At 65.6% G+C, this 57,671-nt stretch carries 48 protein-coding genes and 2 pseudogenes (1 of these 50 running past the window's edge); 16 read left to right on the forward strand and 34 right to left on the reverse strand.

What is annotated here, in order from left to right:
- A pseudogene (locus tag AWJ14_RS22625) lies at nucleotides 1-403 on the reverse strand (tripartite tricarboxylate transporter substrate binding protein); the annotation flags it as partial.
- A 116-nt stretch (nucleotides 404-519) separates the two neighbouring features.
- On the opposite strand from AWJ14_RS22625, the gene AWJ14_RS00680 reads away from it, so the two are divergent.
- The 3 genes from AWJ14_RS00680 to AWJ14_RS00690 are packed head-to-tail and all read left to right on the forward strand — an operon-like array spanning nucleotide 520 to nucleotide 3,709.
- Entirely contained in the window at nucleotides 520-1,206 is a 687-nt protein-coding gene (locus AWJ14_RS00680) for a response regulator (protein ID WP_066173508.1), read from the forward strand.
- Complete coding sequence (locus tag AWJ14_RS00685; protein ID WP_066173511.1) at nucleotides 1,203-2,633, forward strand: sensor histidine kinase; 1,431 nt, start codon at nucleotides 1,203-1,205, stop codon at nucleotides 2,631-2,633. Before AWJ14_RS00680 ends, AWJ14_RS00685 begins: the two co-directional genes overlap by 4 nt.
- Nucleotides 2,630-3,709, forward strand: coding sequence for an ABC transporter substrate-binding protein (locus AWJ14_RS00690; RefSeq protein ID WP_066173513.1), 1,080 nt, complete (start codon nucleotides 2,630-2,632; stop codon nucleotides 3,707-3,709). The genes AWJ14_RS00685 and AWJ14_RS00690 overlap by 4 nt, the downstream gene beginning before the upstream one ends.
- Nucleotides 3,710-3,767: 58 nt before the next feature.
- Here the strand turns inward: AWJ14_RS00690 and AWJ14_RS00695 are convergent, their stop codons facing one another.
- From AWJ14_RS00695 to AWJ14_RS00715, 5 genes are all read right to left on the reverse strand, one after another.
- Entirely contained in the window at nucleotides 3,768-5,111 is a 1,344-nt protein-coding gene (locus AWJ14_RS00695; RefSeq protein WP_171904790.1) for a hypothetical protein, read from the reverse strand.
- 229 nt (nucleotides 5,112-5,340) lie between these two features.
- Nucleotides 5,341-7,524 carry an esterase-like activity of phytase family protein gene (locus tag AWJ14_RS00700; RefSeq protein ID WP_066173519.1) on the reverse strand — a complete coding sequence of 728 codons (2,184 nt, stop codon included), beginning with the start codon at nucleotides 7,522-7,524 and terminating at the stop codon, nucleotides 5,341-5,343.
- Nucleotides 7,525-7,660: 136 nt separating this feature from the next.
- Nucleotides 7,661-9,211 carry a putative bifunctional diguanylate cyclase/phosphodiesterase gene (locus tag AWJ14_RS00705; protein ID WP_171904791.1) on the reverse strand — a complete coding sequence of 517 codons (1,551 nt, stop codon included), beginning with the start codon at nucleotides 9,209-9,211 and terminating at the stop codon, nucleotides 7,661-7,663.
- Between the two features lie 291 nt (nucleotides 9,212-9,502).
- The gene (locus tag AWJ14_RS00710) at nucleotides 9,503-10,519 is read right to left on the reverse strand and encodes a glycosyltransferase family 4 protein (RefSeq protein WP_066173522.1); all 1,017 of its coding nucleotides are present in this window, start codon (nucleotides 10,517-10,519) and stop codon (nucleotides 9,503-9,505) included.
- Between the two features lie 120 nt (nucleotides 10,520-10,639).
- Entirely contained in the window at nucleotides 10,640-12,949 is a 2,310-nt protein-coding gene (locus tag AWJ14_RS00715; RefSeq protein WP_066173525.1) for a cytochrome P450/oxidoreductase, read from the reverse strand.
- A 159-nt stretch (nucleotides 12,950-13,108) separates the two neighbouring features.
- On the opposite strand from AWJ14_RS00715, the gene AWJ14_RS00720 reads away from it, so the two are divergent.
- Nucleotides 13,109-13,783: an IclR family transcriptional regulator gene (locus tag AWJ14_RS00720; protein ID WP_066173529.1), complete on the forward strand. Its 675-nt coding sequence runs from the start codon at nucleotides 13,109-13,111 to the stop codon at nucleotides 13,781-13,783.
- A 4-nt stretch (nucleotides 13,784-13,787) separates the two neighbouring features.
- On the opposite strand, the gene AWJ14_RS00725 is transcribed toward AWJ14_RS00720, so the two are convergent.
- From AWJ14_RS00725 to AWJ14_RS00750, 6 genes are all read right to left on the reverse strand, one after another.
- A complete protein-coding gene (locus tag AWJ14_RS00725) occupies nucleotides 13,788-14,693 on the reverse strand; it encodes an NAD(P)-dependent oxidoreductase (RefSeq protein ID WP_066173533.1) in 906 nt (301 codons plus the stop codon).
- Nucleotides 14,694-14,736: 43 nt separating this feature from the next.
- Entirely contained in the window at nucleotides 14,737-16,173 is a 1,437-nt protein-coding gene (locus tag AWJ14_RS00730; RefSeq protein WP_066173536.1) for an aldehyde dehydrogenase family protein, read from the reverse strand.
- An 11-nt stretch (nucleotides 16,174-16,184) separates the two neighbouring features.
- A complete protein-coding gene (locus AWJ14_RS00735) occupies nucleotides 16,185-17,732 on the reverse strand; it encodes a trimethylamine methyltransferase family protein (RefSeq protein ID WP_066174739.1) in 1,548 nt (515 codons plus the stop codon).
- Between the two features lie 79 nt (nucleotides 17,733-17,811).
- Complete coding sequence (locus AWJ14_RS00740) at nucleotides 17,812-20,265, reverse strand: GcvT family protein (protein WP_066173538.1); 2,454 nt, start codon at nucleotides 20,263-20,265, stop codon at nucleotides 17,812-17,814.
- The gene (locus AWJ14_RS00745; protein ID WP_066173541.1) at nucleotides 20,265-21,164 is read right to left on the reverse strand and encodes a homocysteine S-methyltransferase family protein; all 900 of its coding nucleotides are present in this window, start codon (nucleotides 21,162-21,164) and stop codon (nucleotides 20,265-20,267) included. The genes AWJ14_RS00740 and AWJ14_RS00745 overlap by 1 nt, the downstream gene beginning before the upstream one ends.
- A gap of 61 nt (nucleotides 21,165-21,225) precedes the next feature.
- Nucleotides 21,226-23,673 (reverse strand): GcvT family protein, encoded by a 2,448-nt coding sequence (locus AWJ14_RS00750; RefSeq protein WP_066173547.1) that lies wholly within the window; start codon nucleotides 23,671-23,673, stop codon nucleotides 21,226-21,228.
- A gap of 130 nt (nucleotides 23,674-23,803) precedes the next feature.
- On the opposite strand from AWJ14_RS00750, the gene AWJ14_RS00755 reads away from it, so the two are divergent.
- Nucleotides 23,804-24,655, forward strand: a complete 852-nt coding sequence (locus AWJ14_RS00755) for a LysR family transcriptional regulator (protein ID WP_066173548.1) — start codon at nucleotides 23,804-23,806, stop codon at nucleotides 24,653-24,655.
- A 17-nt stretch (nucleotides 24,656-24,672) separates the two neighbouring features.
- Here AWJ14_RS00755 and AWJ14_RS00760 read toward each other — a convergent pair whose 3' ends face one another.
- From AWJ14_RS00760 to uxaC, 10 genes are all read right to left on the reverse strand, one after another.
- Entirely contained in the window at nucleotides 24,673-25,686 is a 1,014-nt protein-coding gene (locus AWJ14_RS00760) for a glycoside hydrolase (RefSeq protein ID WP_066173551.1), read from the reverse strand.
- Nucleotides 25,687-25,775: 89 nt separating this feature from the next.
- Entirely contained in the window at nucleotides 25,776-26,987 is a 1,212-nt protein-coding gene (gene uxuA, locus AWJ14_RS00765) for a mannonate dehydratase (RefSeq protein ID WP_066173556.1), read from the reverse strand.
- Entirely contained in the window at nucleotides 26,984-28,444 is a 1,461-nt protein-coding gene (locus AWJ14_RS00770; protein WP_083219930.1) for a mannitol dehydrogenase family protein, read from the reverse strand. Before AWJ14_RS00770 ends, uxuA begins: the two co-directional genes overlap by 4 nt.
- Nucleotides 28,422-29,150 (reverse strand): 2-dehydro-3-deoxy-D-gluconate 5-dehydrogenase KduD, encoded by a 729-nt coding sequence (gene kduD, locus AWJ14_RS00775; protein WP_066173562.1) that lies wholly within the window; start codon nucleotides 29,148-29,150, stop codon nucleotides 28,422-28,424. The genes AWJ14_RS00770 and kduD overlap by 23 nt, the downstream gene beginning before the upstream one ends.
- Complete coding sequence (gene kduI, locus AWJ14_RS00780) at nucleotides 29,147-29,971, reverse strand: 5-dehydro-4-deoxy-D-glucuronate isomerase (protein ID WP_066173565.1); 825 nt, start codon at nucleotides 29,969-29,971, stop codon at nucleotides 29,147-29,149. The genes kduD and kduI overlap by 4 nt, the downstream gene beginning before the upstream one ends.
- Before the next feature lie 12 nt (nucleotides 29,972-29,983).
- A complete protein-coding gene (locus AWJ14_RS00785; protein WP_210183475.1) occupies nucleotides 29,984-30,316 on the reverse strand; it encodes a cupin domain-containing protein in 333 nt (110 codons plus the stop codon).
- Between the two features lies 1 nt (nucleotide 30,317).
- Nucleotides 30,318-31,598, reverse strand: a complete 1,281-nt coding sequence (locus AWJ14_RS00790; RefSeq protein ID WP_066173571.1) for a TRAP transporter large permease — start codon at nucleotides 31,596-31,598, stop codon at nucleotides 30,318-30,320.
- Between the two features lie 3 nt (nucleotides 31,599-31,601).
- Nucleotides 31,602-32,123, reverse strand: a complete 522-nt coding sequence (locus tag AWJ14_RS00795) for a TRAP transporter small permease (protein ID WP_066173574.1) — start codon at nucleotides 32,121-32,123, stop codon at nucleotides 31,602-31,604.
- 59 nt (nucleotides 32,124-32,182) lie between these two features.
- Nucleotides 32,183-33,136 (reverse strand): TRAP transporter substrate-binding protein, encoded by a 954-nt coding sequence (locus AWJ14_RS00800; protein WP_425349604.1) that lies wholly within the window; start codon nucleotides 33,134-33,136, stop codon nucleotides 32,183-32,185.
- A 53-nt stretch (nucleotides 33,137-33,189) separates the two neighbouring features.
- Nucleotides 33,190-34,596, reverse strand: coding sequence for a glucuronate isomerase (uxaC, locus tag AWJ14_RS00805; protein WP_066173582.1), 1,407 nt, complete (start codon nucleotides 34,594-34,596; stop codon nucleotides 33,190-33,192).
- Nucleotides 34,597-34,690: 94 nt separating this feature from the next.
- Here uxaC and AWJ14_RS00810 point away from each other — a divergent pair, with 94 nt between their 5' ends.
- Entirely contained in the window at nucleotides 34,691-35,395 is a 705-nt protein-coding gene (locus tag AWJ14_RS00810) for a GntR family transcriptional regulator (RefSeq protein ID WP_066173584.1), read from the forward strand.
- The gene (locus AWJ14_RS00815; RefSeq protein WP_066173591.1) at nucleotides 35,392-36,285 is read left to right on the forward strand and encodes a sugar kinase; all 894 of its coding nucleotides are present in this window, start codon (nucleotides 35,392-35,394) and stop codon (nucleotides 36,283-36,285) included. Before AWJ14_RS00810 ends, AWJ14_RS00815 begins: the two co-directional genes overlap by 4 nt.
- A 65-nt stretch (nucleotides 36,286-36,350) precedes the next feature.
- Here AWJ14_RS00815 and AWJ14_RS00820 read toward each other — a convergent pair whose 3' ends face one another.
- From AWJ14_RS00820 to AWJ14_RS00850, 7 genes are all read right to left on the reverse strand, one after another.
- Nucleotides 36,351-37,070: a FadR/GntR family transcriptional regulator gene (locus AWJ14_RS00820; RefSeq protein ID WP_066173594.1), complete on the reverse strand. Its 720-nt coding sequence runs from the start codon at nucleotides 37,068-37,070 to the stop codon at nucleotides 36,351-36,353.
- 19 nt (nucleotides 37,071-37,089) lie between these two features.
- The gene (gene yjfF / locus AWJ14_RS00825; protein ID WP_066173597.1) at nucleotides 37,090-38,061 is read right to left on the reverse strand and encodes a galactofuranose ABC transporter, permease protein YjfF; all 972 of its coding nucleotides are present in this window, start codon (nucleotides 38,059-38,061) and stop codon (nucleotides 37,090-37,092) included.
- Nucleotides 38,058-39,086 carry an ABC transporter permease gene (locus AWJ14_RS00830; RefSeq protein WP_066173602.1) on the reverse strand — a complete coding sequence of 343 codons (1,029 nt, stop codon included), beginning with the start codon at nucleotides 39,084-39,086 and terminating at the stop codon, nucleotides 38,058-38,060. The genes yjfF and AWJ14_RS00830 overlap by 4 nt, the downstream gene beginning before the upstream one ends.
- The gene (locus tag AWJ14_RS00835) at nucleotides 39,083-40,612 is read right to left on the reverse strand and encodes a sugar ABC transporter ATP-binding protein (RefSeq protein ID WP_066174744.1); all 1,530 of its coding nucleotides are present in this window, start codon (nucleotides 40,610-40,612) and stop codon (nucleotides 39,083-39,085) included. Before AWJ14_RS00835 ends, AWJ14_RS00830 begins: the two co-directional genes overlap by 4 nt.
- 116 nt (nucleotides 40,613-40,728) lie before the next feature.
- Nucleotides 40,729-41,691, reverse strand: coding sequence for a galactofuranose ABC transporter, galactofuranose-binding protein YtfQ (gene ytfQ, locus AWJ14_RS00840; RefSeq protein ID WP_066173605.1), 963 nt, complete (start codon nucleotides 41,689-41,691; stop codon nucleotides 40,729-40,731).
- Between the two features lie 271 nt (nucleotides 41,692-41,962).
- A complete protein-coding gene (locus tag AWJ14_RS00845; protein ID WP_066173608.1) occupies nucleotides 41,963-42,532 on the reverse strand; it encodes a UbiX family flavin prenyltransferase in 570 nt (189 codons plus the stop codon).
- Nucleotides 42,529-44,058 carry a UbiD family decarboxylase gene (locus tag AWJ14_RS00850; RefSeq protein ID WP_066174746.1) on the reverse strand — a complete coding sequence of 510 codons (1,530 nt, stop codon included), beginning with the start codon at nucleotides 44,056-44,058 and terminating at the stop codon, nucleotides 42,529-42,531. The genes AWJ14_RS00845 and AWJ14_RS00850 overlap by 4 nt, the downstream gene beginning before the upstream one ends.
- 219 nt (nucleotides 44,059-44,277) lie before the next feature.
- Between AWJ14_RS00850 and ubiT the strand changes: the two genes are divergently transcribed.
- The 5 genes from ubiT to AWJ14_RS21820 all read left to right on the forward strand — a co-directional run bounded on the left by ubiT (nucleotide 44,278) and on the right by AWJ14_RS21820 (nucleotide 49,380).
- Nucleotides 44,278-44,814, forward strand: coding sequence for a ubiquinone anaerobic biosynthesis accessory factor UbiT (ubiT, locus tag AWJ14_RS00855; protein ID WP_210183477.1), 537 nt, complete (start codon nucleotides 44,278-44,280; stop codon nucleotides 44,812-44,814).
- On the forward strand, nucleotides 44,814-45,791 hold the full coding sequence (gene ubiU / locus AWJ14_RS00860) for a ubiquinone anaerobic biosynthesis protein UbiU (protein ID WP_066174750.1): 978 nt from the start codon (nucleotides 44,814-44,816) through the stop codon (nucleotides 45,789-45,791). Before ubiT ends, ubiU begins: the two co-directional genes overlap by 1 nt.
- A gap of 64 nt (nucleotides 45,792-45,855) precedes the next feature.
- Nucleotides 45,856-46,764: a ubiquinone anaerobic biosynthesis protein UbiV gene (gene ubiV / locus AWJ14_RS00865; RefSeq protein ID WP_066173611.1), complete on the forward strand. Its 909-nt coding sequence runs from the start codon at nucleotides 45,856-45,858 to the stop codon at nucleotides 46,762-46,764.
- A 232-nt stretch (nucleotides 46,765-46,996) separates the two neighbouring features.
- A complete protein-coding gene (locus tag AWJ14_RS00870) occupies nucleotides 46,997-48,115 on the forward strand; it encodes a right-handed parallel beta-helix repeat-containing protein (protein WP_083219932.1) in 1,119 nt (372 codons plus the stop codon).
- A 316-nt stretch (nucleotides 48,116-48,431) separates the two neighbouring features.
- A protein-coding gene (locus AWJ14_RS21820) for an IS630 family transposase (RefSeq protein ID WP_139112484.1) occupies nucleotides 48,432-49,380 on the forward strand; the annotation gives its coding sequence in 2 pieces (ribosomal slippage) (nucleotides 48,432-48,776 and nucleotides 48,778-49,380; 948 coding nt in all).
- Between the two features lie 53 nt (nucleotides 49,381-49,433).
- On the opposite strand, the gene AWJ14_RS00885 is transcribed toward AWJ14_RS21820, so the two are convergent.
- From AWJ14_RS00885 to AWJ14_RS00900, 5 genes and pseudogenes are all read right to left on the reverse strand, one after another.
- Nucleotides 49,434-50,012, reverse strand: a complete 579-nt coding sequence (locus AWJ14_RS00885) for an alpha-ketoglutarate-dependent dioxygenase AlkB (RefSeq protein ID WP_245304083.1) — start codon at nucleotides 50,010-50,012, stop codon at nucleotides 49,434-49,436.
- Entirely contained in the window at nucleotides 50,009-50,737 is a 729-nt protein-coding gene (locus AWJ14_RS21825) for a class I SAM-dependent methyltransferase (protein ID WP_171904793.1), read from the reverse strand. Before AWJ14_RS21825 ends, AWJ14_RS00885 begins: the two co-directional genes overlap by 4 nt.
- Nucleotides 50,738-50,870: 133 nt before the next feature.
- A pseudogene (locus tag AWJ14_RS22085) lies at nucleotides 50,871-51,130 on the reverse strand (integrase core domain-containing protein); the annotation flags it as partial.
- 241 nt (nucleotides 51,131-51,371) lie between these two features.
- Nucleotides 51,372-53,336, reverse strand: coding sequence for a bifunctional 5-dehydro-2-deoxygluconokinase/5-dehydro-2-deoxyphosphogluconate aldolase (locus AWJ14_RS00895; protein WP_083219934.1), 1,965 nt, complete (start codon nucleotides 53,334-53,336; stop codon nucleotides 51,372-51,374).
- A gap of 156 nt (nucleotides 53,337-53,492) precedes the next feature.
- A complete protein-coding gene (locus AWJ14_RS00900) occupies nucleotides 53,493-54,335 on the reverse strand; it encodes a MurR/RpiR family transcriptional regulator (RefSeq protein WP_066173627.1) in 843 nt (280 codons plus the stop codon).
- 211 nt (nucleotides 54,336-54,546) lie between these two features.
- On the opposite strand from AWJ14_RS00900, the gene AWJ14_RS00905 reads away from it, so the two are divergent.
- The 4 genes in view from AWJ14_RS00905 to AWJ14_RS00920 are tightly spaced (at most 10 nt apart) and all read left to right on the forward strand, a layout consistent with a single transcriptional unit that may run on beyond the window.
- Nucleotides 54,547-55,578 (forward strand): L-idonate 5-dehydrogenase, encoded by a 1,032-nt coding sequence (locus AWJ14_RS00905; RefSeq protein WP_066173629.1) that lies wholly within the window; start codon nucleotides 54,547-54,549, stop codon nucleotides 55,576-55,578.
- A gap of 10 nt (nucleotides 55,579-55,588) precedes the next feature.
- Entirely contained in the window at nucleotides 55,589-57,028 is a 1,440-nt protein-coding gene (locus tag AWJ14_RS00910; protein ID WP_066173632.1) for a mannitol dehydrogenase family protein, read from the forward strand.
- A complete protein-coding gene (locus AWJ14_RS00915) occupies nucleotides 57,013-57,513 on the forward strand; it encodes a TRAP transporter small permease (protein WP_210183478.1) in 501 nt (166 codons plus the stop codon). The genes AWJ14_RS00910 and AWJ14_RS00915 overlap by 16 nt, the downstream gene beginning before the upstream one ends.
- A gap of 9 nt (nucleotides 57,514-57,522) precedes the next feature.
- Nucleotides 57,523-57,671, forward strand: the 5' end (the start) of a protein-coding gene (locus AWJ14_RS00920) for a TRAP transporter large permease (RefSeq protein ID WP_066173634.1). It continues 1,144 nt past the right edge of the window; 149 of the gene's 1,293 nt are visible here — the first part of the coding sequence; the start codon lies at nucleotides 57,523-57,525; its stop codon lies beyond the right edge, outside the window.

The following is a 57,671-nucleotide window of genomic DNA, read 5'->3' on the forward strand; positions in this document are numbered from 1 at the left end:
GCGAATCCTTGGCGACCGCGATGATGCCGTAGTCGGCGCCGACGGAGGCGACCCAGCGCACCTGGTCCATGGTGTTGCCCGGGAACGCGCCCTGCGCCAGACGGGTCGAGGTGGCCGAGGACGCCGCGACGATCAGGTTGTTGGCGTCGTTGCGCTTGTTGATGACTTCGGCATAGGCGACGCCGCCGCCGCCGCCGGCCATGTTGGTGACCTGCATGGTGCCGGGGATCAGCTTGAGATCCTGCAGCGTCTTGCCGACCTGGCGGCAGGTGAAGTCCCATCCGCCGCCGGGATTGGCCGGCGCGATGCATTCGGTCGCGCCCGGATCGAAGGCATGGGCCGCGGCCGTGAGCGAAACGACAGCAACAGCGGTCGCGGCGAGCCGCGTGACAAAATTTCTCATGATTTCCTCCACAATGGTCGAGCCGCCTTTCCTCGAAGGCGGAATGACGGCTATGTTAGCGTGCAAAACTGTCAACATGCTGTCAGCCGGGTATTGGGAACTGGGAGGAGGTGCCCATGCATTTTCTGGTCGTCGAGGATACCCTGGACGTCGCCGAAGCCATCACGGAGCGGCTGGCGCGGGCGGGCCATGTCTGCGACCGGGCGGAATCGGTCGCCGATGCCCGCCACTTCGTCTCCGCCTCCGTCTATGACCTGGTGATTCTCGACATCAACCTGCCCGACGGATCGGGTCTCGATTTCCTGCGCTGGCTGAGACAGCGCAAGCATCCGGTGCCTGTGCTGGTTCTCACCGCGCGGCTGGCCGTCGACGACAAGATCGACGCGCTCGATTTCGGCGCCGACGACTACATGGTCAAGCCTTTCGATCTCGGCGAGCTCGAGGCCCGGGTGCGCGCCATCGTCCGCCGCCGCACCGGCGAGGCCGGCGCCAGGCTGTCGGCCGGCAATCTCGATTTCGACATGGCCACCCGCCAGGCCACCGTCGCCGGCCAGCCGCTGCAACTGACCCCGCGCGAGCAGCTGCTTCTGGAGATCTTCCTGATCAACCGCGGCCGCGTGCTCGAGAAGGAAGAGCTGGTGATCCGCCTGTTCGGGCTCGACACCGATGCCGGGCCCAACGCGATCGAACTCTATGTCGGCCGCCTGCGCCGCAAGCTTGCGGGCGCGGGCCTGGAGATCAAGACCCTGCGCGGCCTTGGCTACCAGGCGCTCGCGGCCGGCCCGGAGCCGGTCGCCCCGTGAGCGATGCGCCGTTCGGGCCGCAGGCCTTTCCCTCCCGCTCCATCGCCTGGCGGCTGACGCTGCTGCTGACCCTGCTCCTGACCATTGCCGCGGCCGCCACCTTGGCCGCGGCGCTGAGCTACGGCCAGACCGCCGCCACGCGCGCCTTCGACCGGCTTCTGACCGGCGCCGCGCTGCAGATCGCCGAGCGCATCAGCGTCGAGGACGGGGAAACCGTGGTCGACATTCCGCTCTCGGCCTTCGGCCTGCTCTCGCTCGCCGCCGAGGACCGGATCTTCTACCGCGTGATCGGTCCGGACGGCTCGACGCTGACCGGCGACGAAAGCTTTCCCCTGCCCGACCGCGCCAAGGCCCAGTCGGGATCGGTGCTCTACGACACCACGTTCTCCGGCGAGCCGGTGCGGGCGATCCGGATGCAGCGCTTCCTGGCCGAACGCGCCGTGCGCGGGCCGATCACCGTCGTGGTGGCGCAGACCCTGCGCGCAAGGTCGGAACTCGCCAACGAGATCGTCGCGCGCGCCGTCATCGGCGTTGTGATCGCCGGCGCGCTCACGCTCACGCTGGCCCTGCTTGCCATGTATCTGGCCTTGAGCCCGCTCCGGCGGATCGAACGCGCCATCCTCGCCCGCGATCCGCTGGACCTGACGCCGCTGTCGACCACCACCCCGCGCGAGGTCGAGGCGCTGGTCTCGGCCATCAACCGCTTCATGGCCCGGCTCGACCGGCGCGTGAGCGCCATGCAGGACTTCGTGGCCGATGCCGCGCACCAGATGCGCACGCCGATCACGGCGCTGAGGGCGCAGACGGAACTCGCCATGGAGGAAGAGGATCCGCGCAAGCTGCGGGCGCTGCAACGGCGCATCCGCGACCGGGCGATCGGCGTGAGCCGGCTCACCGACCAGCTCCTGTCGCATGCGCTCGTCACCCACCGCGCCGATGCGGTCACGCTCGAATGGCTGGACCTGAGGCGCGTGGCGGTGGAGGCCGAGCGCGAGGCGCGGCGCACCGGCGGGGCCGAGGCGGTGGCGCTCGACCTGCCCGCCGACCCGGTGATGGTGACCGGCGACGCCTTCAGCCTGCGCGAGGCGGCGCGCAACCTGATCACCAATGCGCTCGCGCACGGCAAGCCGCCGGTCACGCTTGGGGTCAGGGTCACCGCGGCGGAAACGGCCGTGATCGCGGCGCGGGACTGCGGCCCGGGCATGAGCCCGCGCCAGATCGAACGGATCGGCGAGCGTTTTGCCCGCGACGCCTCCAACCCGCAAAGCGCGGGGCTCGGCCTCGCCATCGTCGCCGAGGTCGCCGAGTTCCATCAGGGAGCGGTTCGGGCCGGCGCGGCCGCTGAAGGCGGGTTCGAAGTCGGCATCGAGATGCCGCTCGCACCGGCAGGCCCCGCTGCACCGTCAGACAAGGGAGATGCATCATGACCCGGCTGTCCGCCGTTCTCGCCGCCGCGTCGGTTGCCCTTGCGCTCAATCTCCCCGGGGCCCATGCGGAGGAGACCGTCACCCGGTTCGAGGCGCCGGGCGACGGCGGCGAACTGGTGATCGCGAGCGTCACCGATCTCGATTTCATGCGCCCCCTGATCGCCGCCTTCCAGGAACTCCGCCCGGGCGTGTCGCTCACCTATATCGAGGACACGTCGAACAATCTCGACGCCATCGTCTCGCGCGCCTGCGACGAAGGCCGCTTCCTCGCCGATCTGGTGATCTCCTCGTCGATCGCCCAGCAGGTGCGGCTGGTCAATTCAGGCTGCGCCCGCGAAATCGACAGCCCCGTGCTCGCAACCCTGCCCTCCTGGGCGCAATGGCGGGGCGAACTGATCGGGCTGACCTACGAGCCCGCCGTCATGGTCTACAACAAGGCGGCCCTCGCGAAGGACGGCCCGCCGCACTCGCGTTTCGACCTGATCGACCTGATGCGGCAATCGGGCGAACTCAACACCCGCATCGCCACCTATGACATCGAGGACTCGGGCCTGGGCTATCTGTTCGCATTCCAGGATTCGAGCGAGGCCAGCACCTGGGGACGGCTGATCGAAGGGTTCGGGCGCAACAGCGTTGCCACCTTCTGCTGCAGTTCCGAAATCATCGACCGCGTCGCCGACGGCCGCGCCTATATCGGCTACAACGTGCTCGGCTCTTACGCGCGCTCCCGCGCCGCCCGCGACGACCGCATCGGCGTGGTGCTGCCGACCGACTACACGCTGGTGCTGGCGCGCGCCGGCTACATCCCGCGCGAAGCCCGCAACGCGGAAGCCGCCCGCGCCTTCCTGGAACTGGTGCTGTCGCCGCGCGGGCGCGCAATCCTCGATGGCGACACGCATCTGCTCACCCCACTGAGCGGCCCCGACGCGCTCAACCGCATGACCGACAGCGACGGCGAGGCCCCGGCCTTGCGCCCGATTCCGCTGTCGCCGGCGCTGCTGGTCTCGCTCGACCGCGCCAAGCGCGCCCGCTTCCTCACGCAATGGCGCAAATCGGTAACCCCGCCGACGCCGTGAGACAGTGCATGCCCGAGGGGACGTTCCCGGATAAAGGCAGGCAGCGCGTCCGGGCTCCCTAAAACGCCTCGAGCCTTCCATGCTTCACGTTGATCCGGCTGGTTGCCTCATCGGACTCGACCAGCTCGATCTTCGCTCCGAGCGAGATCAGGTTGTCTTCAAGGCGGCTGTAGGCGTTCCTGAGCAGGTCCAGTCCGGAAACGGTGGTCTCCCCCTCCGCGGCAAGGCCGGCGATGATCAAGCCTGCCGTCGCGCGAGGACAGGTTCCCACGACGCTCGTGCCGACAAGCTCGGGCGTCGGATCGATCCGGGCCGTCTGGTTGTTGATCAGTTCGATCCTCGCTCCCATCCGGCTGAGTTCCGCCGATTGTGCAAGGCGATTGGTCCATACGGTCTCTTCGACGATACTCGCGCCCCTGGCCAGCGCCGCTACAGTGAGGAATGGTCCCTGAGCGTCGGTCGGAAAGCCCGGATAGCGCTCGGTCGTGAAGTCATAGGCCCGCGGCTTGCCATCCGCGATGACGCGAATGCCGGTCTCGCCAAGTTCGATGGTCGCGCCGAAGCCTTCGATGACCGGAACCATCGGCAACATGCGCTTGCCCTCCACACCATCGATGATCACGTCTCCGCCAACCGCCAGCACCGCCGCGGCGAGCGTCGAGGCTTCGAGATAGTCGCCTGGCACGGAAATGCGCGAATGGTAGTCCCGGCCCACGTCGATGCCTTCGCTGCGGACCACCAGGTTGGCAGTCCCCTTGCCCTCGAACTCCACCGGCGCAAAGGTCTCGTACAGCCGGACCAGATCTGCAATGTCCGGATCCTGGGCGATGTTGATGATGGTACTCTCGCCCCGCATCGCAACCGCTGCCCGGAGCATTGCTTCCGATGTCGCCAAACACCGCATCGCGCTTGGCGTGACCAGCTTCCTGCCCTCGAGGCGGGATTTTTCGGGCCAGGACAGCAGCACATGGTTGCCCTTGGGCTCCGTGGTTATGCCGAACTTCGACAGCGCCCGGCTCACCGGCGTGAAGGAGCGCCGGCCATAGGGACTGTAGCCCGGCAGCGACATGCGGAACTGTTCCCCATGCGTCACCATCGGAACCGCCATTCTGGAAAAATGACGCATTTGCGGTATGGCGGCATCAAACACCGGATTGAGCGTATCGATGCGATCGGCACGCAATTCGATCGAGCCGGAGCGCACCTGACTCTCCGTATTGCAGGCTGTCAGGACCTCGACAGCATAGTCTGTCTGCGAATTGGTCGCGGGATTTTCGATGGAAAGGCTACCGCATGCGAGATGCGGAAAGGTAAGGATGCTCTTCAATGTCGCATTCTTGCAGCCTCCCACCGTTACTCTTCCGGAAAGCGGCCCGCTTTTATAGACGCGAAAAGACTTCATGCCCTGCACCTCCTCATTCTGTCTTTGAATCCGAGAAAACAACTTCATCTATGCTTGCTCGCAATTCATATCACAGCTTCTGAATTTGTCATTGACAGACCGGTGCGACGAAGCGGCTCACCTCGCCGGTTCCGATACGAAAGGGCGAATGTGGTCGAGGAACCGCCCCCCAGAAAAGCAAAGGCCGGGCGGATCGCTCCGCCCGGCCATCTCGTTTCAGGCAAAAGCCTCAGTTGGAGGCGGCGGCCAGTCCGTCGATGGTGAAGAACAGTGTCTCGCCGGAGCTGTCGTCGACGCCGTCATTGTCGGTGACGACATAGGCCTTGCCGTCGGCGTCGATCGCCAGGCCCTCGACCTTGTCGACGACATAGCCGTTCAGCGCCTTGAGCTCGGGCAGCAGGTCGCGCACCTCTTCCTTGGCGACCAGCGGCAGCTCGCCGCCAAGCGGCGCGGGCGTGAGCTCGCTCATCGCCACGCGGTAGATCTTCTTGATCGCGGCCTTGTCGCCGATCTGGTTGTCGCGCTCGATGATATAGGCATAACCGTCATGCAGCTCGATGTCGGAGAGCCCGACCCAGCCCTTGTCGGCGGGCGCATCGAGCGGATAGCGCACGGCCCCCCATTCCTCGGTCTTGGTGTTGTAGGAGACCAGCTTCACCTCGCTCTTGGCGTCGTCCTTCCAGGGCCGCTGCACCGGCATCCACAGCACGTCGCCGTCGCGGGCAATACCCTCGAAGCCGAAGCGGGTCTCGTTGGCGAGCAGCTCTTCCGGCAGCGCGATCTCCTTCTTGATCACGCCCTTCGCGTTCACATGGTAAAGCGCGTGCGGCACCAGCTTGGCGCTGTTGCCTTCGGACGCCAGCCAGAAGCCGCCCTCGCCGTCGGTGGTCACGCCTTCGATATCGAGCTTCTGGGCCGGCGCCCCGCCGCGGGTGATGTCGAGCGCGGCGGTGATGCGGGCCGGCGTCTGGGTTGCATCGATGGTGAAGATCTGCGGCTGGAAACCATAGAAACTGTCATTGATGGCGTAGAGCTTGCCCTTGGTTTCGGGATCGGCGGCAAGCCCGGAAAGCGCGCCCCAGCCGATCAGCTGGTCGGCACCGGCCGAGGTGATCTGCGGATAGGCGGCCGGGCCTTCGCCAAGTTCGTAGATCATCACATGGCTGCGCACGCCGCCATCCTCGATCAGGTCGGCCTCGTTGGCGGTGACGAGCAGGTTGCGCGAGGGAATGGCGACGACGCCTTCCGGCGCAATCCCCGACGGCAGGATCTGCCTGAGCACCGGATTGGCAAGGTCGCTGACATCATAGACGCCGATGACGGAAGCGCGCTCGGCACCGACAAAGACGTAGGGAACGCCGTTGAAGCGCGCCACTTCGATCGATTCGGGCTCCACACCCTTGGCGTCCGAACGCTTGTCCGGATAGTGGCCGGTCTCGATCACGGCATGTTCGAACGACATGCCCGACTCGTAGACCACCGTTCCGTCCTTGTTGAAGATGGTCCAGCCGCGCGAGCCGCCTTCGTAGTCGCCCTCGTTGGCGATGGCGAAATGATCGGTGTCGATCCAGCCCACCGCGTCGGGTTCGCGCTTGCGATCGGCCTGGGTCTCGGTGAAGCGCAGCGCGCCGCGTTCGTCGGTCAGGTCGACATTCTCGAGCGTCACGGCGCCGGCGGAGAAATGCGACAGCACCTTGCCGTCCCGGTCGAGCACGACGAGATGGTTGTTCTCCTGCAGCGTGACCACGGTCTCGCCCAGGTCGTTGATGTCGACGAATTCCGGCTCGGGATCTTCCGGCGCGATCTCGGCCAGGCCGGTAACATCGGCAAAGCGGAGGCTCGCGCAATCGGCAGCGCCGTCCTTCAGGTCGATCAGCGCCACCCGGCCCGCCGGCATCTGCGGCAAGACGCCGTCATTGAGATCCTCGTCGCGCTCGTTCTCGATGGCGATCGCCAGGAACGAGCCGTCCTTGGCCCGGGCGATGGAATCGGGCTGGCCGCCCAGATCGCATTCCGCCGTCACGCTCTTGCCGTCGAGGTCCACGCTCACCAGCTTGCCGCCGACATTGACATAGTCCTTCGAGGTGTTGACTGCGACGAAGGCGCTGCCGCCGACGATGGTGACCGAGGTCGGCTCGCCGCCCATGTCGATATTGCCGAGCGGCTTGGGGGCCGCGGGATCGGCGATGTCGATCATGCCGATCACGCCGAGCGGGCTGTCGGTGTAGACGAGCCGCATGCCGTCTTCGCTGGCGGCGATGATTTCCGACGAGGTTTCGCGGTTCTGGTCTTCGCCGGCCGCCATGTTGAGCGGCGTGGCGAAGGAGGCGATGCGGTTGAAATTCATCTCCGCAGCGCTGGCCGAGGCGGCAATCAGCGCAAGGACCGAGGTGAAGCTGAGCAGTCGTGACATGGGATGGTCTCCGGGGGTTGATCCCGGGTGATGTGCCACGGCCATGATTGCAGCATCATGACAGTGTCATGACGGATTTGTGAAACGAGGCCCGTGCGGGACAGGGGCGCGGATTGTGCCGCCGGACGTTCCCGCCCTAGCCGATCAAGCGGCCGGCAGCACCGCACGCCCCTGCCCTGTCGATCTCCTCGACGAAGGCCGGCTTGGCGAAATAGTAGCCCTGGAACCGGTGGCATCCGGCGGCGCCGGCCCTGAGCCGGTCGTCTTCGGTCTCGATGCCTTCGGCCACGACCACCTTGCCCAGGCGACGTGCGATTTCCACCACCGCATTGACGAAGACATCGGTGACCATGTCGGTGCCGAGCGCGCAGATATAGCTCTTGTCGATCTTGATGACGTCGAACGGCAGCGCCCGCAACTGGTTGAACTCGGAATAGCCCATGCCGAAATCGTCGAGCGCGATGCGGAAGCCGCGGTTCTGGATCGCGCGCAGGTGCCCGGCGACCACCTCATTGGCAGCGAGCGATGCGCTTTCGGTGATCTCGATGACGATCCGCGACGGATCGGTCCCGGTTTCATCGAGGATCTCGAGCATGCGGTCGAGCAGGTCGGGCAACGCGATCTGGCTGGCCGAGAGATTGATGTTGACCGGCACCGGCTGCAGCCGCGACATCTCGGTGCAGACCTGGCGCAGCACGTAATAGCCGACATCGGCGATCAGGCCCGCGCGTTCGGCGACCGGGATGAACACATCCGGCGAAATGTAGCCGCGCAAGGCGTGCGGCCAGCGCAGCAGCGCCTCATAGGCCATCAGTTCGCCGTTGCTGCCGAGGATGGGCTGATAGGCGACGCGCAGGTGCTGGAGCAGCAGCGCCGCACGCAATTCCCGCACCAGCGCCTTTTCATTGCGCATGTCGCTCATCATGTCTTCGTCGAAAAGCGTCGAGCAGGCGCGGCCGCGCCGCTTGGAGGCGTACAGCGCCATGTCGGCATTGGCGACCAGCGCACTCCAGGTCTTGCCGTGAACCGGCGCAAGCGCAATGCCGATGGAAGCGGACACGGAGAGCCGGCACGAGGTGACGGCGACCCCTTTCTTGAGCCCGTCGAGGAACTGGCCGCAGCACCTGTGCAGGAAGCCGGGCGTGATCGGATCGGTGTGCTCGATCAGGACGCAGAACTCGTCCCCGCCCAGGCGCCCGACGCGGGCATCGCGGAAATGCTGCCGCAGCTGGTTGGCGAAAAACACCAGCACCTCGTCGCCGGTCAGATGCCCATAGGTGTCGTTAACCTGCTTGAAATGATCGATATCCACCAGCAGCAGCGCCACCTGGCCGCTCGCCGCCCGCTTGCCGAGCACGGTCTGCGCTTCGGACAGGAAGGTTTCCCGGTTCACCACCCCGGTCAGCAGATCGCGCTCCGACTGGACCAGAACCAGGCGATGCCTCTTCCTGAGCGATTTGACCTGGTAGCGCAGCGCCAGCACCGCGACGCCAAGCGCGATGATGCAAAGCGCCGCAATCGCGATCACGACATGCTCGGTGCGCATGCCGTGCACCCCGGCTCCCGACCTCACCGCGCTCGAGACGAATTCCGTGAGGATCAGAAGCGACGAAAGAACCAGTAGGATCGCCGTGAATTTGAATTCCACGCCAAAGCGAGACAGGGTTCCTTGCGTTTGATCAGGCATAATCCGTTCCATCACTTGCTAATCAAAACAGTGAAAAAAATCTGTTTCGGGGGAAATCGGCCCCGGCATACTTGGAAAAATCCGCGCTGTGGCGGCGGGGGCTGCCCTGAAAACGGTCCGGCCAGGGTCCGAACGGGGCGCAGCATCATGCTGTCACGCAGGATGTCGGAAGGGTATTAATGTTGAATGAATAAGCCCTTGCAATCGCTCGGAAACTTGTCCGCGCAACATCTGATTGCAAACGCGCCGGGGACATGGCGCCCGGCGAGTGCCGGCGGGCCGCCGGGCGATTCAGCGGCCCGGATGCGGGGCGTAGCTTGCCACCACGGCATCCATGAACTGTTGCGCGCAGGCCGGCCAGGAGAAGGCGAGCGACCGGGCGCGGGCGACACCTTCCGGAATCGCAAGACAGGCAAGCGCCGCCCGGGCCAGATCCTCGTCGAGCACGCCCGCGCCGCTGTCGCCGATGATGTCGAGAGGCCCGCTTACCGGATAGGCCGCCACCGGCACGTCGGAGGCCAGCGCTTCGAGCAAGACCATGCCGAAGGTGTCGGTGCGCGAGGGAAAGACGAACACATCGCCCATGGCATAGAGTGCCGCCAGTTCCGCCCCCGACTTCGCACCGGTAAAGGTGACATCGGGATAGCGGCGCCTCAGATCGGCAAGCTGCGGCCCGTCGCCCACCACCAGCTTGCTGCCCGGCAGGTCGAGGGCGAGGAACGCCTCGATGTTCTTCTCGACCGCGATCCGCCCGACATGGAGGAACACCGGGCGGGGCAGATCGAGCGGGGCCGGATGGTCCGGACGGAACAGGTCGGTATCCACGCCGCGCGACCAGATTTCGAGATTGTAAAAGCCCTTGGCTTCGAGTTCGCGGCGCAGGCTGTCGGTCGCGACCAGGCAGCAGCGGCCGGCATTGTGAAACCGGCGCATGAAGGCATAGAGCCAGCTTTCGGGCACCGGATAGCGCGCCGAGACATATTCGGGAAAGCGGGTGTGGTAGCTCGTGGTGAAGCCGTTGCGCTTGAGCGCCGCACGGCGGGCGAGCAAGCCGAGCGGACCCTCGGTGGCGATCTGGATGTAATCGGGATCGGACTGTTCGATGCGGCGCGAGACTGCCCGGGGCGTGGCGAGCGCCAGCCGGATCTCCGGATAGCCCGGCAGCGGCACGGTGCGGAATTCGGCGGGCGAGAGAATGTCGACCTCAACGCCGAGCGGCCCGAGATGCTCCACCAGGTTTTCGATCGACCGCACCACGCCGTTGATCTGCGGGCGCCAGGCATCGGTCACGATAAGCAGTTTGGGCATGGACCGGGTCCGTGTTCGGCAAGCGCCTGCTTGCGTCTGGCATCCCTGATAGCGGCGGCGGGCTATCCGATCAACTGCCGCGTCTTCCGCCCGGCGGTCCCTGCCTCAGCCCGGACCGGGTCAGAGCGCGAGACGCAGCTTCTTGCCGGCAGCACGCGAGCAACAGGCCATCATGCGCTTGCCCTCAGCCCGTTCGGCCGCCGACAGCACCTTGTCGCGATGGTCGATAGCGCCGTCGAGCACGCCGACCTCGCAGCTGCCGCAGAGCCCCTCCTCGCAATCGCTCGGCACGTCGATGCCGGCCGCACGGACGGTTTCGAGCAGCGTGCGCCCGGCGGGCACGGTGAGCGTGAGCTCGGAGTCGGCAAGATCCACTTCGAAGGCCGTGTCGTCCGCATGGACCATGCCGTCGAGCCCGGTGGTGAAGGCCTCGCATTTATAGCTGCCCTCCGGCAGGTCCCCGCACAAGAGCCCGAGTTGGTCGAGCAGCCGCTCCGGACCGCAGGCATGGATGCGCGTGTCCGGGCTCCAGCCCTTGACGATGGTCTCAAGATCGGCCCGGCCTCCCTCGGACGACACATGTAGCACCGTGTGCGCGCCATGGTCGCGCGCGACACGATCGAGAAAGGCCATGGTCTCGCGGGCCCGGCCGCAATAGTGAAGCACATAGTCGCGGCCGAGCGCCTTCAACCGGTCGGCCATCGCCAGGATCGGCGTGATGCCGATGCCGCCGGCAATCAGGATATGGCGGGGCGCCTGCTCCTCAAGCCGGAAATAATTCTTCGGCCCGCGGATGCGCACCATCGTGCCCGGCTTGAGAGTCTCGTGAATGAAGCGCGAGCCGCCGCGGCCGTCTTGCTCGCGCAAGACCGCAATCGTGTAGCCGGGATCGGAGGGCGACCCGCACAGGGAGTACTTGCGGGAGAAATCGCCCACGAGAAGATCGATATGCGCGCCCGGTGTCCAGGCCGGCAGCGGCAGCCCGTCGGGATCCTCGAGCCGGATCAGCTTCACCCCGCGCGCGGCGTCGCCGATCTCGGCGACACGCATGCTGCGCGCGATCTCCTTGCTCGACGGCGCGCCGACGGGGAACGACACGGTCCGCCCGGCAAGCGCCGGATCGCTCCGCTCCGGGTTCTGCGCCGGGTCCCATTCGACCAGCAGCCGCTGCGGCCCGCGGAAGGCGAGATTGGGGAGATAGGTGAACGTCTGCCCCTCGACCAGCCGCATATGCGGCAGCCGGCGGGAGAGTTCCTCGATGAAAATGCGCATTTCCAGCCGCGCGAAATTCTTGCCCATGCACTGGTGGCTGCCATAGCCGAAAGTGAGGTGCTCGACCGCGCTGTCGCGGTAGATGTCGAACAGGTCGCCGTTCTCGAAATGGCGCGGATCGTGATTGGCCGAAGCGCTGACGATCAGCAGCTTCGCGTCCTTGGGGATCACCACACCGGCGATTTCGGTGTCGCGCGTGGCCTTGCGCCGCCAGGCCATCTGCGAGCCTTCGAGCCTGAGGCATTCCTCGACCGCATTGGGGATCAGCGCCGGGTCCTTGCAGATCCGCTCCCAGACCAGCGGATTGGAGAGAAGCAGCTTGACCGCGTTGGCGCTCGCGAGCGACGTGGTCTCGTGGCCGGCGACGATGATCGCCATCATCATCGAATGCAGGTAGGAGTCGGTCACGACTTCGGGCATCTCGGCATTCTTGCGGATGGCAAAATGCATCCAGCCCTCGCCGTCGGGTTCGGCGCGCATCTTGTCGAGCACGCGGCCGGCATATTGCCAGAACCGGCCGACCGCATCGGCGACTTTCAACTGCTGTTCCGGCGACGGCCGCCCCCAGGTGTTGACCGTGTGCGCGACCGAAAATTCCTTGAGCGCGTCCATGTCCTCCTTGGGCACGCCGAGGAAGTGCAGCGCCACCGTGAGCGGGATCTCCCACAGCATCGCCTCGACCAGATCGACCCGGCCGCTGTCGACGAAGGCATCGACCTTCTCGCGGGTGAGCCTGCGGATCATGTCTTCCTTGGCCGCGAGGTTTTCCGGCAGGAAATGCGCCATCAAAGCACGCCGCCGCTCCATATGCGCGGGCTCGTCCTCGTTCACCAGCGTGCGGTTCATGGCGTAGTCGTAGCGCTTGAGCGTCGCCATCGCCTCCTCGCTCGGCGGCACCACGCGTTCGAGCGCGATCGAGGGCGAGAAGGTGACGTTGTCGCGGAAGACCGCCTTCACGTCCTCGTAGCGGGTGACGACCCAGTAGCCGAGCTCGGGGCTGAAAAACACCGGCTCCTCGTTGCGCGACCATTCGAGCGCCGCGGCGGGATCGGCGAGGAAGCTTTCGGCAAAAGGATCGAAGCTTGCTGCGCGCGGCGAGACCGGACAGCCCCCGCCTCGCCCATGGACCGGACAGCCGGTGCCGGATTGCTCTGTCATCGACGTCACTCCTCTTCGACCCGAAGCGCCGCATGTCCGCATTGGACGCGCAAGGGGCGCTCTCTCCCAAAACGCCATTTACCAATATCGCACACTGTGTTCTATATTTGTAATGGCCTCGCCGAGCGGGGTCAATCGCGCAGTGAACGGAGACGACTTTTGAGCAGCTTGCAAACCCTGTCGCGCGGCCTTCATGTCCTCGACATCATCTCCCGCGCCCCTTCCGGCCTCGCCATCGCCGAGATCGCCCGCGAGCTCGGCGTGCACCGGGCGATCGCCTACCGGCTGGTGGCGACGCTGGAAGAGCACCTGATGGTCGCGCGCGACGCTGACGGCCGCATCCGGCTCGGCGCCGGCGTGGTGGCCCTTGGCGGCAACTACCGGCCGCAGCTGCGCGCCGCCTGCCGTCCGGTGCTGCGCGCACTCGCGCATGACACCGCCGCCACCGCCTTCCTGTGCATCGCCGAGGGCGAGGATTGCGTGGTCGTCGAGGTTGCGGAACCCGACCAGCCCATGCTGAAAGTGAGCTACCGCGTCGGCTCCCGGCATCCGGTCTCGCGCGGAGCCGCCGGCCTCGCCATCGCCATGCAGCGCCCACCCGCGAAGGACGAACCGGCCGACCTCGCAGAGGCGCGGCGCGACGGCTTCGCCGTTACCAAGGGCCAGTTGCAGGAGGGTGCGATCGGCGTTGCCGCTCCGCTTGCCCGGTCCGGCGAACGCGTCGCAGGCGCGGAAGCCTGCATCGGCGTGGTTGCCATGCACGCGCTCGACACCGACAAGGCCACGGCGGCGCTTCTCCGCCACCGCGACCGGCTGATCGCCGCGATCGACTGATCGGCTATTCGAGCCGCGCCGGGAAACCGTCAGCGCGCAGATCCGTGCCGAGCGCATCTTCCAGCAGCTTGACGATCTGGGTCGATTGCGCGGCCCCGCCATAGGCCGCCTTGCCGCGCACGAAGGTCTGGTTGGTGAGCCCCGCGAGATCGAGCGGGACGCCAAATTCGCGGCCGAACCGCATCGCGAACCCGAGATCCTTGAGCGCCAGGTCCATGGTGAAGGCGACATCATAGCTGCCGTTCAGGATCAGTTGCCCTTCGGTCTCGTGCACGAAGCTGGAACCGGAACTGGCGGTGATGGCCTCCCAGGCGGTCTTCAGGTCAAGCCCGCCGCGCTTGGCCAGCATCAAGGCCTCGCCATCGGCGACGAGATGGATGAAGGCCAGCATGTTGGTGATCACCTTGATGATCGAGGCGGAGCCGAGCGGCCCCATGTGGAAGATCTTGTCGCCCATGGCGGCAAGTGCCGGGCGGTGCGTCTCGAACAGCTTGGCCTCCCCGCCGGCGAGCACGGTGATCTTGCCCTGCGCGGCCAGATGCACGCCGCCGGTCACCGGCGCCTCCATGGTCTCGACACCCTTGGCCGCCGCGATGGCCGCAAGCCTGAGAATGTCGTCGCGCCCGAGCGTCGACATTTCGATCCAGCCCGTGCCCGGCCGGGCGGTTTCGAGCATCTGCCTGAGAACTTTCTCCGAAACCGCCGGCGACGGCAGGCAGGTGACGATGGCATCGCAGTCGAGCGCGAGATCTGCCGGCGTGTCCGCCCAGCGGCAGGCCTTGCCCATGGCGAGATGACGCTTTCCGAGCGCCGGATCGAGATCGGTGACCGTGACGTCAAAGCCCTCGCGCAAGAGGCTTGCGGCCAGATGCCCGCCGAGATTGCCGAGACCGATGAACCCGTAGCGCATGCACCCCTCCCAGTTTGTCCGTTCGCCGTGAAGGTCCCGAGGCTCAGCCGTGGCCGATCAGCGCCTTGGTTTCGAGATAGTCGCGCAGACCCCAATCGGCATATTCGCGGCCGTTGCCCGACTGCTTGTAGCCGCCGAACGGCGCAAACAGGTCCCAGTCGGGATAGTTGATGCTGACCTGGCCCGCCCGCAATTGCCGGGCGACGGCGCGGGCGCGGTCGAGATTGCCCGACTGCACATAGGCGGCGAGCCCGTAGACCGTGTCGTTGGCGATCCGCACCGCGTCTTCTTCGCTGTCATAGGGCATGATCGAGAGCACCGGGCCGAAGATCTCCTCGCGCGCGATGCGCATCTCCGGGGTCACGCCGCCGAACACGGTGGGTTTGATGAAATAGCCGCGCGTGAGCCCTTCCGGCCGGTCGTGGCCGCCGGTCACCAGTCTGGCGCCGTCCTGGATGCCCGAGGCGATCAGGCCCTGGATCTTGTCATACTGCACCTGGCTGATCACAGGGCCGAGAGTGGTGGCGGGATCGTGCGGATCGCCGGTCACCATCGCCTCCGCCGTGCGCTTGGCGATGGCGAGCGCTTCGTCGTGGCGGCCGCGCGGCACCAGCATGCGCGTCGGCGCATCGCAGGACTGGCCGGAATTGCCGAAGCAGCCCGTGACGCCCGCGCTGACGGCGGCTTCGAGATCGGCGTCGTCGAGGATGATGTTGGGGGATTTGCCGCCGAGTTCCTGGGCCACGCGCTTGACCGTGTCGGCGGCAGATTTGGCGACCAGCACGCCCGCCCGGGTGGAGCCGGTGAAGGAGACGATGTCGATCTCCGGATGGCTTGAGAGCACCTGGCCCACCCCCGGCCCGTCGCCATTGACGAGGTTGAACACGCCGGCCGGCACGCCGGCCTCGTGCATGATCTCGGCAAAGACGATGCCGCTCAAGGGCGCGATCTCGCTCGGCTTCAGAACCATCGTGCAGCCCGCGGCGATCGCCGGCGCCACCTTGGAGGCGATCTGGTTCATCGGCCAGTTCCAGGGCGTGATCAGCCCGGCCACGCCGATCGCTTCATGGACGATCAGGGTCGAGCCGCGCTTTTCCTCGAACTCGAAATTTTCGAGCGCCGTGACCGTGGCTTCGAGATGGCCGAGCCCGGAGCCGGCCTGATCGGAAAGCGCGAAGGCTTCCGGCGCCCCCATCTCGGTGGTGATCGCCGCGGCAATGTCGGTCATGCGCGATTTGTAGACGTCGCGGATGCGCCTGAGCAGCGCGAGCCGGTCGCCGACGCTGGCGGCGCTGAACCCTGCAAAGGCCGCGCGCGCGGCGAAAATCGCCTTCTCGGCGTCCTCGCGGGTGCCGATCGCCACCTGGGCGACGCTCTCTTCGGTCGCGGGGTCGATCACGTCGAGAAGGGAGGCGCCCTCAGAGGGCTTCACCCATTCGCCGTTGATGTAGAACCGGTCGAGATTGGCGTAGGCGGCCATGGCGTTTCCCCTCATGCGTAGATGTTGTAGGCCTTCCGGATCGCGGCGTCGGTGGCCGGATCGAACAGCGGCCGGGTGGACTCGGCCAGGATCCTGTTCTTACGCGCAATCGCCTTCTGCACCAAATCCGGCTTGCCGATCTCGGCCCATTCCTTGGGGCTCGTCCGGTCGGCGACCGCCGGGTAGACATACTCCGTCTGCATCACGCCGAGCGTCTGCGGATGGCCGAGATAGTGCCCCGGACCGTCGAGGCAGACCGATTTCATCGCCTCAAGGCTCACGCTGTCCTCGGTCACGTCGATGCCGCGCACGCAGCGCAGCACCTGGCCCAGCAGGTCGTCGCCGAGCACCAGCGATTCCAGGCAGAAGCCCAGGAGCGAGGCGTGCATGCCGACCGCCTCATAGACCATGTTGAGGCCGGCAAGCCCGGCCATGGTGTTGGAGATCGCCTGCTCCCAGCCGGCCTGCATGTCGGGCAGTTTGGAATCGGCGATCCCGGCGGCCGCCCCGCCGGGCAGGCCGTAGAAGCGGTGCATCTGCGCGCAGCCCGCCGTCAAGAGCGCCTGCTCGCCCGAGCCGCCCGACATCGCCCCCGAGCGGAGGTCGGAGACGAAGGGCCAGGTGCCGAAGATCGCCGGATGCCCCGGCGCCATGGCGTTGACATAGACCACGCCCGCCAGGCACTCGGCCACCGCCTGCACGATGGCGGTTGCGAGCGGTGCCGGCGCGGTGGCGCCCGCCTGGCCCGCCGACAGGAGCAGCACCGGCATGCCCGCGCGGATGCATTTCTCCATGGTGATGCAGCTCTCTTCGGCGAACTTCATCGGCGGCACCACGAAGCAGTTCGAATTCGACACGAACGGCCGCGCGCGCCAGGTTTCCTCGCCGCCAGCGATCATGTGAATGAGATCCATGCAGCCCTCGACATGGGAGGGATCGGAGAAGCTGGTGCCCACATGCTTGGTGGTGCCGGCGCAGCAGGCATAGATGGTGTTGATGTCCATCTCGAAATTGTCGGTCACGTCACGGCAGACCATGGCGCGCTGGAAGAAATGCACATTGTCGAGCGCATGGGCGATGCGCGCCGCATCATAGAGGTCGCGCGCGGTGGAATCGCGGTAGGTCCGGGTCTCGACATCGACCACATGCACCGCCGCCCCCGCGGTGCCGTAATGCACCCGCGTGCCCGACAGTTGCAGGTCATATTTCGGATCGCGCGCGCAGAGCGTGATGTCGCGTGCGGCGAGCGCCAGCATGTCCTCGACCAGCGCGCGCGGGAACCTGAGCCGCCCGTCGTCGCCGAGAATGGCGCCGGCGCGGGTCATGATCTCGATCCCCGACTGCGGCGCCTGCGACAGCCCGATGACCTCGAGCGCGTCGAGCGCCGCCTGGTGGATCCTCAAAACGTTGTCCTGGCTCAGCGGCGCATACTGCCCGCCACTCATGCCGGCGCGGATCGGCCTGAGATTGTCGGCGAGCGGCGCGGTGCGCACCGCCACCCGGTTGGCGCGGCCGCCCGAGCGGCGGCTCTGGCGCTCCGGGGCCGGCGCTTCGGCCATGAGATCTGCGACGGGGTCGGGTGCGGTATCAGGGGCGGTTTCCATCCGGGATCTCCATGGGTCCGAAGCAAAAATCAATTCACATCCGGACGCGCGCCGCGCCGGGGTCGTACATCGGTTTGAGCGAGGCGCTGGCCTGATGGCGCACGCCGGCGATCTCGATTTCGTAGCGGGAGGCGAGCACCGCCTCGGCGCTCTCGTCCTTGCTCGGCACATAGCCGAGCCCGATCGCGCCGCCGAGATGATGGCCGTAATTGCCGGACGTGATGATCGAAACGATCTCGCCATCGCGCACCAGCGCCTCGTTGTGGAACAGAAGCGGCTCCGGATCGTCTAGCTTGAACTGCACCAGCCGCCGGGAGAGCCCCTCTTCGCGTTTTCTCAGCACCGCGTCACGGCCGATGAATTCGCCCTTGCCGGTCTTCACCGCAAAGCCGAGACCGGCTTCGAGCACATGGTCCTCGTCGGTGATGTCGTGGCCGAAATGGCGGAAGGCCTTTTCGATCCGGCACGAATCGAGCGTGTGCAATCCGCAGAGTTTAAGCCCGTGATCGGCGCCGGCCTCCGCCAGCGCCTCGAACACATGGGCGGCCTGGTCGCTCGACACATAGAGCTCCCAGCCGAGCTCACCCACATAGGTCACGCGGTGGGCGCGGGCGAGGCCCATGCCGATCTCGATCTCGCGCGCGGTGCCGAAGGGATGCGCCTCGTTGGAAAAATCATTGGGGCTCACCGCCTGCATCAGCGCCCGGGAATTGGGTCCCATCACGCACAGCACCGCTTCCGCCGCTGTCACGTCGGTGATGACGACGAACGCATCGCCGAGATGCCGCCTCAACCAGGCGAGATCGCGCTGCAGCGTGGCGCCGGGCACCACCAGCAGGAAGGCGGTCTCGGAAAGCCGCGTCACGGTGAGATCGCATTCGATCCCGCCGCGGGCATTGAGCATCTGCGTGTAGACGATGCGGCCGGGCTCGACATCCATCTCGTTGGCGCAAAGCCGTTGCAGGAAGGCGAGCGCATCGCGCCCCTCGACCCGGATCTTGCCGAACGAGGTCATGTCGAACAGGCCGACCTTCTCGCGCACCGCCATGTGCTCGCGCTTCTGGTTGTCGAACCAGTTCTGCCGCTTCCAGGAATAGCGGTATTCGCGTTCCTGCCCGTCGTCCGCGAACCAGTTGGCCCGCTCCCAGCCCGCCACTTCGCCGAACACCGCACCGCGCGCCTTCAGCTGCTCGTGGATCGGCGAACGCCGCACGCCGCGCGCGGTCGCCATTTGCCGGTAGGGGAAATGGTCGGCGTAGAGCAGGCCCAGCGTCTCGGTCACGCGGTTCTTGAGATAGTGCCGGTTTTTCTGGAACGGCTGCGCCCGGCGGATGTCGACCTCCCACAGGTCGAAGGGCGGCTCGCCGTCATTGATCCATTGCGCGAGCGCAAAGCCCGCCCCGCCCGAGGAAACAATGCCGATCGAGTTGTAGCCGGCGGCGACCCAATAGCCTTTGATCTCCGGCGCTTCGCCGAGATAGTAGCGGTCGTCGGGCGTGAAACTCTCCGGCCCGTTGAAGAAGGTGTGGATCCCGGCTGTGCCGAGCAGCGGCAGCCGGTTGACCGCCTGTTCGAGGATCGGCTCGAAATGGTCGAAATCCTCGGGCAGCTGGTCGAAGCAGAAATCCTCGGAAATGCCGGCCATGCCCCAGGGCTTGGCCACGGGTTCGAAGGCGCCAAGCAGCATCTTGCCGGCATCTTCCTTGTAATAGGCGCACTCGTCCGGCACGCGCAGCACCGGCAGCCGCGGCAGTCCCTCAATCGCCTCGGTGACGATGTAGAAATGCTCGCAGGCATGCAGCGGCAGCGTGACGCCGGATTTGGACGCGAGATCGCGCCCCCACATGCCGCCGCAATTGATGACGATGTCGGCGGCGATCGAGCCGGTCTCGCCGCCGCGCTCCCAGTTAACGCCCGTGACCTTGCCATCGGCGCTGGTCACGTCGGTCACCTTCACGCCCTCGATGATCGTGGCCCCGTTCTGCCGCGCGCCCTTGGCGAGCGCCATGGCGATGTTGGCCGGGTCGCACTGGCCGTCGAGCGGCAGGTACACGGCGGCCGTCACGTCGCTCACATTCAGATGCGGGTACATCGCCTTGACCTCGTCGGGTCCGATCTCGCGCACGTCGATGTCGAAGGCGCGCGCGGTCGAAGCCTGGCGGAAGATCTCTTCCTTGCGCTCTTCGGTGAGCGCCACCGTGATCGAGCCGCACTGGCGCATGCCGGTGGAGACCCCGGTTTCGGCTTCGAGCTTGACGTAGAGATCGGCCGAATATTTGGCGAGCCGGGTCATGTTGAGCGAGCCGCGCAGCTGTCCGATCAGGCCCGCCGCATGCCAGGTGGTGCCGCAGGTAAGCTGCTTGCGCTCCAGAAGCACGATGTCGCGCCAGCCGAGCTTGGCCAGATGATAGGCGACGGAGCAGCCCGACACGCCGCCGCCGATGATGACGGCGCGGGCATGGGCCGGAATCGACGGTCCCTCGGCCATCACTTGAGGTCTCTCCGGATCTGATGCCCGGCCGCGACCAGCCGCTCCGCCAGATGCGCAATATGGGCCGGCCCCACCTCGCAGCAGCCGCCAACGATGGTTGCGCCGGCCTCGATCCAGCGCATCGCGTGATCGGCATAGGCGCGCGGGTCGAGATCGGTGCGGGTCTTGAGGCCTTTCACCGTGCCGCCGATCTCCAGTTCGCCGGCATTGGTGAAGCCGTTGGCATAGCCGCCATGGGCAAGCCCGGTGCGCGCGAGCACCGCCTGGCCTTGCGTCACGGCTTCCGGCCAGGAGCAGTTGACCAGCACCGCCTCGGCGCCCGCCTCCCGGGCAGCAGTCGCGGCGGTTTCCAGATCCTCGCCCGAGCGCAGCTTGGTGCCGTCGCGGTCGTCGACCGTCATGCCGCACCAGACCGGCTTGCCCGATTCCACTGCTGCCTGGACCGCCGCCCGGACTTCCTTGACCGAAGCGAGCGTCTCGCACAGGAACACGTCGACGGCATCGCGCTGCTGCGCGACGATCCGGCGGTAGGTCGCAAGGCATTCTTCGAGCGACGGCGCCCATTCGGGATGGTAGCTGCCATAGAGCGGCGACAGGCAGCCGGCGATGGTGATGTCGCGGTCGCCGCGGGCCGCGCGGGCGATCGCGATCGCCTTGGCCTGCAGCGGTTCGAACAGGTCTTCGCTGGCATCGCGCGCGAGCCGCTCGGGCGTCGCCGAATAGCTGTTGAGCGTGAGCACGCGCGCGCCGGCATCGATATATTCGCGATGCACCGCCTCGACGATCTCGGGCTCGTCCATCATCACCTTCGCCGACCACAAGGGCGACGGCGGCTGGGATGACCGGTGGATCAGTTCCTGGCCCATGCCACCATCGAGCAAGACTATCTCAGTCATCAAAGCTTCCTTTTCAAACCGGAACCCTGGATCGGACACCGCATTGCGGCACGACCACTCTTCACGCACGCAGTCTTTCGTTGGCGGGATCCCACAGCGGCGCATCCTCCTGCACCACCGCCGGGAAGCGCGCGCCGAAGATCTCGACCTCGAGCGCGGTGCCGGGCTCCGCAAGATCGGTGCGCAGCATCCCGAGCGCGATCGACTTGCCGATGCGATGGCCCCAGCCGCCCGACGTGGTTTCGCCCACCACCTTGTCGCCGTGCCAGAGCGTCGACATGTAGGGCGCGTCGCAATCGCCCGCCTCGACGATCAGCGTGACGAACCGCTTGGTCACGCCGCGCTGGCGTTCGGCGAGCAGCGCCTGCTTGCCCTTGAAGGCGGGCTTGTCCCATTTGACGAAGCGGTCAAGCCCGCCCTGGAGCACGGTGTAGTCGGTGGACAGATCGCCCTTCCAGGCGCGATAGCCCTTCTCGAGCCGCAAGGAATTGAGCGCGAACATGCCGAACGGCCTGAGCCCGTGCGAGGCGCCCGCCGCCATCACCGCGTCGAAGATCGCCGGCGTGTCGGCGACCTTGGAGTGGATTTCCCAGCCAAGTTCGCCGGCGAACGAGACCCGCACCAGTTGGCACCAGTGTCCTCCGACCTTGGCCGACTGGTGCGTAAGCCACGGCTTGCCGAGATCGGCGTCGCTGACCTCCGCCAGGATCGCGCGCGATTTGGGGCCGGTCAGGATCTGGCAGGCAAAATCCTCGGTCACGTCGGCCAGGGTGATTTCGGTCGCCTGCGGCAGATGCTTTTCAAGCCACTCGAAATCGTGCCACTGCGCGGTGGCGGCCGTGATCAGGAAGAAGTCGTTTTCGCCGAGCGCCATGATCGACATCTCGGTGACGATGCGGCCGCCCTCGTCGGCGAAATAACCGAGCCCGATGCGCCCGGGCTTGGGTAGCGCGCCGGTGATCAGCGTCGAAAGCCATTCGCCGGCGCCAGCACCCTTGACGCGGTAGCGCGAGAAGCCGGGCAAATCGAGAATGCCCGCCGCATCGCGCACCGCCAGGCATTCCTCGCGCACGGCCTCGAACCACGGCCCCTCGCGGCGCCAGGTCTGCGTGCCCTCCTCGCTCGTGTCGTCGCCGGGCCGCGCATACCAGTTGGCCCGCTCCCAGCCATTATAGGCGCCGAACTGTGCGCTGAGTGCCGCCACCTTGTCATGCACCGGCGAGAGCTTCATGCCGCGTCCGGCGGGCCAGGCGTGATGCGGGAAATGGATCGCATATTCGTGGCCATAGACTTCCATGCCCTTGGCGACCGTGTAGGCCGGGTCGCAGAAGCCGGTGAAGCGGCGCGGATCGCAGGACCACATGTCCCATTCGGTCTCGCCGCCGGTCACCCATTCAGCGAGAACCTTGCCCGCGCCGCCGCCCTGGCAGATGCCGAAGGTGAACACGCAGGCCTCGAACGCATTGGGCACGCCCGGCATCGGCCCGATCAGCGGGTTGCCATCCGGCGTATAGGGAATGGGGCCGTTGATGTTCTTGGCAAGCCCCGCCGTTCCGAGCAGCGGCACGCGCGCGACGGCGTCGTTGATGTACCATTCCAGCCGCTCGAGATCGTCCGGGAACAGCTGGAACGAGAAATCCTCGGGCATCGGATCGTCGGGGGTGACCCAGTGCGCCTTGCAGTTGCGCTCATAGGGTCCGAGATTGAAGCCGTTCTTCTCCTGCCGCAGATAATAGGAGCTGTCGACATCGCGCAGCAGCGGCAGCTTGTGGCCGACTTCACGCGTCCAGGCCGCCACCTCCGGCACCTCGTCGAACAGCATGTACTGGTGGCTCATCACCATCATCGGCATGTCGCGGCCGAACCACTTGCCGACCTCGCGGGCATAATAGCCCGCGGCATTGACCACATATTCGCAGCGGATCTCGCCCTTGGGCGTGGAGATCACCCATTCGCCCTTGTCGCGGCGCGCGCCGGTGGCGGGGCAGAAACGGTAGATCTTCGCGCCGAGATCGCGCGCGCCCTTGGCAAGCGCCTGGGTCAGCTGCGCCGGGTCGATGTCGCCGTCATAGGGATCGTAGAGCGCGCCGGTCAGGTCATGGGTTTCGGCAAAGGGATAGCGCGACTTGATCTCGTCGGGTGAGAGCACGTCGAGGTCCATGCCCTGATAGCGGCCCATGCCGACCACGCGCCTGAATTCCTGCAGCCGTTCCTGCGAATGCCCGAGCCGCACGGAGCCGGTCACATGGTAGTTCATCGGATAGTCGACAGCCGCGGCGAGCCCGCGGTAGAGCTCGGCGGAATAGCGCTGCATGTTCATGATCGACCAGGACGACGAGAAGGTCGGCACATTGCCGGCCGCGTGCCAGGTCGAACCGGCCGTCAACTCGTTCTTTTCGAGAAGCACGCAGTCGGTCCAGCCGGCTTTCGCGAGATGGTAGAGCGATGAAACGCCGACCACGCCGCCGCCGATGATCACAACCCGTGCATGTCCTGCAATCTCGCCCACACGCCCCTCCCGGCCTGGCTGGTTTCAGCGAGTATCAGAGCGGCGCGGCCAATCCGCAATTCCGTCAAAACGGCTTTATTAATCGAAAAATCCGATTAGGCTTCAGGCAACCGCTTACGAGGGACTTGCGATGCAGATCGAACTTCTGGAAACCTTCCTCGACCTGATGGAAACCAAGAGTTTCAACCGCACCGCCGAGCGGCTGAACCTGACCCAGTCGACGGTGTCCGCGCGCATCCATGCGCTCGAAACCGCGCTCGGGCGCAAGCTCTTCACCCGCAGCCGCGCCGGCACCGAGCCCACGCCCGCGGGCTACCGGCTGCTCGACCATGCCCGCACCATGCGCCACCAGTGGAACGAGGCCCGGCGCGCGGTCAAAAACACAGGCAATTTCGCCCAGTCGATGCGCATCGGCATGCAGCATGACCTCGCCTCCAGCCACATCGCCGACTGGGTCAACGGCTTCCGCAAGACGCTCCCGGACACGGCCTTCTATGTGGAGCTCGATTTCTCCACCCAGATGAGTACCGATCTTCTGGCGGGCGAGATCGACCTGTCGATCATGTTCACGCCCAAGAACCTGCCGGACCTGCATTACGAGCCTATCGGTGAACTCGCCTACCGGATGATCAGCACCACGGCCGCCCATATCAACGACATCGACCCGCAGAACTACATCTTCACCAACTACTCGCCGGCCTTCGACAAGCTGCACCGGCCGGTGGTGGCCCATCTCGCCGAGGCGCCCTTGTCGAGCGGGCAGAACATCACCGTCTGCGGCCTTCTCTCGGCACTCGGCGGCACGGCCTATGTGCTCGAAGCGTCAGCGGAGGAGATGGTGGCGAGCGGGAATTTCGGCTTCGTGCGCGGCGCACCGCGGATTCCGCAAAACGTCTATTTCGCCGTCCACCTGCGCAACCGCCATTCCCATGTGCACCGCCGCCTGCTCGACAGCGTGCGCAAGCAGCTGTCGGGCGCCTGAGAGCGGCCGGAACGGGCTCAGCCGCGCTCGAGCACTTCAACGCAGAGCACCGTCGGCAGGTGCCGGGCAATCTCCTGCCAGCTGTCGCCCTCGTCGAGGCTCGCGAACACCGAGCCGGTATTGGTGCCGAAATAGATGCCGGCCGGCTCCTGCGCATCGCCCGCCATCGCCTGGCGCAGCACGGTGAAATAGCAGTTCTGCTGCGGCAACCCCTCGCGCAGCGCCTCCCAAGAGAGCCCGCCGTCGCGAGAGCGCCACACGGCCGCGGCGGCATCGGGCGGATAGCGGCCCGCGGAATCGCCGTTGAGTGGCAGCGTCCAGATCGTCTGCGCATCGCGCGGATGCACCCGGATCGGAAAGCCGAAAGTCGAGGGCAGGCCTTCGGTGCGGTTGTCCCAGCTGCGCCCGCCATCGGCCGAGCGCCAGACGCCGTGGTGGTTCTGCTGGTAGAGCAGGTCGCTCTCGCCCGGCGCGGAAATGCCGATCCAGTAGGTTTCGGGGTTTTCGGGATGGGGGACGATGGTGTGCAGCACCAGCCCCGCCGCACCCGGGTTCCAGCTGTCCGCCGAAGGATGCCGGTCGAGCCCCTCGACCCGCGCAAAACTCGCCCCGCCGTCTTCGCTCACCAGAAGCCCTGCCGGCTTGACGCCGACATGCAGCTTGCCGTGGGCGTAGCACAGCGACCAGACCTGCGAGAAGCTGTCGCCGAAGGGCGGCGGCTCCGGCGTCCAGCCGATCATCTGAGCGATCTCGGGTTCGTTGGCCGCCCAGTCGTCCATCTGGCCCCTGGTCAGGCGGACCCGGCTCCAGCGTTGACCATGATCCTCGGAAGTCCAGACGCTGGCCCCGCTCCAGTCGCCGCCGCCGCCGGCCCAGATCCGCCCGGTCTCCGGATCTCCAACCATATGGTTGACGGGCCAGCCGTCGCAGTACGGGCCGGAAATCGACCAGCCGCTGCGGTCGCGGCCGCCGGACACGAGAAAAGCACCTTTCGTGGTGCCGACAAGCAGGGTCAGGCCATCAGCGCTCATGGGGCTTACCATCCGGCTATTTCGCCAAATCTACCAGTTTGCACAGCCGCCGGGAAGCGGGCCCATGCGCCCTCACCCCGGCCGCGGGCTCACACCGCAGACACCGACACCGCGGCCCCCGCATCGGCCTGCCGGTGGGACAGGCCGGCGATCACGCCACGCAGCTCCGCCAGACCGCGCATGCGGCCGATCAGCGGATAGCCGGGATGCGCCTTGCGGTTGGCATCGTCGAGCAGGTCGTGGCCATGATCGGGGCGGAAGGGGATCTCCTCCCCCGTTTCGCCGGCAGCACGCCGCCGGGCCTCTTCGGCCAGCAGCACCGAAACCAGCTCCACCATGTCGGTATCGCCGGCAAGATGCGCCGCCTCCTCGAAGGAGCCATCGGCGTCCTTGCGCACATTGCGCAGATGCGCAAACGCGATCCGCGGCGCGAAGCGACGGGCGATCTCGGGCACGTCGTTTGCCGGATTGGCGCCGAGCGAGCCCGAGCAAAGCGTGAGCCCGTTCGCCGCGCAATCGGCTGCCCCGAGTATCCAGGCGATGTCGTCGGCATTCGAGACGATCCGCGGCAGGCCGAGAATGTCGCGCGGCGGATCGTCGGGATGGACGCAGAAGCGCATGCCGAGCTCTTCGGCGGCCGGCATCACCTCGTCCAGGAACCGCTTGTAATTGGCCCTCAGCCCCGCGCGATCGAGCCCGTCATAGAGCCTGAGCGCGGCCCTGAGCCCTTGCGCGTCGTAGCGCTCATAGGCGCCCGGAAGCCCTGCCATCACCGACTGCATCAGCCCCTCGCGGTCCTCGTCGCTCGCGGACTGGAACCAGCTTTCGGCGGCGCTCACCACCTCGGGCAGGTAATCGTCGCGCGCGGCCTCGCGCCCCACCAGAAAAAGCTCGAGTGCCGCCATCTTCGTGGCCGAGAACCTCAGGCAGGTGCCGCCGCGCGCGACCGGGGCAGCCAGATCCGTGCGGGTCCAGTCGAGCAGCGGCATGAAATTGTAACAGATGGTGCGGATCCCCTCCGCCGCGAGATGGGCCATCGACTGGCGGTAATTGGCAAACAGCGCCGCGAGATCCCCCTCGCCGCGCTTGATGCGCTCGTGGATCGGCAGGCTTTCCACCACCACCCAGTCGAACCCCTCGGCCGCCATTTCCGCCTTGCGCGCCGCGATCGCCTCGCGCGGCCAGACCTCCCCATAGGGGATTTCGTGGAGCGCAGTGACGATCGATTGCGCCCCCGTCTGCGCGATCTCGGGAAGCGAAATCCGGTCATACGGACCGTACCAGCGCCAGCTTTCCCTCACCCCAGATCCTCCACGGCTTTCCGCGCACCGGCGCGCGACAATGTTGCAAGGGCCTGCGCCACCGGTCCGGCCAGTTGCGCCGCCAATCCTTCGGAAAACACCTCGCGCACCGACAGCAGCGCCCTTGCCTTGTCGGCGGGCGTGGATGCCGCGTCCGAGAGGGCGCGCAGGCGGCTCGCGAGCGGGTCCTTCACCTCGATCGGCTGGCCGCGCTCGTCCACGCCGCCGACATAGCGCATCCATGCCGCCACCGCGAGCACGAGCCCGGGGCTCTCGCGGCCCGCCGCAAGATTGTCGGCGATCGTGCCCAGGATCCGCTGCGGCAGCTTCTGGCTGCCGTCCATGGCGATCTGCCAGGTGCGGTGCCGGATCGCCGGGTTGGCGTAGCGTCCGAACAGCGCGTCCGCATAGTCGCCGAGATCGACGCCCTCGGGGGCCGAGAAGGAGGGCATGATTTCCGTGCGCCAGAGCCGCTTGACGAAGCGCACGAACACCGGATCGGCGACCGTATCGGAAATGGTCTCGTGGCCCGCGAGATAGCCGAGATAGGCAAGCGAGGAATGCGTGCCGTTGAGCATCCTGAGCTTCATGTGCTCGTAAGGCGTGACGTCGGGCACCAGTTCGACGCCCGCCGCGGCGAGATCCGGGCAGGCGTCCGTGCCGTAGGCGGGTACGAAATCGTCCTCCACCACCCATTGCCGGAACGGCTCGCACAGGACCGGCGCCTGATCGTGAACCCCGGTCTTCCAGGCCAGCCGGGCGATATCCTCGGGCTTGGTGGCGGGTGTGATCCGGTCGACCATGGTGGCCGGAAACCGGGCCTCCGCCTCGATCCAGTCCGCAAGGGCGGGATCGATCCGCCGCGCGAGATCGAGCACGACGCCACGCACCAGCCGGCCGTTTTCGGGAAGGTTGTCGCAGGTGAGAACCGTAAAGGGCGGCAGGCCCGCGTCCCGGCGACGGGCGAGCGCGCGCACCAGAAAGCCCGGGGCCGAGAGCGGCAGCGGATCGGTCAGGTCATGGACGATGTCCGGGTGATCCGGATTGAGCCGGCCGGTGGCGGGATCGTGGCAATAGCCCTTTTCGGTTACAGTCAGCGTGACGATGCGGATCGCCGGATCGGCCATGCGCGCAAGCACCGCTTCGGGGTCCTCGCGTGCCACCAGCACCTCGCTCAGGATCTCCACCCGGCGAATGGTCTCGCTGCCGTCGGCGGCCTGCGAGACGGCGGTGTAAACCCAGTCCTGCGGCGCCAGCCGGTCGCGCGTGTCCGGGTTCTGAAGGCTCACGCCGATGATGCCCCACGCGCCGCCCGACAGCCGCACGGCATCCTCGACATAGACACATCCGAAGGCACGGAAGAAGGCGCCGAGCCCGAGATGGACGATGCCGGCTGCGGTGCGGGGTGTGGCGCTGCGGCGAAGCCGGGGATGCTCAGCGGGCAAGCCAGCCTCCATCGACGCTCAGCACCGTGCCATGGATGTAGCCGGCTGCGGGCGAGGCAAGGAACACGGCGGCTTCTCCGATATCCTTCGCCTCGCCCCAGCGGCCCGCCGGGATTCGGTCGAGAATGGCCTGGCTGCGGTCGGGATCGTTGCGCAGCGCCTCGGTGTTGTTGGTCTCGATATAACCCGGTGCAATGGCGTTGACATTGATGCCCCTGGCCGCCCATTCATTGGCGAGCACGCGGGTGATCCCCGCCACCGCGTGCTTGGACGCGGTATAGGCCGCGACCCGGATGCCGCCCTGGAACGCGAGCAGCGAGGCGATGTTGACGATGGCGCCCGTCCCGCCCCGGTCAAAGACGGCGCGGGCGAAGGCTTGGCTCGTGAAGAACAGGGCCTTCTGGTTGACGTCGATCACCGCGTCCCAGTCTTCCTCGCGCATGTCCACCGCATCGCTGCGGCGGATGATCCCGGCATTGTTGACGAGGATGTCGATGGGCTCACCGGAGAAGACATCGCGTGCGGCCATCGGGTCGGCGAAATCGAGCGTGATCTCGCGCGCGCCCTCGATCTGCGCCACAGTCTCGGCGCAGGAGCGGCGACCGGCGCAGATGACTTTCGCGCCCGCCCGGCCCATCGAGATGGCGATCGCCTGGCCGATGCCTGTATTGGCGCCGGTCACCAGTGCGGTGCGGCCTTCGAGCGAGAACGGGTTCACTTGAGGTCCCCCATCGCTACCATGTCCATGTCGGTGAAATCGGTATTGTCGCCGGCCATCGCCCAGCAGAAGGTGTAGGCGCCGGTGCCCGCGCCGCAATGGATCGACCAGGGCGGCGAGATCACCGCCTCCTCATTGGCCATGACGATGTGCCGGGTCTCCTCGGGCCGTCCCATGAAATGGAACACGCGCTGGTCCGCGCCCAGGTCGAAATAGAGATAGGCCTCCATGCGCCGGTCATGCAGATGCGCGGGCATGGTGTTCCACACCGAGCCCGGCTCGAACTGGGTATAGCCCATCAGAAGCTGGCAGCTTTCGGCGACCTCGGGATGCAGGAACTGCAGGATCACGCGCTTGTTGGAGGTCTCCGCCGACCCCATCTCGACCCGGCGCGCGTCGGACATGCGGATCAGCCGGCTCGGACAGGCGCGATGCGCCGGCGCCGAGAGCACATAGAAGCGGCCATGGCCAGAAAACGTGACCGGCCCCGATCCCATGCCGAGATAGAGCACCTCGCCGCGTTCCACCGTGTGGTCGGCGCCTGCCGCCGAAACCGTACCGGTTTCGCCGATATTGAGGATCCCCATCTCACGCCGGTCGAGGATCGAGGCGGTGCCGCATTCGGCGACGTGATCGAGCGTGAGCGATCCGCCGGCGGGCACCGCGCCGCCCAGGATCAGCCGGTCGTAATGGCTGTAGATCAGCCGGATCTCGCCATCGGCGAACAGCCCTCCCCCATGGAAATGCGACCGCAGCCCCTCCGTGTCGAGGCTCTTGGCGGTGGCGGGATCGATGGCGTGGCGGGTTTCGACGGAAAGCATGGAATATCTCCTTCAGGAGCCGGATGTCAGAAAATCATCGCGCCGCGGCGCAAACGTGTCGATCAGGGTGCCGGGCTCGAGGCAGCGGCAGCCGTGGACCGCTCCGGACGGGATGACGAAGCTCTGCCCCGCCATCACCTCGAAGCTCTGGTCGCCCACGGTAAACGCGAAGCGGCCGGATTCCACATAGGTCGACTGCACATGCGGATGGCTGTGCATCCGACCTTCGGCGCCCTCCTCCCGGAAGCGGAAGGCGACCACCATCAGTTCCGGGCTGTCGGACAGCACCTGGCGAGTGACGCCGGGATCGGCCGGCACTTCGGGGAATGTCTTGATCATGATCACCTCAATGGAACTGGGCCGGAAGCCAGAGGGAAAGCTGCGGAATGTAGGTGACCAGCATCAGCGTGGCGAAGGCCGCGCCGTAGAACGGCCAGATGGTGCGCATCGCCTGGGTGATCGGTATTCGCCCCACCGCGCAGCCCACGAACAGCACCGCCCCCACCGGCGGCGTGCACAGCCCGATGCCGAGATTGAGAATCAGGATCACGCCGAAATGCACCGGGTCCACCCCGAAGGCGACCGCAACCGGCAGGAAGATCGGCGTGGTAATCACGATCAGCGGCGACATGTCCATGAAGGTGCCGAGGATCAGGAGCACCACGTTCATCAGCAGAAGAATGATGATCGGATTGTCGGACACGCCCCTGAGCATCTCCACCATGGTGGCGGGCACCCTTGTATAGGCGAGCAGCCAGCCGAAGGCGCCGGCGCAGCCGATCACCATCAGCACCATCGCGGTGGTGCGCACGGCGGCGAAGGTGGCGGAGACGAAATCGTTCCACGACAGCGAGCGATAGACGAAGAAGGTCACGAACATCGCGTAGACCACGGCGATGTTGGAGGATTCCGACGCCGTGAAGATGCCCGAGCGCACGCCGCCGAAGATGATCGCCACCAGGATCAGACCCGGCACGGCATTCGCGAACAGGCCGAGCAGCGCGCCGGCGCCGGGAAAGGCCTCGGTCGGATAGCCGCGGCGCCGGGCCACGAACCAGGCCGCCACCATCAGCGACAGCGCCAGCACCAGGCCGGGGATGATGCCGGCGGTGAACAGGTCGGCAATCGAGATCCTGCCGCCCGCCGAGATCGAATAGATGATCATATTGTGCGAGGGCGGGATCATCAGCGCGATGATCGAGCCCACCACCGTGATGTTGACCGCATAGTCGACGTCGTAGCCGCGTGCCTTCATCTGCGGCACCATCAGCCCGCCGACCGCGCTGGCATCGGCGGCGGCAGACCCCGAGACGCCGCCGAACATCACGCTCGCGAAGATATTGACCTGGCCGAGGCCGCCGCGCAGATGGCCCACCATGGCGCCCGCGAGCGCCACCAGCCGCCGGGCGATGTCGCCGCGCACCATCAGGTCACCCGCGAAGATGAAGAACGGGATCGCCATCAGCGCAAACACCGAGACGCCGGAATTCATGCGCTGGAACACCACCACCGGGGGCAGGCCCAGATAGAGGATCGTCGCAAAACTCGACACGCCAAGGCAGAAGGCGACCGGCGTGCCGAGAAGCAGCAGGAAGACGAAGCTTCCGAACAGGACCCAGAGTTCCATCGCCTAGTCCTCCGCCACGGCTTCGCCGAAGGCGGCGGTCGGCAGGCCCGCAAGCCGCCGCGCGATCCGTTCGACCGAGAACAGCACCACCAGCAGACCGCCCGCCACCAGCGGCAGGAAATCGAAGGCGCCGGAGATGCCGAGGCTTGGCAGCACATTGGGCGCGGCGTTGAGCGCAAGCTCCGCGCCATACACGACCATCCCGCCGCCGAAGGCAATCACCACCAGATCCGAGAGGGTGCGCATCACGTCGCGCACCTGGTCGGACACCAGGTGCACGAGAATGTCGAAGGAGAGATGGTAGCCCTCGCGGATGCCGACGGCCGCGCCCAAGAAGATGAACCATCCCATGATCATCACCGATCCCGGTTCGGTCCAGGAAATGCTGTCGTTGAGCACGTAGCGCCAGAACACCTGGCAGGCGATCAGCACCGTCATCAGGACGAGTCCCGCGCCGGAAATCCACAGGGCCGCCCGCGCCATGGCGCCCGTCACCTGCGCCACGCGTGTCATTGTCTCCCGCATGCCGTCAACTCCCTCAAAGGGGCGGCCCGCAGCAGGACGCTGCGGGCCGCCGGTCAAGACTACTCGGTCGCCTGGATGCGGGCGACCATGTCCTTGAGCTTGTCGGACTTGACGTATTTCTCGTAGACCGGCTTCATCGCCTCGATGAACGGGGTCTTGTCGATGTCGGTGACGATCTCGCTGCCGGCGGCACGGACCTTGTCCTCGGACTTCTTCTCCTGCGCGACCCAGAGTTCGCGCATCACCGGCACGGATTCCCTCGCCGCCTGGCGGACGACTTCCTGGTCCTCGGCGCTGAGCTTGTCCCAGGACTTCTTCGACATCACCAGCACTTCCGGCACGATCAGGTGCTGGTCGAGCGTGTAGTATTTGGCGACTTCGTAGTGGCCGGAGGTGTCATAGGACGGCCAGTTGTTTTCCGCGCCGTCGATCACGCCGGTCTGGATCGAGGAATAGACCTCGCCATAGGGCAGCGGCGTGGCATTGGCGCCGAGCGCGCTGACCATGTCGACGAACATGTCCGACTGCATGACGCGGAACTTCATGCCCTTCAGGTCTTCCATCGACTTGATCGGCTTTTCGCTGTTGTAGAAGCTGCGCGAGCCGCCATCGTAGAAGGCGAGGCCAACCAGGTCATGCTCCTTGAAGGCGTCGAGGATCTCCTGCCCGATCTCGCCGTCCATCACCTTGTGCATGTGGTCGACGGAGCGGAAGATATAGGGCAGCGAGGGAACCTGGGTTTCCTCGATGATGTTGTTGAACGGCCCGAGGCTCACCCGGTTGAGATCGATCGCGCCGAACTGGGTCTGCTCGATGGTGTCTTTTTCCTCACCGAGCTGGGCGGAATGATAGACCTCGACGCACAGCCTCCCGTCCGTGCGTTCCTCGATCATCTTGCCCATCGCCTCGACCGCCTCGACGGTCGGATATCCGTCGGGATGGGTGTCGGACGATTTCAGCGTGGTTTCGCAGGCATTGGCCGTCATCACCATGGCGGCCGTGGCCAGCAACATGCCAGTCAGCGATTTCATCAGTCTCATGGTCATTCTCCTCCCAGAAATGGCTCTCAGAGCCGGTAAGCTTGCTTGGCAAGCCGGTAGGCCAGGTCATTGGCGACCTCGTGGGCTTCCTCCTCGTCGAGCCGCCCGGTCGCGACCAGACTGGCAAGAAAGCCGCAGTCGACCCGCCGCGCCACATCGTGGCGCGCGGGAATGGAACAGAAGGCGCGGGTGTCGTCGTTGAAGCCGACGGTGTTGTAGAAGCCCGCGGTCTCCGTCGTCAGTTCGCGGAACCGCCGCATCCCCTCGGGGCTGTCGAAAAACCACCAGGCCGGCCCGAGCCGCAATGCCGGATAGGCGCCCGCCAGCGGCGCCAGCTCGCGGCTGTAGCTGCTTTCGTCGAGCGTGAAGACGATCACCGTGAGCCCAGGTTCCAGCCCGACCGCATCGAGCAGCGGCTTGAGGGCGCGGACGTAATCGGTGCGGGTCGGGATATCGAAGCCCTTGTCGCGCCCGAAGCGGGCCATCACCGGGGCGGAATGGTTGCGGTAACTGCCCGGATGTATCTGCAGCACCAGCCCGTCCTCAAGGCTCATGCGCGCCATCTCGGTGAGCATATGGCCGCGGAAGGCGTCGGCCTCCTCGGCGGAGCATGCACCCTTGAGCGCCTTGGCGAACAGGCCTGCGGCCTGCTGCCGACTCAAATTCTCCGTCCGCGCACTCGGATGGCCGTGATCGGTCGAGGTTGCGCCGAATTCCTTGAAATAGGCACGCCGGACGCGGTGGGCATTGAGATAGCCCTCCCAGGTCGCCGTGTCCTCGCCGGTCAACGCGCCGAAGGCGGCGACATAGTCGGCAAAGCCGTCAAACTCAGGATCGACCACGCTGTCGGGCCGGTAGGCGGTGACCACCCTGCCCTTCCAGCCGCTGTCGCGGATCATCCGGTGCCAGCGCAGGTCGTCGAGCGGGCTTTCGGTGGTGGCGATCGCCTCGATGTTGAAGCGCTCGAACAGCGCGCGCGGCAGGAATTCAGGCTTCTGCAGGCAATCGGCGATCTGGTCATAGGCCGCGTCGGCGGTCTCGGCCGACAGCCGCGTGGTCAGGCCGAACACGCTCTCGAAGGCATGGTCGAGCCACAGCCGCGACGGTGTGCCCCGGAACAGGTGATAGTTCTCGGCAAACAGCCGCCAGATCTTGCGTCCGTCGGTTTCGGTCGGCCCGCCATCCGCCCGCGGCACGCCCAGGCTTTCGAGGCTGATCCCCTGCGAGAACAGCATGCGGAAGACATAGTGGTCGGGCGTGATGAACAGCTGCGCGGGATCGGGGAACGGCCGGTTTTCCGCGTACCAGCGTGGATCGGTATGGCCGTGCGGACTGATGATCGGCTTGTCTGCGACACTCTGATAGAGTTCACGCGCGATTCCACGGGTGCGGGGATCGGCCGGAAACAATCTGTCAGGGGTCAAGAGTGCCAAGTCAGTCCTCCAGCCAAGCCCTTCTCCCTTGGGCTTCCAATCAGTGCGGTAAAGTAATATGCTAGTATGCATGTTGAGTCAACGGAGTGAACGCATGCTTGAGCCCTCCCCCTTGAGGACCCTGGAACCGCTCAACCGCCCCTCGGTGGCCGACACGGTGTTCGATCAGCTCAACCGGCAGATCCTGTCGCTGGAGCTGCCGCCCGGCACCAAGATGTCGGAGGTTGAGGTGGCCCGCGCGCTGGGCGTCTCGCGCCAGCCGGTGCGGGATGCGTTCTACCGGCTCTCCAAGCTCGGCTTCCTCTCGATCCGGCCGCAGCGGGCGACGCTGGTCTCGCAGATCTCCGAATCCGCCGTGCTGCAGGCCCGTTTCATCCGCGCCGCGCTGGAGGCCGAGACCGTGCGCATGGCGTGCCGGGTGTTGACCGCCGACGACCACGCGGCGCTCGACAGGCTGATCGAGCAGCAGCGTCAGGCGATGGAGGCGAAGGACCCGAAGAGCTTTCACGCGCTCGACGACCAGTTCCACTGGGAAATCTGCGATCGCTCCGGCCACGGCTTTGCCTGGGACATCATCCGCGAGCACAAGGCGCATATGGACAGGGTTCGCTTCCTGTCGCTGTCCTTCGCCTCCCGGGATGCCTTCGAGGACCACCTGAAAGTGATGGAGGCGATCCGCGCGCGCGACGAGCAGCAGGCCATGCTGCAGATGCACGGCCATCTGGCCCGCATCAAGACCCAGATCGTGCGCATCAAGGCCAACAACCTGCGCTATTTCGCCGACGAGGGCGAAGCATGAAGCGGGCTTTCGTATCGATCGGCGAATGCATGGTGGAGATGGCGCCCACCAGCGACGGCAGCTACCGGCTCGGCTTCGCCGGGGACACGCTCAACACCGCCTGGTACATGCGGCGCGGCCTCGGCGCCGACTGGGACGTGTCCTATGTCACCGCCGTGGGCGAGGACGAGATCTCCCGCCGCATGACCGATTTCATCGCCGCCGCCGGCATCCGCACCGATTTCGTCCGCCGCCTGCCGGACAAGACCGTGGGCCTGTACCTGATCCAGCTGAACGAGGGCGAACGCAGCTTCGCCTATTGGCGCGCGGACTCCGCGGCCCGCCGCCTCGCCGCCGATCCGGCAGCGCTGGAGACGGCGCTGCGCTCCGCCGGCCTCGTCTATTTCTCTGGCATCACGCTGGCGATCCTGTCCGAAGACGACCGGGCGACCCTGCTCGGCGCCATCGCGCGCGCCCGCCATGGCGGCGCGACCGTGGCTTTCGACCCCAATCTCAGGCCGCGCCTGTGGCCGACGCGCGAACAGATGTGCGACGCGGTGATGGCCGCCGCGGCGCTCAGCGACATCGTGCTCCCCTCCCACGACGACGAGGCTGTGGCCTTCGGCGACGCCGATCCCGCGGCCACCGCCCGGCGCTACGCCGAAGCGGGCGCCCCGGTGGTGGTGGTCAAGAACGGGGCCGGCGACATGACGAGCCGCGCTGGCGGCCGGGAGGACACCCACGCGCCGGTGCGGGTGGACAAGGTGGTCGACACCACCGCGGCAGGCGACAGTTTCAATGCCGGCTTTCTGGCGGGGCACCTGAGCCACGGCGACCTCGCCCGCGCGATCCGGGATGGCGCCGGACTTGCGGCAAAGGTCGTCTCGCATCGCGGCGCACTGGTGGAGTAAGGCACAGGCGACCGGGACCGGGCGGCGCATGCGGCCCGGCCCGCTCCCGGGCGGGCCGTCCGCTCTCAGGCGAGCTTCTTGAGGATCCGGTCGAAACCTTCCTGAATGACCAGCTTCATCGCCGCCGCCGCGGCATCCGCGTCCTTGCGCTCGATCGCCTCGACGATCATCCGGTGGCGATTGGCGGTGGCCACGTGGCGGCCGGGTTCGCCATAGGGCGAGCTCATCTTGAAGCTGCTCACCAGCGCGGCCTCGATCAGGTTTCCGACCGAGAGCATGAACGGGTTGCCGGACGCGCCATGCAGCGCGAGATGGAACTTCAGGTCCGCGAGCGCGAAGCTCTCGTCCGAATCCGCCCCCGCCATGGCGTCGGCACAGGCATAGAGCGCCTTGATCTCGTCCGCGCTTGCCCGCACCGCCGCCAGTTGGGCGGCAAACGGCTCGATGGCGAAGCGCATGTCCGTGAGGTGCTTGAGGAAGGTGATGTCCACCCCGGTCTCGATGTGCCAGACCAGCACGTCGGCGTCGAACAGGTTCCATTGCGACCGGTCGGTAACACGGGTGCCGATGCGCGCCTTGGGAACGATCATGCCCTTGGCGGTGAGCGTCTTCATCGCCTCGCGCAGCACCGTGCGCGACACCCCGAAGCGTTCCGCAAGCTCGACGTCGCCCGGAAGAAGCGTGCCGCTCGCATAGACGCCGCCGACGATCTCCTCGCCAAGTTCGTTGACGACGAAGGAATGCTGGTTGCGATTTGCGCGTCCTGAAAAGGCGGCGTTGAGCAAACGGTTTCTCCCTGGCCGGCTATCCTCCGGCGATGCGTCGCTTGGCTGTTGTCCAGACAAGGCCCTTCTGTAGCACGATAAATGCAAAAAGCAGCATACCGATCAGGATCTTCGTCCACCAGCTCGACAGCGTTCCGTCGAAGATGATGTAGGTCTGGATCAGCCCCATGATCATGACCCCGATCAGCGTGCCGGCGACAAAGCCGCTGCCACCGGTCAGCAGCGTGCCGCCGATCACCACCGCGGCGATGGCGTCGAGCTCGACGCCGACGGTGGCGAGCGAATAGCCCGCCGAGGTATAGATCGAGAACACGATCCCCGCGAGGCCTGCCAGGAACCCCGACAGCGCATAGATGCCGACGGTGGTGCGCCCGAGCGGCACCCCCATCAGCGCGGCCGTGTGCGTACCGCCGCCGACCGCGTAGACATTCATGCCGAAGCGGGTGCGGTGGGCGAGCAGCGCGCCTGCCACGAACACGAGAAGCATCAGCCCTCCGATCAGCGTGAGCCGTCCCTTGCCCGGCATCAGCCAGTAGATCTTCTGCAGCGTGTCGTAGAACTCGTGCGTGATCGGCACGGAATCGATCGACAGCACATAGGCCATGCCGCGGGCAAGGAACATGCCGGCGAGCGTGACGATGAAGGGCGGCATTTCGAGGAAGTGGATGGTCGCGCCCATGGCCGCGCCGAACAGCGTGGTCAATGTCAGCAGCAGCGCGAAGACGACCAGCGGGTGCAGGCCCGTGTCCCGGAGCATCACCGCGATGAACACGCCCGCGAAGGCGATCACCGAGCCGACCGACAGATCGATGCCGCCCGACAGGATGACGAAGGTCATGCCGACCGCGACAATGCCGAGAAAGGCGTTGTCGGTCAGAAGATTGCCGATCACCCGGGTCGAGAGCATCGCCGGATATTGCGCGTAGCAGATCGCATAGGCGACCAGAAAGATCGCAAGCGTCGCCAGCAGCGGAAGAAACCGGGCGTTCATGGGGTTACCGTCTCTTTCTCGGTCTCGGCAACGCCGCGCGGATCGCGCGAGAAGAACACGAGCAGCGTGCGCATGGCGGGCGATTGCAGCACCAGGATGATCAGGATGATGACCGCCTTGATGATGAGGTTGAATTCGGGCGGAAAGCCCGACAGCAGGATGCCGGTGTTGACCGCCTGGATCACCAGCGCGCCGACCAGCGAGGCGATCAGCGAGAAGCGGCCGCCGAGCAGCGACGTGCCGCCGATCACCACCGCGAGGATGGCGTCGAGCTCGAGCCAGAGGCCGGCATTGTTGGCGTCCGCACCGCGGATGTCGGCGGCGGCGATGACGCCGGCCAGCGACGCGCACAGCCCCGAGGCCATATAGACCGCGATCAGCAGCACCCGCGTGTTGACGCCCGCAAGCGTGCTGGCGCGCAGATTGACGCCGATCGCCTCGATCAGCATGCCGAGCGCCGAGCGCCGCACGACCAGCGTCACCAGCGCGCCGGTGAGCACCCAGATCACCACCGGCGTCGGCACCGACAGGATCGAGCCGGAGCCGAAGAAGATCAGCCCCTCGTGGTTGAAGGTCAGGATCGCGCCTTCGGTGATCAGCTGCGCGATGCCGCGCCCCGCCACCATCAGGATCAGCGTGGCGACGATCGGCTGGATGCCGAGCACGGCGACCAGCAGCCCGTTCCAGAGCCCGCAGGCGAGCCCGGCGGAAAGCGCCATCAGAAGCGTCGCGCCGAGCCCGTAGCCCGCCGTGATGCCCCAGGCCGAGACCGCCCCGCAGATCGCCATCACCGCGCCCACCGACAGATCGATGCCGCGGGTGGCGATCACCAGCGTCATGCCGATGGCGAGCAACGCCACCGGCGCACCGCGGTTGAGGATGTCGATCGGGCTGCCATAGAGCCGCCCATTGGCGATCGAAATGTCGAAGAAGCCCGGGAACATCACCGAGATCAACCCGACAATCACCGCCAGCGTGAGGAGCTGCGGCCAGATCCGCCGGAAAAACACACCAAGCCCGCTCACGCGACGGCCTCCCTGTCGGGTGCTGCGATGGCGCGCACCATGTTGTCGGTGGTGATATCGGCGCCGGTGAGCTCGGCCACGTGATGCCGGTCGCGCACCACGATCACGCGGTGACTGTAGGCGACGAGTTCGTCGAGTTCGGAGGAGATCACCAGAAGCGACATGCCTTGCGTGCACAGGTCCTCGATCAGCCGGATGATTTCGGCATGGGCGCCGACATCGATGCCGCGGGTCGGCTCGTCGAGGATCAGGAACGACGGGTTGGTGACCAGCCAGCGCGCCAGCATCACCTTCTGCTGGTTGCCGCCCGACAAAAGCCCCACTGGCTTCTCGGCGTCGGGCGTGCGGATGTCGAGCTTGCGGATATAGTCGTTGGCCATGGCCTTCTGCTCGCGGTCGGAAATCCGGCGCATCCAGCCGATCCGCGCCTGCAGCGCAAGCGCGATGTTCTCGCGCACGCTGAGATCGGCGATCACCCCATCGGTCTTGCGATCCTCGGGACAGAAGCCGAAACCGGCGGCGATCGCGTCGCGCGGCGAGGCAAGGTTGAGCGCGGTTCCATCGCCGTCGGTTGCCTTGCCGCTGTCATGGGCGGCGACGCCGAACAGGACTTCGGCGGTCTCGGTGCGGCCCGAGCCGAGGAGCCCGGCCACGCCGACGACCTCGCCCGCCTGGATCTCGAGATTGAACGGCTCGATCCGGCCGCGCCGGCCGAAGCCGGAAAACGAAAGCCGCGTGCCGCCGGTGCCGGAGTGGATCTTGCCGTGCGAGCGAACCTCGTGCTCGAGTTCGCGGCCGAGCATCATGTTGACGAGATCGACCCGGTCGATCGCGCTGGTGGTTTCGGTTCCGACCAGCCGCCCGTTGCGCAGCACCGTGAGGCGGTCGCAGATGCGGAAGATCTGGTCGAGGAAATGCGAAATGAAGACGATGCCGAGGCCGCGCTCCCTGAGCGAGCGGATCACGGTGAACAGCATCTCGACTTCCTGGGCGTCGAGACTGGCGGTCGGCTCGTCGAGGATCAGCACCTTGCCCGACAGCGTCACCGCGCGGGCAATGGCGATCACCTGCTGGACGGCGACCGAGTAGCTGTCGAGCGTGCGGGTGACATCGATCTCGAGGCCGTAATGCGACAGCACCTCGCGCGCATGGGCGTTCATCCGTCGTGTCGAGATCATACCGAACCGTGTCGGCTGGTGCCCGAGCGACAGGTTTTCGGCGACCGTCAGGTTCGCCAGCAGATTGACCTCCTGGTAGACCGTGCCGATGCCGTAATTCTGGGCATCGACGGTGCCCTTCGGGTCGATCGCCTTGCCGTCGAGCAGGATCTCGCCGCCATCGCGGCGATAGGCGCCCGTGAGGCACTTGATGAGGGTCGATTTGCCGGCGCCGTTCTCCCCCAGAAGCGCATGCACCTCACCCGCGGCGAGCGAAAAATCGACCCCGTCCAGGGCGATCGTGCCCGGAAACACCTTGCGCACGCCCCGGGCGCGAAGAAGCGGCTGGCTCGCGTCGCTCTCAGGCATCTGGGCCTCCCGATATGTCATGAGTGTCGTCATCCCCGCCCGGCGGCCACTATGGCACATCGGGCGTACGGCGCCAGTCGGCGGCCGGAGAGGTTCCGGCCGCCGTCCCGGGCGTCTTAGTAGCCGAGGTCTTTCTTCTCCTCGTACACCTTCATCGGATCGTCGTCCTTGGTGTAGAGCTTGGACTCGGTCTGGATGAACTTGGGCGGCATGGTGCCGTCCTTGGTGTAGGCGGCGAGCGCGTCGAAGGCGGGGCCGGCCATGTTCGGCGTCAGCTCGACAGTGGCATTGGCTTCGCCTGCGGCCATCGCCTGGAAGATGTCCGGCACGGCGTCGATCGACACCACCAGGATGTCCTCGCCCGGCTTCAGGCCGGCTTCCTTGATGGCCTGGATCGCACCCACGGCCATGTCGTCATTGTGGGCGTAGAGCGCGCAGATGTTCTTGCCGCCGTCCTCGGCCTTGAGGAAGCTTTCCATGACTTCCTTGCCCTTGGTGCGGGTGAAGTCGCCGGTCTGGCTGCGGATCAGCTTGATGTTGTCATGGCCCTTGATGGCCTGCTCGAAACCGTTCTTGCGGTCGATGGCCGGCGACGAACCGGTGGTGCCCTGCAGCTCGACGACATTGCAATCCTTGCCGCCGAGTTCGTCGACCAGCCACTGGCCGGCGACATTGCCTTCATGGACGAGGTCCGAGCCGACGGCGGTGAGGTAGAGATCGTCCGACGAATCCACCATGCGGTCGAGCAGGATCACCGGAATGTCGGCTTCCTTGGCTTCCTCAAGCACCGAATCCCAGCCGGTGGCGACGACCGGGGCGAGCAGGATCGCGTCCACACCCTGGGCGATGAACGAGCGGAGCGCCTTGATCTGGTTTTCCTGCTTCTGCTGCGCGTCGGCGAATTTCAGGTCGATGCCGCGTTCCTTGGCCTGCTGCTGCGTCAGCGTGGTTTCCGCGGCGCGCCAGCCCGATTCCGAGCCGATCTGCGAGAACCCGACGGTCTGCGCGAAAACGCTCGACGACAGCATGAGCATGGACGCGAGTACACCCGCCCCGACAATGGCTTTAGTAGACTTCATGATTTCCTCCCAAAGTGAAGGGCTGTTGCCCGGAGGCTAAAAAATCATACTATATTATTTTTGTAAACAGGGAGCGATGCGGATTGGACCAAAGCCGCAGGCGCGACTTGGCCGACGCAGCAATGCCGCTTGCCACGCGGCCTGCATCAGTGGCCCGCCGCCATGCCGACGCCGGGCCTGGGAAGCAGGCGCAGTCCCTGAATTCCTGAAAACATTCGGGCCGGAAGGCGGACGGCCTTCCGCACCGGGCGACCGGCCGTGCCGTCCGGCTTCAGGCCGGATCTTCGCCGGTCCAGGCCCGGGCGACGGGAGCGCCGAGGCGCATCAGGTCGACGGCCCGCGCCGCGATCTGGGCGACAATGTCGCCGGTGGTTTCGGGGCGCAGGTAGAAGGCCGGCACCGGCGGCATCACCACGCCGCCCATTTCGGTGACCGCCGTCATGTTGCGCAGATGCGCGAGCGTATAGGGCGCCTCGCGGGCAATCAGCACCAGCGGCCGCCGTTCCTTCAGCTGCACGCTCGCCGCCCGCGTGAGCAGGTTGTCGTCGAGCCCGAGCGCGATCGCCGCCAGACTGCGCATCGAGCACGGCGCCACCAGCATGGCATCGACATGGGCCGAGCCCGAGGCGATTTCGGCGCCGACATCGCGCGCGTCGTGCCGCCGGTCGCACAGCGCCTCCAGCTGTGCAAGCGCCTCGGCGCCGCATTCGGCCGCAAGCGTGCGTTCCGCGGCCGCGCTCACCACCAGCTCGATGCGCGCGCCGAGGCCGCGCAGATGGCGGGCTGCGGCCAGCGACAGCGCCGCGCCCGACGCGCCCGACACGGCCAGAACAACTCTCATGCCAGCACTCCCAGTTCGGCGATCAGCTTGTCGGCAAAGCTTTCGGCTTCCGCGGACATGGCGATCACCCGGCCCCATTCGCGGCTCGTTTCCGTGCCGATCTTGGTGGTGGCGTCGAGGCCGATCTTGCCCGCCAGCCCCTCGATCGGCGAGGCGAAATCGAGATAGTCCATCGGCGTGCGGTCGAGCAGCATCACGTCGCGCGCCGGATCCATCCGCGTCGAGATCGCCCAGGCGATGTCGTCCCAGCTGCGCACGTCGATCTCCTTGTCCACCACGATCACCATCTTGGTGTAGGAGAACTGCGGCAGCATGCCCCACAGCGCCATCATCACCCGGCGCGCCTGGCCGGGATAGCGCTTGTCGATCGCCACCACCGCGATCCGGTAGGAGCAGGCCGCCGGCGGCAGCCAGAACTCGGTCACTTCGGGGATCTGCTGGCGGATCACCGGCAGCACCAATTCGTTGACCACCTCGGCGATCACCGACGGCTCGTCGGGCGGGCGCCCGGTCGAGGTGGAAAGATAGAGCGGCCTCGCGCGCTGGGTGATGGCCGTCACCTCGACCACCGGGAACGGCTCGACCGCGTTGTAATAGCCGGTGTGATCGCCGAACGGGCCTTCCGGCGCGGTCTCGGTCGGCGACACCCAGCCCTCGATGACCATTTCCGCATGCGCGGGCACAAGAAGCGGCACCGTGCGGGAGCGCACCAGTTCCATCCGTTCGCCGCGCAGCACGCCCGAGAACGCGAGCTCGGAAACGGTTTCGGGCAGTGGCAGGGTGGCAGCCAGCAGCGTCGCCGGATCGGCGCCGAGCACGATCGCGATCGGCATTTTCTCGCCCGCCTGCGCCCACCCGCGATGATGCGCCGCACCGCCGCGATGGGCGAGCCAGCGCATGATCAGCCGGTCCTTGTCCTTGACCTGCGCGCGGTAGACCCCGGCATTGTAGCGGCCGACATCGTCGGGGTCGCTGCCATGAGAGCGCGTGAGCACCACCGGCCAGGTGATCAGCGGCCCGCCGTCGCCGGGCCAGCAGGTCTGCACCGGCAAGGTTGAAAGATCCGGATGCAGGTCGACCACCTCCTGCACCGGCGCCTTGCGCAGCACTTTCGGCCGGGTGCTTAGCGCCGCCTTCAGCATCGGCCACCGCGACAAGGCGTCGCGCATGCCGTCGACCGGCGGCGGCGTCCTGAGCTCGGCGAGGAAGGTGCCGAAATCGGAGACCTGCTCGGGCAGCAGCCCCAGCCCCGCGGCCACGCGGCGCTTGGTGCCGAACAGGTTGGTGACCACCGGCGCCCGCGCCACCGACCCGTCGGCCAGCACCGGCGCGTCGAACCGGAGCACCGGCCCGCCGCCCGCGAGCACCTTCATCTGGACTGCCGTAATCTCCTGGTTTACCGCCACCTTCCGGGCGACGCGGACGAGATCGCCCTTCTTTTCGGACCAGTCGAGAAATTCGCGCAGCGTGGTGAAAACCGGCAGATGGCGGTGGATCGCGTCCAAGGGGGCCCCCGTGGTTGGCATGGTGCGCGCCAGCTCCGAAGCCGGCGCATGCGGCAAATGGTATCGCGGCACTGCAGGGCCGGGTCGTCAAGACCGCAACCGTCCGGGCACGAGATGCATCTGGTCAGACACCGGTGTTAGCAGCGCGCCCGGGCCGTCGAGTTGACTTAAATCAACCCGGCCTGCGCCGCACCGGACTAATGTCGGATCATATCTCCCCGAGCTTATGTTGAGGCCTAAGTGTCCGATATCCATACCGAGTTCCCGACTGTCCCATTGCTGCTCGCCAGTCCGCTCAGGCTCGTGCCGCTGGCGCCGCTGTCGCAGGCGCTGACGATTCTCGCGCGGCGGATGGTGGCCAATCATCCCGGCCTGATCAGCCGGCTTGGCCCCTATGTCTCGTCGAGCTTCGCCGTGGACCCGACCGACCTGCCGGTGACGCTGCTGTTGCACCCGCACCCCACCAGCATGCGCATCACGCTGCACCGCGATCCGCCGCGCGCCGACGCGCGCATCGCAGGCCCGCTGTCGGCACTGCTGGGCCTAGTGCACGGCACCTGGGACGGCGATGCGCTGTTCTTCTCGCGCGACCTGGTGATCGACGGCGACACCTCCGCGGCCCTTGCACTGCGCAACGCCATCGACGATTGCGAGATCGATCTCGGCGCCGAGATCGCCGGGCTGACCGGTCCGTTCGGGCGGCTGCTGATGCCGTTCATCGCACTCGCCGAACGTCGCACCGGCATGCCGCTGCGCCGCGCGGAGGCCCGGCCATGATGGAACTCGTCTGCCCCGCGGGCACCCCCGCAGCACTGCGCGCCGCCGTCGATGCCGGCGCCCACACCATCTATTGCGGCTTTGCCGACGAAACCAATGCCCGCAATTTCCCGGGCCTCAACTTCAACCGCGCCGAACTCGCCGAAGGCGTTGCCTATGCCCGCCGCCGCGGCGCCAAGGTGCTGGTGGCGATCAACACCTTCCCGCGCGCCGGCGCCGAGGACATCTGGCACCGCGCGGTGGCCGACGCCGAGGCCGCGGGCGCCCATGCCGCCATCCTTGCCGATCTCGGCCTGCTCGCCTATGCGGCCGAGCATCACCCCAATCTGAGGCGGCACCTCTCGGTGCAGGCGGCCGCCGCCAATCCGGACGCCATCAATTTCTACGCCAACACGTTCGGCGTGCGCCGGGTGGTACTGCCGCGGGTGCTGACGGTCGCCGAGATCACCGCCATCAACCGCGAGATCGACGTCGAGACCGAGGTCTTCGTCTTCGGCGGGCTCTGCGTGATGGCGGAAGGTCGCTGCTCGCTGTCGTCCTATATCACCGGCAAGTCGCCCAACATGAACGGCGTCTGCTCGCCGCCCTCGCATGTGCAATATGTCGAGAGCCGGGGCGAATTGTCGGCCAAGCTCGGCGGCTACACCATCCAGCGCAACGGCAAGGACGCGCCCGCGCCCTACCCGACGCTGTGCAAGGGCTGCTTCTCGAGCCAGGACAAGGTGGGCCACGTGTTCGAGGACCCGAGCAGCCTCGATGCCTCGGATCTCATCCCGGCGCTGGCCGAAGCAGGCGTCACCGCGCTCAAGATCGAGGGCCGGCAGCGCTCGCGCGCCTATGTCGCGCAGGTGGTGCGCAGCTTCCGCGCCGCGGTCGAGGCCGTCGACAAGGGCCTGCCGGTGCCGCCGGGCACGCTCGCAAGCCTGACCGAGGGCCAGGCCGCCACCACGGGCGCCTATCGCAAGACGTGGAGATAGCGCGTCCGACAGGCCCGACCGGCCGCCGCACGCAGGACAGCATCGCGAACAGGGACTAAGCCACATGCAACTCACAGTCGGCCCCAACATGTATTTCTGGGACGCCGCCATCTGGCGCGATTTCTACCTGCGGCTCGCCGACGAGGCCCCGGTCGACACGGTGGTCCTGGGCGAACTCGTCTGCTCCAAGCGGCTGCCGTTCTACCAGCACCATTTCCAGGAGGTGATCGACCGCCTGCGCGCAGCCGGCAAGACCGTGGCCATGACCAGCCTCGCCCTGATCACGCTCAAGCGCGAGCGCAAGCTGACCGCCGAACTCGTCGACATGGGGCTCGAGATCGAGGTCAACGACCTGTCCACCCTGCCGCTGATCCCGGAAGGCCAGCCCTTCTCGGTGGGTCCGCTCGTCAATGTCTACAACGAAGGCACGCTGCGCTGGCTCGCCGCCCGCGGTGCTGACCGCATCTGCCTGCCGCCGGAACTGCCGCTGTCCTCGATTGCGATCCTCGCCGCCGCCTCGCCGGTGCCGGTCGAGGCCTGGTCCTGGGGGCGGTTGCCGCTCGCGGTCTCCAGCCGCTGCTACCACGCCCGGCTCAACGAGCGCTCCAAGGACAATTGCCAGTTCATCTGCAATGCCGACCCGGACGGCCGCGCGGTCGATACGCTCGATGGCGACAGCTTCCTCGCCATCAACGGCATCCAGACGCTCTCGGCCTCCTGCGCCAACGCCGCCCACCAGCTCGACGGGCTCAGGCAGGCGGGCGTTTCGGCCTTGCGGCTGTCGCCCCAGTTCCGCGGCTTCACCCGGCTCTGCCAGATGTTCCGTGACCTGATCGACGGCCGCATCGACGCCGACACGCTCTCCGCCAACGCCCTGCCCGACGCCCCCGGCGGCCGCTACGCCGACGGCTTTTTGACCGGCCACGCCGGCGTCGACTGGTCTGCGGAAGTGAAGCGGGCGGGGCTGGGGTGAGGTCCGAAGCGGGCCCTGGGCACGCGAAGGCCTGATTCCTTCCCTGCAACGCCGGCCCTGCAACGCCGGGACCGGCAAGCCGCACGCCCGGCCGGCCTCTTGGACCAGATCCCATGGGCGCACTCGAAAACCCGACCCACGACGCCCCGGCGACAGGGGTCCGGCCCGCCCTTCAGCCCGCCGCTCCCCGCAATTTCTTGTCTTCCCCTGCCCGGTATGGCAGACAAGACCCATGAGACATCTTCAGACAGGTACCCGCTCCGCCTCTTCGTTGTGTGCGCTTCTGCTGGCGCTGGCCGCAGCCCCGGCTTTGGCGGAGGAAACCCGCACATGCACACCACTCACGCCTCCCGCGCTGATCTCCGTCGGCGGATGCTATGTGCTTGAGGGTGATTTCGAGGCGCAGGGTCAAAGCGACCACGCGATCATCATCGACGGCGTGGATGCCGAGATCGACCTCGCCGGCTTCAGGCTGAAGGCCGCCCCTTCCAGTTCGGCCGCGGGGATCCAGGCGATCAACAGCGGATCCGTCAAGATCTCCAATGGCGCGATCGAAGGGTTCCTGTTCGGCATCCGCAGCGAAACCGACCGGCAGAACAGCCTGGTCGAGATCTCCAACGTCGACATTTCCGGCGGCGCCCGGGGCGTGTTCGTCCAGGCCGACGAGGTGCGCGTTCACAACACCAATGTTCACGATGTCACAGGCTACGTGAACTGGCCGCAAGCCCATTCGATCGGCATCGAGGTGAACGCCAATTCCTGCGATCTGCGGGACAACCGCGTGTCCGACATCTATCCCGTCAGCACCGCGGAAGGCATAGCGCTGTCGCTGAGCAACCCGCCGCTCGACTGCACGATCACGGGCAATGAAATCGAAAACGGCCAGCAACCCCGATACGGGCGATCCTTCGGGCTGTGGCTCGGTGGCCGTCCGCGAAGCGAAGACCTGAAGATCACGGACAACCGTGTCCAGGGCGTCACCTATGCGATGATGGCGTTTCCGACGTTCAATCAGCAAGTGACCGACAATGAGTTCGTCGTCGACTGCATGCCGGGAGATGTCAGCACCTATGGCGACCTGACCGACCACAACAGCTTTGTGAGCAGCGGCCGGATCTGCCGCGACAAGGTCGCCCACCTGCGTGACCTCGCCAAAGCCGGAAGTCCGGAGTGGAACATCCGCCTCGCCGCCGCCCTGCTGGAAGACCAGGAACTCGGCCGCCGGCCAACCGAAAGATGCGAGAGCCTGCGCGAAGCCGCCGAGATTCTCGAAGGCCTGCAGGACACCATGATCCAGGCGAAGGAGCAGATGCTGCGCGTCGAAGGGCTGTTGCCCTATTGCAGCAAATAAGAGTCAGCGTGCCCAGCGCATGCTTGGTGGAGATGAAGGACCGGTCACCTGAGTGAGAGGCAGGCGCGGTATGAATGAATATCACCGCGCCCCACGCCATCTGCTCACCAGGCCCGGCAGATGCAGTTTCGCATGCCGCTTCATCTTGCAGGGACAGCGCAACAGTTTGAAGCCAGACCCTCTTTGGCCGCCTCGCGGCATCTCCATGGACCAGCTGAAGCGCTAGTGCGGTTCAGTTCTTGATTGAATCTTTGGGGATTCCGCGATTGGAGATTTTGTGATTCAAGATGCAGGCTGGGAAGGAGGCCAGCATCTTATGACAGCACCTCTATCCAATGATCTTCGAGAGCGCGTGGTCGGTGCCATCGAGGCCGGCGAGAGCTGCCGATCGGCGGCGGCGCGCTTCGGGGTTGCCGTTTCCTCGGCCGTGAAGTGGCATCAGCGCTACCGTGGAACCGGCTCGGTCGCGCCCGGCAAGATGGGTGGGCATCGCAAACGTGTTCTGGAGCCGCATCGAGCCTTCATCATCGAGCGCATCAACCAGACGCCACATCTGACGCTGCACGGCCTGAAGGATGAACTGGCGGCCCGCGGGATCAAGGTGTCGCACGACACGGTGTGGAAGTTCCTGCGCCGCGAAGGGCTTCGGTTCAAAAAAAGCACTGTTTGCCCTTGAGCAGGCCCGTGCCGACATTGCCCGCAAGCGGCGGCGCTGGCGATCGTTTCAGGCCAGTCTCGATCCACGGCGGCTGGTGTTCATCGACGAAACCTGGATCAAGACCAACATGGCCCCGCTGCGGGGCTGGGAGCAAAAGGGCAAGCGCCTGCGCGGCTTTGCCCCGCACGGCCACTGGCGCACGCTGACCTTCCTCGGCGCGCTGCGGTGCGACCGACTGACCGCGCCTTGCGTCTTCGATGGACCGATCAACGCGCAATGCTTCCGGGCCTATGTCGAACAGCAGCTCGTGCCTGTGCTCAGACCCGGCGACATCGTCATCATGGACAATCTCGGATCGCACAAGAGCGTCGCCATCCGCCAGGCCATCACCGCCGCCGGAGCAAGGCTCTGGTTCCTGCCACCCTACTCCCCCGACCTGAACCCCATTGAGCAGGCCTTTGCCAAGATCAAGCACTGGATGCGGCAGGCCCAGAAGCGCACCATCGAAGATACATGGCGACACATCGGACATCTCATCACATCGATCCAGCCAACCGAATGCAGAAATTACCTCGAAAACGTCGGATACGCTTCCGTCAAAACCTGAACCGCTCTAGAGCCTGCGCAGCTCTTGTTCTTCCACTGCAAGCACTTCGCCCGTCAACCCGTTCGAATGACCTTCCGGAATGTCAGGGAAATGCGCCGCGCTCTTTCGATCCGGACGCCATCCACGGCGTCGCTCTTGCGGGCGGGGATTTCGTGGGTCCAGTTGTAGCGCGCGGCTTCGGTGAGGAGCACGGCCGAACGGGGTTCGAGCCTCACAGCGCGTTTCGCGCCGCTCCGCCGTTCCCGAAAAACCATCTCGCAGGATGACAGCAGGCTCACGGAAACGATCGCGTCGCCGAAGCAGGGAACACAGTCGACATGGGCGCTGATCCCCTGCCCCGGCAGGTATTCATTCGCAATCACCTGATCCGGCAGACTACAGAACACGCCTGTCTCGCGCAGTCGCTCGGCCAGGGGCGCAAGCCAAACGGGCAGAGGACCGAGATAAGCATCCGCCGTGACCGCCCTCGCCCGGTAATCGTAGCGGTACCCGAAATGCTGGACCCGCCGCTTGAGCTCGGTGCTCCATTCACAGGCGTCCAGATGGCCGACAAACGCCGCCTCCTCTTCAGCGGAGATGAAGGAAGGCAGGCAGATGGCCCCGGGGGGCAGATTGGTAGAGGTGGTGTTCAACGATGACCCCATTTCCTGACGGCCTGCCTCTTCTTTTGAAAAGCAAATGTCACAAACTCATCGCCTGCATCCAAGGCGCCCGAACCATCGTCCTTGGTCTTAACATGGGTATAGCCCGGATAATCGGAAAAGTAGAACGGATGCGCAACAGGAATATCGTATTGATTGCGCTCCGCTGCGCCATCAACATCAAAAGCACCATCATAGTGGGGGCTATTCACCGCCGTTATGGCAACAACACCGTCGTCGACCAGGTGTTCGGACGCGCTTTCGAGAAAGCGACGGACCAGAATGTGGTTGGGGTTTCGCCCATGGAGAGGGTTCCGGCTGCCGACATTCGGGAATTGAAAAACAATGGAGCCAAATTTTCCCCGACCGAACCAGTTCGTTAAGTTCCTGGCATCGACGCCTGGCACAACAGTTACACCTAGACGGCGCAGTGCGATGGCATTGCCAACGGTCGCTTCGGAATATTCGGCCACGGTCTCGAATGTCGTCGAGATCATGTTCGTGGCAGATACGCCGACCTTTCGGGCAAGCGCCAAGGAAAAGCTCAGGTTCCCCTCTCCCACCAGCAGCACACGCCCAGCCTTAACCTTCGCCGGAAAATCAAACGGCGTTTTCCGATCAAGCGTGCGCTTCAGCTCAAGCGCTGACAGCCAGAAGTGGCTCCAGGCAAGATCCGATGCCGATTTTCCAAAATGCCGGCCACCGCGTGGATCCATTTTTGCTCCGACCTCCATCGATTGCAGAGGCGGATAGCATTCCATGGATCCTGGCTATGGGTACAAAAGCCTTAGAAATTTTGAGTTAGCCCACTGCGAAATCGAACTCTATCCGTGACCCTGCCCCCAGGTTTTATCCGGTTTCGAGTTCGCTCCAGCGGTCTTGGTGGCTGTATTCGCCGCGGCAGCGGCGGGTTCCGGTGCGGAGCCGTTCCGGCTGCTCAGCACCGCATCACGTCGCGGGTTGATGGTCAGGCCGAATTGGGCGGGCGTCAGCCAGCCGAGACCGGACTGTGGTCCGTGACCGTTCTGATCGCGGCGCAAGTGTGAAAGCGCGGATCGAGCCTGGGGCCGTGACGGGAAGCGCGGTTCATTCAAGAGCCCGCCGTGCAGTCCCTCCGGCACGATCCGGATCGTGTCTTCGGCCGAGAGTGCCGCCGCGTCGCATGCCGGCCATGCTTCACCGCACGCCCCGCAGGGGCCTTGGCCGACGATGTCTTCAAGGAAAACCTGGGCTTCATCCTCGTTCCTTCGTCACGCCGACGAAGCCCAAGACCTTCCTACATCACAACCTCAAATCTGTGCCATGGGCGCTGACGGCAGACAGACCAATCGTCATGCAGGGTTCAAGGCCCTACTCGTGAGCTTCTCCCCGCAAGGAAAGCCAGTGATCGACCAGGACCCGGAAGCGGTCAGCCATCTCGGCGACTGCGGTTTGATCGTCAATGCGTTCGGCCAGCCACTCGGCGGCCGTTGCCCCAAAGAGGGTGCGGCCGACAGCAAAGCCCTTGACCACGGGTGACGCCGACGCGAGGGAAAAGGCCGATCTTATGTCTTCGATCGGGGCGTCGAGCCCCAGGAGCAGCACGCCGCGGCACCACGCATCATTTTCGACAATGGCCGCTTCGATGTTTTGCCAGGCAACCGCATCCTGCTGTGGCTCGAGCTTCCACCAGTCCGGGCGAATGCCTGCAGCATAAATGTCACGGATCGCCGTGGCCACCGTGTCAGGGCTGATGGGGCCGGCCTTGGATGCGATGATCTCGATCAGCAGTTCGCGTCCGACGCTGCGGGCGGCCGAGTAAAGCTGCTTGAGCGTCTCGATCTGTTCGGATTTCAAGTCATCCGCATCGCCCGGATGATAGAAGGCAAGCGCCTTGATGCAGTGCGTGACCGGCCATGCCACCAGTTGCGAGCCGATATCCTGGCCATATTCAAACCTCAAGGGACGCGAGCCCGGTTCTTCCACGGGGCGACCGATCCAGTCCAGCCCGACCTGGCTTGCGCGCGCCAATGCCTGCCGGCCAAAGCGTTCATCAAGAAGCATCCCGAATCCTGGGCGCCCTTGAGCCACCTTCGCCGTCGCCTCGACCGCGAGAACTTTCAGCGCCTCTATCCGGTCCAGCGGAGCGCCCGCCTTTTCCGCCATTTCCACCAGCTGTGACCGGTGATCGATCGCAAAGGCCATCACCTGCGGCAGATCAAGCCGGCGCGTGGTGGCGCCATGGATGTGGTTGAGCTCGACATCCTTGCGCAAGGCACGATGCGGACTTCCATGTTCAAGGAAATATCCGAGTTCTGCCCATGTCGGGATCTCGGGTGCACACAGCAGCCGCGACACCGCGAATGCACCGCAGGCATTGGCCCAGGTGGCGCAGGTCTTGGACGGTTCACCGCGCAGCCATCCGCGCAGGAAGCCCGACATGAAGGCATCACCTGCGCCGAGAACGTTATAGACCTCGATCGGGAACCCCTGACCGACGATCCCGTCCTCAAGCGCGGAAATATCGCCGTCTTCGTAGACGATGCAGCCCATGGGGCCACGCTTCAGGACAATCGTCGCCTTGCTCAGGGCCCGGATTGCCTGAACGGCGGCCAGGCAATCGCTTTCACCCGAGGCGATCAGGATTTCCTCTTCAGTGCCGACGATCAGGTCGCACAAGGGCAAAACGCCACGCAATTTGGCCGAAACCTCACCGGAAGCGATGTAGCGCTGGTCGCCCGCGGCATGGCCCGCAAGGCCCCACAAATTGGGCCGATAGTCTATGTCGAACACCACCTTGCGATTGTTGGCACGGGCAATCTCTATTGCTCGCATCTGTGCCGCAGCCGTATTGGCGCGGGAGAAATGCGTGCCCGTGACCAGCACGGAAGCCGATGACGCGATCTGGGCGGCATCCAGATCCTCGACCTCGAGCGCCATGTCAGCGCAGTTTTCACGGTAGAAAATCAGCGGAAAGCTCTGGTCGTTTTCGACCGAGAGAAGCACGAGCGCGGTAAGGCGATTGGGGTCGGTGCGAACACCGCTGATATCAACGCCTTCGCGCTGCAACTGCTCACGGATGAAGCCGCCCATCTGTTCGGCACCGACCCGCGTGATCAGCCCCGAGCGCAGGCCCAGCCTTGCCGTGCCAACGGCGATATTGGTGGGGCAGCCGCCAACTGATTTGGCAAAGCTGGAGATATCCTCAAGCCGCGATCCGATCTGTTGACCATAGAGATCGACGGAAGAGCGACCGATAGTCAGCACGTCGAGCCTGCAGTCTTCTGCTGGAGCCGTCGAAATCCCCGATGCGGCGGCATTTGACAGAGCACTCATCCTAACATTCTCCCAATCGACTTCACCGAATGCGACCAACCCCGAGGCACGCATCTGCACTTGGAATTCCTGAAACTACAATTCCAAAATTAAGTCAATGCAGAATAAACATTCCATTTGGATTTTGCCGACCGTCCCTCCGCTTCCCCTCTTCGATCACGACTCGGGGGCGTGCCGGAGCCTCTTGTCCGCGACAGCGACCGTGAGAGCCATCGCCAGCGTGATGGCGGCCGCAAGTGTTCGAAATCCGGCGAAATCCGCTTCTGTCAACTGGAAGCAGACCTCGGACAAAGGCACCAGCGGCGACAGCGGCGAATCGCTGATCGCAACAATCGGAACGCCCTGCTGCTTCAACTGCCGGGCCATTGCGATGGTTTGATCGGAATAGGGCAGAAAGCTGATGAGGATCGCCGCGTCCTGCGGCGTGGCGATCGAAAGAAGGTCTTCATCGATTCCGTTGATAGAGCCGCAGATCTCGCTGCGTATCCCCAATTTGGCGAAGGCATAGCGCATCTGGATCAGCGGCGGAAAGGCGCGGCGCCGGGCGCAGAGATAAATGGTCGCGGCACGCGCCAGGAGCGCGCTCGCGCGTTCGAAGGCGGCGCTGTCGAAATCCTGTTCGAGACGCGCCAGCGAATCGTGCCCCGCCGCAATGAACCCGTTGAGCAACAATCGACCTTCATCGCCTTCGCGGCTGTGCTCCAATGCGTTGAGCCGGACCTCGTAACTCTGATTGCGGTCGCGCAAACGCTCCCGGAACAATGTCTGCAGATCCGAGAACCCGTCAAATCCGATAGCCTTGGCGAAGCGCACGAGCGTGGACGGCTGAACGCCCGCCGCCTCTGCAATGGTGGCCGCCGTGCCAAAGGCCACCTCGTCGGGGTGGCCAACCATATAGGTGGCGGTCTGGGCAAGCCGCTTGGGCATGGTGTCGCGATCATGGGCCAGTCTTTCACACAGCTCGTCAAAACTGGCAGGGCGCAGGGATCCGCTGTTCATGCGATAAGGTCTCCGACTCACTGTGGAATATTCATTCCAAATTACCCGTGACGGAACGCCGCGTATAGGCACGTTTGCGCCTCTCGGGCGATCGGCCCACAGGGCCGGCACCCCGATCTGAAATGCAACATGCATTTTACGCTTGCAGAAAAGAGAATATTCATTCTATTGGTTCGAGGTGGCTGGTTGGAGACCGACCGGAGGAGGATTTATGAAGGCGTGCGTAATTCATGCTGCTGGCCAGATGGCGGTGCAGCACTGGCCAGAGCAGTCATTGGCCAACGACGAAGTCCGGCTGGACTTTGCGTGGGGCGGGATATGCGGGTCCGACCTGCACTACTACCAGCACGGCCGCGTCGCGAACTCCATCGTGCGCGAACCCATGATCCTCGGCCACGAATTCAGCGGCATCGTCTGCGAGGTCGGTGCTGACGTGACAGGGCTCACGGTCGGTCAGCCTGTGGTGGTCAATCCGTCGCGCCCCTGCCATGCATGCGACCAGTGCGCAGCAGGGCTTACCCATCTTTGTCGCTCGATGCGCTACCTCGGCAGCGCGGCCCACCAGCCCCATACCCATGGCGGCTTCTGCGAACGCCCCGTTGTTCTGGCAACCCAATGCCGGCCGCTGCCGAAACACTTCGATCTGGCATTGGCCTCTCTATGCGAACCATTTGCCGTTGCCCTCCATGCCGTGGCGCTGGCGCAGATTGCGCCCGGCGCGTCGGTTCTGGTCACAGGCGCCGGCACGATCGGCAGCCTCGTGGCCGTCGCCGCCAAGGCCGCCGGTGCGGGCCGCCTGATCGTCACCGATATCGCCGAACCTGCGCTGGCACGGATTGCCGGCGTGACCGGCGCCGAAACTTTCCGGGTCGGCAACGCTGAACTGACCGGCGCAGCCGAGGCCGCGATCGGTGAGGTCGATGTCACGCTGGAATGCGCAGGCTCTCCCTTCGCATTGGACATGGCGATACGCCTGACGCGCCCCCGGGGACGGATTGTCCAGGTCGGATTTCTCCCGCCGGCCGCTCCGCTCTCGCTGGCCGGCCTGCTGACACGCGAGATCACTCTGGTCGGCGCCTATCGTTTCCTTGAAGAGTTCGATCTTGCGGTCCAACAGATCACCGACGGCACGGTTGATCTGTCGCCGTTCATCACGGGCCGCTTCACCATGGACGAGGCCCACGCCGCATTCGCGGCGGCCGCCGACCGCAGCACGAATGTCAAGGTTCTGCTGAGCTTCTGAGGCTGATGAGATGGATGTGAACACAGGCGCAACGTCGCACAAGAACACGCCGGCGATACTGCATATCGGCCCCGGCGCATTTCACCGCGCGCATCAGGCGCTTTATGCAGATGCGCTGATCAAGGCTGGCCATTCGCGGGCTGGAATTCGCGCGGTATGCCTGTTTCCCCCGCATCTGGCCGCGGCCCACAGCAGCCAGGGAGGCAGCTATCACGTGTTGCTGCGCGACGACCACGGCGAGGATCTGCGCCTGGTCGAAAGCATCCATGAGGTGCTCGATGCGGCCGCCGAAGACATGCTCTGCGATCCCGGCCTTCAGCTCGTCACCATGACGCTGACCGAAAAGGGGTATTGCCATGTGCCGGGCACCCAGCGTCTCGACGACGTGGCGATCGCCCATGATCTGGCAGCACCTGATGCTCCCCTCACCGCGATCGGCTGGCTGGCCCTGGCGCTCGACCGCCGCCGCCTGGCAGGGCTGCCCGGCATCACGCTTGCCAGTTGCGACAATATCCCCGCCAATGGACGCCTGCTTGAAGCGGTGATGACGGAATTCGTCACCCGCACCCGACCCGAGCTGTCGGCATGGATGCGGGAAAACGTGACTTTCCCGGTATCGATGGTGGATCGCATCGTTCCGCGCGTGGATGCTGAAGCCAGCGCCGCCATTGCGGCGCGCGCCGGGCAAGCCGACGCGCTGGGGGTCGCCGCCGAACCGTTCGGCCAGTGGGTTCTCGAACGGCGCTTCGCCGGTCCCATTCCGCCGCTGGAAACAGTGGGTGTTCAGATCGTCGAGGACGTTGCGCCCTACGAACGCATGAAACACCGGATTCTCAATGGTGCACAGACTGCGATCGCCCATATCGGGGCGCTATCAGGCTTTGAAACCTCGGCGGACGCTGCGGCTGATCCGGTTCTTGCGCAATGGCTGACCCGCTTTGTCGCCGCCCAGGCGGCCACCCTAGCCTGCCCCGACGGGGAAGACTTGCAAGCCTATGGTCGACTGACGCTCAAGCGGCTCCGCAATCCCCATATCCGGCACCAGTTGACCCAGATCGGCACCGACAGTTCATTCAAGCTCGGGCAACGTATTGTCGAGGCTGCGGTACACCACCTCGACAATCCGGAATATTGCGACCTGTATGCGCTCACCATCGCAGCGTGGATGCGCTACAATACCGGGCGCGATGCCGCCGGCCGGGCAATCCCGATCGAAGATCCGCTTGCCGCGCGTTTTGCGCAGATCACCGCCGCGGCCGGCGACGACCCACGGTTGCTTGCCGATGGTTTTCTTGCCCTCGATCTTTTCGACGGGCCGATCCGGCACCATGCCGGGTTCCATGCGCGCCTTGTGGCAATGCTCGGCGCGCTGGCCAGCGAGACACCCCGCACCCTGATCGCCAAACGAGCCGCCGACCTACGGGAGGACAGCACATGCCCGGTTTCCTGAAACACCGGTCCATAGAGGAATGGATCGGTCTCTTTTTGATGACCGCCGTTCTCGTCCTCCTGAGCATGCAGGTGATTGGCCGCTACGCGCTGGGTTGGTCCTTTGCGTGGATCGAAGAGGTCTCGCGTTTCTTCTTTGTCTGGGCGGTCTATTTCGGGTTCGTCGTTGCCGCGGCCAAAGACCGCCACATCCGGGTATCGGTGCAGATCATGATGCTGCCGCCCCTGGGCCAAAAGGTGATGCTGACGATCGCTGACCTCATCTGGCTGGTCTTCAACGGTATCGTTGTTTGGTTCGGCTCCATCTACATCGCCGACATGTTCCAGTTTCCGGTGATTTCGCAGACGACCGGCATCAATCTTGTGTGGGTGCAAATGATCGTACCGCTCGGCTTCTTGCTGATGAGCATACGAGTGATCCAGGTAATGATCCGCCGCTGGACCGATGCCGAAACCACGGTCATCGACACACGGCTTGACGACTGAGGCAGGACCATGAGCGCACCCATTATTCTAACTCTCGCCTTTTTCGTCTTCCTGTTGCTCGGCGTGCCCGTGGCGGTCTCGATTGGCCTCGCTGCGATCGCCGGCATGATCGCGGCGAACATCCCCCTGTCGTTCGTCGTGCAGGCAGCCTATTCCGC

Origin of the sequence: Parahoeflea olei (genome assembly GCF_001703635.1) — a bacterium.
In the GTDB taxonomy this organism is placed as follows: domain Bacteria; phylum Pseudomonadota; class Alphaproteobacteria; order Rhizobiales; family Rhizobiaceae; genus Hoeflea; species Hoeflea olei.

Bases quoted from the DNA above. Each gene is read 5' to 3' on its own strand.
- ubiU (WP_066174750.1), top strand. From the start codon at position 44,814: ATGGAACTCGTCTGCCCCGCGGGCACCCCCGCAGCACTGCGCGCCGCC.
- AWJ14_RS00850 (WP_066174746.1), bottom strand. From the start codon at position 44,058: ATGCCAACCACGGGGGCCCCCTTGGACGCGATCCACCGCCATCTGCCG.
- AWJ14_RS00755 (WP_066173548.1), top strand. From the start codon at position 23,804: ATGCAGATCGAACTTCTGGAAACCTTCCTCGACCTGATGGAAACCAAG.
- AWJ14_RS00810 (WP_066173584.1), top strand. From the start codon at position 34,691: ATGCTTGAGCCCTCCCCCTTGAGGACCCTGGAACCGCTCAACCGCCCC.
- AWJ14_RS00900 (WP_066173627.1), bottom strand. From the start codon at position 54,335: ATGAACAGCGGATCCCTGCGCCCTGCCAGTTTTGACGAGCTGTGTGAA.
- AWJ14_RS00735 (WP_066174739.1), bottom strand. From the start codon at position 17,732: ATGGCCGAAGCGCCGGCCCCGGAGCGCCAGAGCCGCCGCTCGGGCGGC.
- AWJ14_RS00895 (WP_083219934.1), bottom strand. From the start codon at position 53,336: ATGAGTGCTCTGTCAAATGCCGCCGCATCGGGGATTTCGACGGCTCCA.
- AWJ14_RS00845 (WP_066173608.1), bottom strand. From the start codon at position 42,532: ATGAGAGTTGTTCTGGCCGTGTCGGGCGCGTCGGGCGCGGCGCTGTCG.
- AWJ14_RS00760 (WP_066173551.1), bottom strand. From the start codon at position 25,686: ATGAGCGCTGATGGCCTGACCCTGCTTGTCGGCACCACGAAAGGTGCT.
- AWJ14_RS00795 (WP_066173574.1), bottom strand. From the start codon at position 32,123: ATGCGGGAGACAATGACACGCGTGGCGCAGGTGACGGGCGCCATGGCG.
- kduI (WP_066173565.1), bottom strand. From the start codon at position 29,971: ATGCTTTCCGTCGAAACCCGCCACGCCATCGATCCCGCCACCGCCAAG.
- AWJ14_RS00870 (WP_083219932.1), top strand. From the start codon at position 46,997: ATGAGACATCTTCAGACAGGTACCCGCTCCGCCTCTTCGTTGTGTGCG.
- AWJ14_RS00730 (WP_066173536.1), bottom strand. From the start codon at position 16,173: ATGGCCGCCTACGCCAATCTCGACCGGTTCTACATCAACGGCGAATGG.
- AWJ14_RS00700 (WP_066173519.1), bottom strand. From the start codon at position 7,524: ATGTCACGACTGCTCAGCTTCACCTCGGTCCTTGCGCTGATTGCCGCC.
- AWJ14_RS00790 (WP_066173571.1), bottom strand. From the start codon at position 31,598: ATGGAACTCTGGGTCCTGTTCGGAAGCTTCGTCTTCCTGCTGCTTCTC.
- AWJ14_RS00740 (WP_066173538.1), bottom strand. From the start codon at position 20,265: ATGGCCGAGGGACCGTCGATTCCGGCCCATGCCCGCGCCGTCATCATC.
- AWJ14_RS00680 (WP_066173508.1), top strand. From the start codon at position 520: ATGCATTTTCTGGTCGTCGAGGATACCCTGGACGTCGCCGAAGCCATC.
- AWJ14_RS00835 (WP_066174744.1), bottom strand. From the start codon at position 40,612: ATGCCTGAGAGCGACGCGAGCCAGCCGCTTCTTCGCGCCCGGGGCGTG.
- AWJ14_RS00910 (WP_066173632.1), top strand. From the start codon at position 55,589: ATGGATGTGAACACAGGCGCAACGTCGCACAAGAACACGCCGGCGATA.
- AWJ14_RS00725 (WP_066173533.1), bottom strand. From the start codon at position 14,693: ATGCGCTACGGGTTCATCGGTCTCGGCAATCTCGGCGGGCATCTGGCC.
- ubiV (WP_066173611.1), top strand. From the start codon at position 45,856: ATGCAACTCACAGTCGGCCCCAACATGTATTTCTGGGACGCCGCCATC.
- AWJ14_RS00745 (WP_066173541.1), bottom strand. From the start codon at position 21,164: ATGACTGAGATAGTCTTGCTCGATGGTGGCATGGGCCAGGAACTGATC.
- AWJ14_RS21825 (WP_171904793.1), bottom strand. From the start codon at position 50,737: ATGGATCCACGCGGTGGCCGGCATTTTGGAAAATCGGCATCGGATCTT.
- ytfQ (WP_066173605.1), bottom strand. From the start codon at position 41,691: ATGAAGTCTACTAAAGCCATTGTCGGGGCGGGTGTACTCGCGTCCATG.
- AWJ14_RS00770 (WP_083219930.1), bottom strand. From the start codon at position 28,444: ATGGAGGCTGGCTTGCCCGCTGAGCATCCCCGGCTTCGCCGCAGCGCC.
- AWJ14_RS00800 (WP_425349604.1), bottom strand. From the start codon at position 33,136: ATGTTGCTGGCCACGGCCGCCATGGTGATGACGGCCAATGCCTGCGAA.
- AWJ14_RS00815 (WP_066173591.1), top strand. From the start codon at position 35,392: ATGAAGCGGGCTTTCGTATCGATCGGCGAATGCATGGTGGAGATGGCG.
- AWJ14_RS00915 (WP_210183478.1), top strand. From the start codon at position 57,013: ATGCCCGGTTTCCTGAAACACCGGTCCATAGAGGAATGGATCGGTCTC.
- AWJ14_RS00705 (WP_171904791.1), bottom strand. From the start codon at position 9,211: ATGCCTGATCAAACGCAAGGAACCCTGTCTCGCTTTGGCGTGGAATTC.
- yjfF (WP_066173597.1), bottom strand. From the start codon at position 38,061: ATGAACGCCCGGTTTCTTCCGCTGCTGGCGACGCTTGCGATCTTTCTG.
- AWJ14_RS00710 (WP_066173522.1), bottom strand. From the start codon at position 10,519: ATGCCCAAACTGCTTATCGTGACCGATGCCTGGCGCCCGCAGATCAAC.
- AWJ14_RS00905 (WP_066173629.1), top strand. From the start codon at position 54,547: ATGAAGGCGTGCGTAATTCATGCTGCTGGCCAGATGGCGGTGCAGCAC.
- AWJ14_RS00715 (WP_066173525.1), bottom strand. From the start codon at position 12,949: ATGACAGAGCAATCCGGCACCGGCTGTCCGGTCCATGGGCGAGGCGGG.
- AWJ14_RS00690 (WP_066173513.1), top strand. From the start codon at position 2,630: ATGACCCGGCTGTCCGCCGTTCTCGCCGCCGCGTCGGTTGCCCTTGCG.
- AWJ14_RS00695 (WP_171904790.1), bottom strand. From the start codon at position 5,111: ATGAAGTCTTTTCGCGTCTATAAAAGCGGGCCGCTTTCCGGAAGAGTA.